Genomic DNA, 50,113 nt, shown 5'->3' on the forward strand with positions numbered 1-50,113 from the left:
TCATTCTGCAGACCGAGCGTGGCGACCGCCGCAGCGTCGCCGACCTTGAGGCCCTTTATGTCGCGACCGGTTCGGGACAACTGGTACCGCTTTCCGCGGTGGTCACGACCGAGACCTCGGGCGATACGCCCGATCGTCGACGGCTGGATCGCCAGCGGGCGATATCGATCTCTGCCGATCTGAACCCCGGCACGACCCTGGTGGATGCGACCGAGTTCATGACCCGCGTCGCCAAGGAACAGCCGCAGGGCGTCGTCACCACCCAGTGGGGCGGTGCCGCACGCGACCAGCAGGAGGCGGGCGGCGCGGTCGCGGCGGCCTTCGGCCTGGCGCTGTTGCTGGTCTTCCTGGTGCTGGCGGCGCAGTTCGAAAGCTGGATCACGCCGGCCGTCATCATGCTGACCGTACCCCTTGCCGCCGCCGGCGGCCTGTTCGGTCTCGTGATGGCGGGTTCCAGCCTGAACATCTACAGCCAGATCGGCCTGATCATTCTGATCGGGGTGGCGGCGAAGAACGGCATCCTGATTGTCGAGTTCGCCAACCAGCTTCGTGACCAGGGCCGTTCGATCCAGGAGGCGATCATCGAGTCGTCGACCCTGCGGCTTCGCCCGATCATCATGACCTCCATCGCCACTGCTTTCGGTGCCTTGCCGCTGGTGCTGTGGCAGGGGGCCGGTGCCGGCAGTCGTCAGACCATCGGTGGGGTGATCTTCTCCGGTGCCATCTTCGCGACCCTGCTGACCCTGTTCGTGGTGCCCGTGATCTATGGCGCGCTGGCGCGCTTCACTCGATCGCCGGAATACACGGCTCGCAAGATCGATGAATGGGAAGCTCGGGAAGCCGGGATGAACGATGCGGTGCCATCGGCTGTGGAGTAGGCGTCAGGGCTGAGGCGACGGTGCGAAGCCGGTCTCGACCTTGAGGAAGGCGACCACGTCCCGGCGGTCCGTTGCGTCGGGAATGCCGGCGAAACTCATCTTGGTGCCCTTCATGAAGGTGCGTGGGTTCTCCAGCCACTCTTCCAGCCGCGCGCCGTCCCAGACGAAGTCCGCCTCAGTCATCGCGGCGGAATAGTTGAAGCCGGGGTGGACGCCGGCCTGCTGTCCGAAGACGCCGTAGAGATTGGGGCCGGTCATGTTCGGCCCGCCCTCGCTGATCGTGTGGCATGAGCGGCAACGTGCAAAGACCCGACGGCCATTGTCCAGATCGGCTGCATTGTAGGGCGCGGGCAGTGAGGCCAGCATCGCCACCTTCTCGGCCGCTGTAGGTGCAGGACGAGCCGGGGCGGCGGGTGCGGTCGGCTCCCCTGCTGGTCCCTCCGCCTGGCTGCAGCCGGTCAGTGTGAGCATGACGAGGGCGGTCAGGGCGGTGCGGTTCATGATCGATCTCCGGCGGTTTTCGGTACTGATAGCCCAACCCTGACCGCGGGCAACCGGTGTCGGTGAGATGATGGGCTGGACGAAGGCCAGTCGCACCTGATAATCACTGTCAACAGACGCGGCCGATCGCGCCGATAGTCACGAGCGTCATGTCCGAGCCCCGCAAACTCAGCCAGGCCCGGCCAGGTGACCAGGGCATCATCGTCCGGGTGGGCGACCCCGGTCTGAATGATGAACACGCCCTCGAACTGGAGCGTCGACTGCTGGAACTGGGTTTTGTCGAGGGCGCGCGCGTCGAGCTTCTGCATGAGGGACTGTTTGGACGGGACCCCATTGCCATGAAGGTTGACGACATGCGGGTTGCCTTGCGTCGACATGAGGCCGCAAGCCTGACCGTACGGTTCGAACCTGACCGGGCCGACTGATGGAAACGTCGCAAGTGAGCGCGCGGATCGCGCTCGTCGGCAATCCTAACAGCGGCAAGACCGCATTGTTCAACGCCCTGACGGGTGCTCACCAGAAGGTCGCGAACTATGCCGGCGTCACCGTGGAGCGGAAAGAGGGCCTGGTCCGCTCGGCCGGAGGCCGCGCTATGGCCCTGCTGGACCTGCCCGGCACCTATTCCCTGCGCGCCCGCAGTCCGGACGAAGAGGTCACCCGGGATGCTGTTCTGGGCCGGCTGTCAGGCGAGGCCCCGCCCGATGTGATCGTCGTGGTCGCGGATGCGACCAACCTGCGGCTGGTGCTGCGGCTGGTGCTGGAGCTCAGGGCCGTCGGCCGGCCGATGTTGCTGGCCCTGAACATGTACGACATCGCCCGACGCCAGGGTCTGCGTATCGACCTGGATCGCCTGTCCGCAGAACTGGCCATGCCGATCGTGCCGACGGCGGCCACGCGCAAGCACGGCATCGACGAGCTGATCGCGGCCATGGACGCCGCTGCCCACCCCCGGACCGGCAAGGCCGAAAGCGCCTGGACAGTGCCCGACGCCGCCGCCCTGCGCGGCGCGGCGCGGGAGGCCGAGCGGATCATGAAGGCCTGTGTTCAGCCGCCGGAACGACCGGATACGCTGACGGGCCGGATCGACTCCGTGCTGTTGCACCCGGTCGGCGGTCTCTTGATTCTGATGACCCTGCTGTTTGTCATGTTCCAGGCCGTCTTCACCTGGGCCACCCCGTTGATGGACGGCATCGAGGCGGGCCTCGGCGCGCTGGGCGGCTGGGTCGCGGCGATCATGCCGGACGGAATCTGGCAGAGCCTGATTGTGGACGGCCTGATCTCGGGGGTCGGGAGCGTTCTGGTCTTCCTGCCCCAGATCCTGATCCTGTTCCTGTTTATCATCGCGCTTGAGGATTTCGGCTACATGGCCCGGGCTGCCTTCCTGATGGACCGGATCATGGGCGGTGCCGGCCTGCACGGCAGGGCCTTTATTCCGCTCCTCAGCAGTTTCGCCTGCGCCATCCCGGGTGTGATGGCCGCGCGGGTGATTGACAGCAAGCGTGACCGCCTGACCACCATCATGGTGGCCCCGTTGATGACCTGTTCAGCCAGGATTCCGGTCTACACCCTGATCATAGCGGCCTTCATTCCCAACCAGACCGTCTGGGGTTTCGCCAGCCTGCAGGGACTGGTCATGTTCGGCCTCTACGCAGCCGGGATCATCAGCGCCCTGGCTGTGTCCTTCGTCATCCGCAAGGTGTTCTGGCGCGGTGCGGTCGAGCCGTTCATGATGGAGCTGCCAGCCTACAAGATGCCTGACCCCACGAGCGTCTTGTTCAATCTGTGGATCCGGGCTCGCATTTTTCTGGAGCGCGCGGGGCGGATCATCCTGCCGCTGATGATCGTGGTCTGGGCATTGGCGACCTTTCCCTATCCCCCTGAAGGCGCGACCCGGCCGGCTATCGACTACAGTTTCGCGGGCATGATCGGCCATGCGCTGGAGCCCTTGTTCGCGCCTATCGGTTTCAACTGGCAGATGGTCATCGCCCTGATACCGGGGATGGCGGCGCGCGAGGTCGCGGTCGCGGCCCTGGGCACAGTCTATGCCGTCGCGGATGCCGAGGCTGCCACCAGCCTGCTGGGCGCGACCCTGGCAGCCCAGTGGTCGCTGGCGACCGGACTGGCCTTTCTCGCCTGGTACGTCTTCGCGCCCCAGTGCGTGGCGACCCTGGGCGTGGTCAAGCGCGAGCTGAACTCGTGGAAATGGATGTGGGTGATGGTCATCTACATGTTTGGACTGGCCTATCTGGCGGCCTTCGTCGTGTACCGGATCGCGGTTGCCATGGGTGGTGGCTGACGGGGCCGCTGGTGCCGGCTGCAGGAATCGAACCCGCGACATCCAGTTTACAAAACTCATTTTGTGTTCCCGGCACCATTCAGATTGGTTTCAAGCGCTACTTGAAAATTCATTTATAACAGTATGTTGGTCTTGCCTGCGCTGCCCTGAGGGGCCTACACTGTCGGCGAGCCGTGGCGACATGGTGGCGACATGAGGTGGCGCTTTGGCTGTGATCGATATCGACAGGAGAACGGTGGCGGCGCTTTCGAAGCGCCCAAACGAAGGCTCGATCTATTACGATCGGCGGCTGACTGGCTTCGGATTGCGCATGAGCTCCGCCGGCCAAATCTCCTACTTCGTGGAGTTCCGCCCAGGAAGCGGCGGCCGTCGCGTCTCAAAGCGGCGAATTGTCATCGGGCGAGACGAGCCTCCGATGTTCAGAGCCGACCATGCTCGTAGCGCTGCGGAGCAGTACCTAGCCAGAGTGCGTCTCGGGGGCGACCCGGCGGGCGATCGGGCTGCATCGCGTAGTGCCCCCACCGTGACTGAAGTCCTGGATGACTATCTCAAGAACCGCGTCGCGCGGCTGCGGAAGGCCAGCACCCACGCGTTGTACTCCGGGTACGCCCGCATCCACATCCAGCCTCGCATCGGAAGCCGGCCTGCCAACCTATTGAGCCGCGCGGAAGTGACCTCGCTCCACGCCAAAATCGGCCAAAGCCACCCGGTTACGGCCAACCGAGTCATCGTGATGCTGCGAGCCGCGTTGGACTACGCCGCGCGAGAAGGGCTGGTCCAAGGCAGCTCTGTTAACCCCGCTGTGGGGATCGATGCCTACCGGGAACGCCTCAGGGAGAAGTACCTTTCAGCAGAGGAGTTTCGACGCCTGGGTGAGACGTTGGAGTTAGCCGTTACCGAAGGCCTGATGTGGCATCCAGATCCCTCAAAGAACCTGAAACACGCGCCGGCGCCGGAAAACCGCAGGATCATGATCGATCCGTTCGCCATTGCCGCCATCAGGCTGCTGGTACTCACGGGCGCGCGGCTTCGGGAGATTCTCAACCTGAAATGGGAGCAGATTGATTTTGAGCAGGGCATGGCATTGCTCCCGGAATCCAAGACCGGGCGAAGGGTCCTGGTCCTAGGTGAAGCTGCGCTCAGCGTGCTTCGTGCGATCCCAAGGACCGGGGCGTTCGTCGTTGCCGGGATACAGGTCCGCGGCCCAGACGGGCAGCTCGTGGATGCGCCGCGGTCTGACTTGAACCGGCCATGGAAGCGCATCCGGACACATGCGAAATTGGGAAACCTCCGACTTCATGACCTGCGGCATTCGTTTGCCTCGGTAGGAGCGAGCGCCGGCTTGGGGCTCTATGTCGTGGGACAGCTGCTTGGCCATAGGTCCCCTTCCACCACGTCGCGATATGCTCACATCGCAAACGCCCCGCTTACTCAGGCCTCGAATGCGATCTCGCTATCGATCGCGGAGTCACTCGGCGTTCGGAGTTCGCCGTCATGACCCGGGCGACTGGAAATGTCACCATTCAGGCCTTCAAGCCCACCCAAATCTAAGGCGAACTTCAGCGCTAATGCGCCCGATTGCGGGTCGAACTCTATCTGGCATTTGACCGTCGCAAGAAGCTTGAAGCGCCGCCTGCCTGCCGCGTCGAGATGCCGACATATTGGAAGGCTACCCTTGAACCGATCAATCCGGAGGAGCTCGGCCGCTACCATCTCCATCGCTTAGTCCAAGGCGCTGCTGTGCATCAGGGACGTCTGGATCGAGATGATGGGCCGCGAGCTCTCCCTGCTGGATCAGAACAAGTCGCTATTCGTTTCGCGTGCCCTGCGGCTGGTTCGGGGCTGGCATTACGCCGAGCGGCAAATCACCGACCGATGTGGCCGGCAACGGGTCTTCCGGCGGGATGGTGTCCCTGAAAGTGAGTTCATGTGACACAGCGCCCCGGTTTCATCGCCGGGGCGTTTTTCGTTTCAGAATCCGGCGACGCCGAAACTCTGATTTAAATGCAACTCTGATTTAAATCGCACTTCTGCTCGACCAGGTTGGGACAGGGTCCGGTGCGGGACAGGGTGGCTGGGGGGACCTGTCCCGGCGCAAATGCCCGCCACCACTGGGTTCGGGACAGGTTGGCACCCTTTTCTATACACTTCCCTGTGGGGGGTGTTTTCGTTTTGCTCGTCCAGTGGCTTTAGCCCATTTCCCCCTACAATCTCCTCTTATGAAATAGCTGTCCACCCTGTCCACCCTGTCCCAAACCCAGTCACAGCAAGGGTTTGCGCCGGGACAGGTTCCAAAATGATGCCCTGGGACCCTGTCCACCCTGTCCCGCAGCCTGGCGCATGAAACGAAAAAGTTGCGTAAAATCGCACTCGGATTGTGCTATTGGCAGTTTTGGAACGTCTCGAAAGCCGGGGTCGGTGCCCCCCGTAGCCGAGCCTAACCAACTAGATGGGACCCAAAGAGTCATAAAACTCAATCGGTTATGATTTTCTTCGGCGTTCGGTATAGAACAACTGGGAACACTGAGAGCCAAAGCCGATGGGTCCCGCTCGTTCAAAGGTGTGCATCGGCATCTAAACCGGAACCTCACCGCAATGCCGTTTGTCGCCTCACATTAGCGGATAGGCCTCCGATGGTGAGGCCTGCTTATCGTTCTACGCCCATCAGAGGAGCGCTCTGCGGATCGTACACGAACCGTGAGACGGTTATCCCGGAAGAGCGTGGCGGTGCAGGCAGTCCAGAGATAACTTGTCTCCGGTCTGCAAACTGAGGGCAGGGGTGATTTTCAACTTGCCGCAGTTGACCTGTCAGCACCTTACCGAGCGGTGCATTTGAGCTGACAGAGCCCGCCGACGCCGTGAAGAAGACAGCGCACCGTCCCGGGCTGGGGCGGTGCGCTTTTTTGTTCCCAAGGGTGGGGCTCAAGGACGATCGAGATAGGCGGTGACCCAGACCAACGGCGCGTTCCAATTGATCGCGACTTCATTCTGGCTGAAAGCCTGGATGTCGTCTCGCCAGCAGGCCTGGGGCGCGCATGTTCCGCGCATCGTCACCGCCACCGGATCGCGCATCATCTGGTTGTTCGGGCCACCTGACATGACGCCGGCGGGTGGCTTCGGGTAGGCCGTATCCAGGGAGTGCGCCCAGAAGCGGTGATGCGGATGGCGCATCGGCCGGTCGCCATAGCCCGTGACGTAGGATTGATCCAACGGATTTCGTCCCAGCACATAGTCGAGGGTCGCGACCACACCGTCTCGCAATGCCTCATCCCCGGTCAGGTCATGAGCCACGCCCAGAATGAGCCCCCGATTGAGAAGGTCGGCGTTCGACCCCCAGACGTAGTCGGGCCCCGCGAAGGGCAAGCCATAGCCCTGGGTCAGGCCTTCGGCCAGGTAACCGCGCGCCCACTCGACGATACGGTGTCTTGTCTCGTCACGGTCAGATGACGGGAGACGGTTTGGAACCGTCGCCAGGCTGATGGAACCCAGCGCGCGCACCGCGTTCCAGCTGGTATATACGCCCTCAGCTGATGTCTCACCCGAGGCTGTCGGGTGGTGAGCGGATCGCCTCAGGTCGGCCAGGTATCGGTCGTCTCCCGTTGTGACGAACATCTCCGCGGCCGCCCAGTAGAACTCGTCGGTCAGGTCGTCATCACCATAGTCGCCACCGCCATCGAATGAGCCGACGGCATAGATGTCGGGATGGCGGAGCGCGGCGGCATAGCCACGATCGGCTGCCATCTGGCAGGTCTGGGCAAACGCCGGATCAATGTCGCGCCACAGCCGCGCGCACTGGGCCGCAACCGCCACCAGGTTCAGCGTTGCGGCCGTATTGGGCGCATAGAGGTAGCGAGTCTCAGGGTCATCCGCCGGTGCGATCGGCAGCGCGGTCCATTTCACGTCGTGGACCTTGTGATGGACCAGACCCCCGGCATCGATCCGGGTAAAGGTCAGTGGCTGATCCGGGGCGAAGCGTCCGACGGGAACCTCCACGCTGGCACCCTCGGGAACCTGCATCCGGAGAAGGAACTCAAGTTGCCAGCGAACCTCGTCCAGGATGTCGTCAACGCCGTTTCCGGCTTCGGGGATGTCTGCCGTCCCATCCGGGTAGGCGGTGCCGATGTTCCGGATCCTGGCCCGTTCGTACGCGTTCAATAGCGTCCAGACCGAGATGCCGCCGTTGACGACATACTTCCCATGGTCGCCAGCGTCGTACCATCCACCCGATACATCCAGCGTGTGGTCGCAACCCGGCCAGACGTTGCCGCGGACGTCAGGGCCGGAGAAGCATGTCGCGCTGTCCGGCGTGTGGCCCGCAGGTCGCGCCAGGTCGGCGCGATCCACATGCTCTTCCAGGATCGGGATGCCGCTACGGTTCTGGTAGAAGAAGGCGAAGGCGTCTCGGTTCAGTTGTTGAAAGGGCCGATCCGAGACGGCGAATGGTCGGCTTGTGCGCTCCCCGACCTGGAGACGATAGCCGTTACCCTGAGTTCGCAGAGTTCCAAAGTCCAGATCGTGGACGCTGACGCCAGCAGTCGCGTCCCAGCCGCGAGGTCGGGATTGGCCCTGCGCGACCGTGTCTCCATTCGCGTCGATAACCCGCCAGGCCTGGGGCTGCTGACCGGTCTCGACAACCGTAGCCCGCTTGGGGCCCAGGGTCTCGAAGCCGACCTGATTCATCTGGATCGCGCTCATCCCGGCATCCTGGGCGGACGCGGTGCTGGCCAAGGCCATGCCGGCTGCGGTCGTGACGAGGAATTGGCGAAGGTTCATCTGTGAGTGTCCCCGAAGCGAGCGGCAGACCAGGTATGGAGCGCCCTGCGTCGCGGCGTCTTCGATCTGCTTTGCCCGATCGTCGTCAAACCCTGCCTGTGCAATGTCACCCGCCGCGCAGGTCAGGTCGGCACGACAAGTGTGTCGCGGGTGCTGTCTGTCCAACGACAGATCGCCTCCGGTCGGCGGTTGTCATTCGACAGGACACGCGGCACCCGCCCTTGTTTCGGTCAACCTGATGTCAGCCACGGAGACGTCGAGCTGACCGTTTGTTTCAAGGTGAAATATCGTGGGCGTCGCCGCCAGATTCTGCCCCGAGAAGCAGGACAGGGGAACGGCCACGGTCGCATAGGCTCCAGGCGCGAGGCCTCTCAGTGCTCCGGCGATCGGGACGGATGCGCTGCCGACGCCCAGGCTGACATCGCCCGTCGGTGAAGCGTTGACGCGTATGCTGACAGAAAGCAGCATGGCCCCATTGGCCTCACGCGCGATATCCGACGGTGCGTCGGCTCCCATCTCGGCCCATGCCCTGGACCTGCCGTTCCAGGTCAGTCGAATGGCACCGTCGTCCTGGGGTTCTGCCGTCAACCCCGCCGAACCATACAGGGTCGTCCTGGTCCCGACGTAATCCATGTGGGGCGCATTGCTGTCGCCGAGCCAGAACTTGTAGCCGTTCCATGCCTGGCCGCTGGTGAAATAGACGTTCCGCTCGCCATAGCGTGTCGTATCGGCGACCTCTGGCAGGGCGGGCGTTACGGTCGGGGCGGCGTAGGAAAGGCCAAAGCCATAGGCGAACTGCGGGTCGTAATCTGCATCACCGACATTCAACGGGGTTTGGTCCGGACGCCGGGGCCAGGAGAAGCTGAGCCGCCCCTGGAAATCATGCTGTGGGGTGCCATCGGCGCGCGCCAGCAGCACGTCGGCAATCCCGGCACCCTCCGAACCTGGCAACCAGGCCGCCACAAAGGCGTCGGCGGCATTGATCTGGGGGTTCACGTACAGCGGGCGCCCGGACATCATGACTGCGACAACCGGAATCCCCTGCGCCTTGAGCCTGCGGATCAGTTCCAGGCTTTCGACATTGTCGTGATGCAGGGCCACGTCGCTCTGGTCGCCCATGAACTCGGCATAAGGGGCTTCACCGAACACCACGATGGCGACATCCGGCTTCTGGGGTGACGTGCCATCCGGGCTGAAAAGCGCCTGCCCGCCGGATGCCTCTATCTGTGCCTTCAGGCCTTCATAAATGGAGGTTGCCCCCGGAAAATCGTTGGGCCCGTTGTCAGCGCCCTGCCAGCTCAGGGTCCACCCGCCGGCTTGCATGGCGATGTTGTCGGCGCCGCGACCAGCGACCAGTAGCGTCGCGTTCGAACGGATCGGCAGCACGCCGTTGTTCTTAAGCAAGACCAGGGATTTCCGAACCGCTTCCCGGGCAACGGCGCGATGTGCCGGTGTGCCGATCGGCTGGAGACTGGTCGCGCGATTGGCGGGCGACGCCGCGTCAAACACGCCCATCCGGAACTTGACCCGAAGTATCCGGCGGACGGCATCATCCAGTCGGCTCATCGGGATCTCGCCCGAGGTTACCTGGGCCACCAGATTGCCGTGCAGCGCTTTCCAGTCCTGTGGTTGGTTGAAAATGTCCAGCCCGGCGTTGAACGCGATGGGGCAATTTGAGTTCGTGCAGCCGGGTATCTGGCCGTGTGCCAGCCAGTCGCCCATGATGAAGCCGTCAAAGCCCATCCGGCCCTTGAGGACATCGGTCAGCAAGCCCTCGTTGGCGTGCATCCTGACCCCATGCCAGGAGTTGAACGAGGCCATGACAGACTGGGTGCCTGTGTTGATGGCATCGACATAGGGCGCGCCGTGCAGACGGGAGAGGTCAGCTTCGGAAACGGTTGAGTTCCCCTGGTCCCTGCCGCCATCGGTCGACCCGTCGCCAAGGAAGTGCTTGGCCGTGGCGATCACGTGATTGGGTCCGAGGAAGTCATCTCCGGTACCCTGAATGCCCGCCACCATGGCGGCTGCGTACTCGGAGACGATTTGCGGGTCTTCCGAATAGCTCTCGTAGGTTCTCCCCCAGCGATCATCACGGGCGACAGCAATGGTGGGGGCAAAGGTCCAGTCCATGCCGGTTGACCGCATTTCGGCCGCCGTCACTTCCCCGATCCGGCGCAACAGGTCCCGGTCATTTGCAGCGCCAAGTCCGATGTTGTGCGGAAACAGGGTGGCACCATAGACGTTGTTGTGCCCGTGCACGGCGTCGGACGCCCATATCAGGGGTATGGTGACATTCTGGCCGGGTACGACGGACGCCTGGTAATAGGGCTCGATCAGGTCAAGCCAATCCTGGACGGTGGAATGCTTGTTGCCTCCCGGTACCGCGCCGCCGCCGTTCTCGATCGAGCCGATGTGATACTGGGTCACTTCCTCGGGCGTGATTGTCTTCCATTCCGGCTGGATAACCTGACCAACCTTTTGCTCGATGCTCATCTGCGCGAGCATTTCCGTGATCCTGGCTTCTGCCGCCAGGTCGAGGCCGATCGGCGAATTCGCTGCAGGCCAAATCTCCGGATGAACCGTGGCACCGGCCGGGTCAGGCTCGGCTCCGGCATCGGTTGCCGTGAACGAGGCCGCAACCCCCAGCGACAAGGTGAACATCCAGAGGCTCGATCTGGCGAACTTCCTGCCCATGGCCTACTTCTCCAAGCAAAAACGACCTAAAAATGGTAACGTTGCCATTTGAAGATACCTACACGCTTTATTGCTTTGCAAGCTCCCGTTTCGCCGAAAGCGCGGCCAGGCGGCGACGCAATTGACAACGTTTCCATTCTTATGGATAGACCCTCTCGGAAGCGACAAGGTCAGGAAACCGTCGGATGCATCTACGGGTCGAACTTGGGGAAGTTGAAACGCGCCTGGCGCTCGACGCCTGCATTGCGGAACTGAAGGCCCGCGACAAGGTCGGCAGCATCGCCGTTGCCGACAGCCATGGCGAATTGATCGGCCTGCTGCGGATGAACGGTGCCGGGCTGGCGACCGGAACGATCGCCACCAACAAGGTGTTTACGTCCTCGCGCCTGTGTCAGCCCAGTGGTGACCTTGGAAAGGCCGCGGCCGAAGGTGGCTGGGATGTCCACTACCACGGTGATGCACGGTATCTGGGATGGGAGGGCGGGGCGCCGGTGTTCCATGATGGCGTCTGCGTAGGCTCGGTTGCCGTCAGCGGATTGAGTGGGGCCGAAGACTATGAAATCGCCCGGATCGGCGTCGCCGCCATTCTCGCATCCCTCGACTGATCCCCCATGGCATTCCCGATCCCCTACACGGCATCGCCTTTCCGCTACGAAGCCATGCCCTACCGGCGCTGCGGCCGCAGTGGCTTGAAGTTGCCGGCCATTTCGCTGGGGCTGTGGCAGAATTTCGGAGGCGACGATGTCTTCGAAACCGGCCGCTCAATTCTGCGCCATGCGTTCGACAACGGCATCACCCATTTCGATCTCGCCAACAATTATGGCCCTCCCTTCGGCTCGGCGGAGGAAAATTTCGGCCGCGTAATGGCGACAGACTTCAAGAGTCACCGGGACGAACTGGTGATATCGACGAAGGCTGGTTGGGACATGTGGCCGGGCCCCTACGGAGATGTCGGAGGATCGCGCAAATATCTGATCGCCTCGTGCGACCAGAGCCTCAAGCGCATGGGTCTGGACTATGTCGACATCTTCTATTCCCACCGGGTTGATGCGGAAACGCCGCTTGAGGAAACGATGGGCGCGCTGGCGACTTTGCATCACCAGGGCAAGGCGCTCTATGTCGGCATTTCGTCCTATTCACCCGAACTGACAGCCGAGGCAGCCAAGATCCTGCACTCCCATCAGGTTCCATTGCTGATCCATCAGCCGTCCTATTCCCTGCTCAACCGCTGGATCGAGGACAGTTTGCTGGAAACGCTGGGAGATCTGGGCGTGGGCTGCATCGCCTTTTCTCCCCTCGCGCAGGGTTTGCTGTCGAGGAAATATCTTGATGGCGTGCCTTCAGGTGCGCGGGCTTCCAGGGAGGGTTCCTTCAGCCCGGACCTCGTCACACCCGAAAACATTGCCCGCATCCGCGCCTTGAATGCCATTGCCGAGGGCAGGGGGCAGACCCTTGCCCAGATGGCCATTGCCTGGGTGCTCCGTGATCCACGGGTGACTTCGGCCCTTGTCGGGGCGCGAACGGTCGAGCAGCTTGCCGACACCCTGAAGGCCCTGGACAACCTGACCTTTGCTCCAGACGAGTTGACGGAAATCGACACCCACGCCTGCGACGGCGGCCTCAACATCTGGCGCGTATCTTCTGACCTGTAGGGCCGGTCGGGAGCCTGGCGGAAAGGCAGCCCAAGCATGCGCCTAAGTGTTGTCATGGGCCTGGTGCGGGCAAGCCTGACATTGCTGGTGTGTCTATGCTCCGGGACAGCTCTCGCTCATGAACCTTTTGTCCATCCCGGGGCCCTGCACACGGCGCAGAGTCTGGACTTCGTGAAGGCCCGGATATCCGCCGGAAGATCTCCCTGGAGCGCCGCATTTCGCGAGGTCGAGCGGGCTGCGCTCCCGGCACCTGCACCTGTCGAATACATCAATTCGCTGGACATGGATGATGTCCGGGCATCCGAGCGGAGCGCCATAAACGCCTATGCGAACGCGCTGGCATGGCGCTTGACCGGCGAGGAGACGTACGGCCGCCAGGCCATTCAGAATCTCAACGGCTGGGCGGACTTCAAAGGCTTCACCGGCGGTACGGATCAGGACAGGCTGCATGCCGGCTGGGTTGGCTGCCTGTTGGGCGAGGCCGCGGAGATCATGCGCGTTCATCCGGAATGGAGCCCACAGCAGATTGCGGCGCTTCAGACCATGTTCCGGACCGCGTTCTATCCTCAGCTCGAAGTCGCCAGCCGATGGAACGGCAACGTCGATCTCACCCAGATCGAAGCCTTGATGACCATTGCCGTTTTCAATGATGATCGCCCGGCCTTCCGGCTTGCGCTGCAAAGGCTGGACTCGAGAAGCACCGCCTATTTCTATCTCGGCTCGGACAACTCAGCTCGCACGGCAGAAGGCGACGCCTTCTGGTTCCATCCATCCCTTTGGGTGGACGGACTTACCCAGGAAACCTGCCGCGACAACGGCCACCATGCCCAGTTCGGTCTGGCATCAGCCCTGCACGCCGCCGAGATAGCCTGGAACCAGGGTGTCGACGTCTATGCCGGCCAGGCCGAGCGATACACCGCTGCGATGGAATTGATCGCCCACCAGCTTCTCACGGGTGACATGCAGGGTGTCTGCGCCAATCCCGTCGCGACCCGCGTCATCCTCGATACCTTCGAGATTGGCTTCAATCACTACCACAATCGCATGGGCCTGCCGCTCCCCCATACCCGGCGGCTGATTGCCGAGCGGGTGCGGACGCAAGGGGTCTCCATCTGGAACATCTTCCACGAAACGCTGACCCACGCTGAGCTGTCCCGGCCGGGTGGGCGATAACCAGCCCGACAATCGCGGGCCCGTTTCCCGCCTCAGCCGATCGGCCGGGTGGAACTGCGAATGACCAGCCGGTGCGGCAGGATCTCATCCCTGACAGCATTGCCTTCCGGCGTGTCGATTGCACGCAGCAGCCGCAAAGCAGCGCTGACGCCGATTTCACGCGCCGGCTGGAGTACGGTGGACAAGGGGGGATTGGCGATGGCCGCGTACCGGGTATCGTCAAAACCCATGATGGAGAGATCCTCGGGCACCTTGAACCCGCGCCTCGCTGCATAACTCAGGACGCCCAGCGCCATGTCATCATTGGCGCAGAATACGGCCGTCGGCATCTGCGGTCTGGACAGTATCTCCATGGCGGCATTGACCCCGCCGTTGGACGTCAGATCGGAATGGATGATGCTGGCCTCATCAACCGGAAGGCCGGCGAGCCGCATCGCCTCCAGAAAGCCAAGCTCCCGATCGCTGGTGACGTAGGAATTTCTGGGGCCGGAGACGAACAGGATGGCACTGTGTCCCGTTCGGATAAGGTAATCGGTGGCGTCAAACGCGGCCTGGTAGTTGTCAATGTGCACGCTTGGAAACTGGCTGAGATCGTCACTTATCGGCTCAAGCCCGATCACGATCGGAAGCGGCTTGGACTTGTTGATCTCTATCAGTTTCTTGCTGAAGGGGAGGGTTGAACACAGCAAAATCACCCCTTCAACCTGCTTGGCGACCAGCATGTCGATAAAGGAGTTGCCTTCCGCGACACCGGGTCGCGATTCCGTCAGCACGATGGAATAGCGGGTATCAAGAACGGACCGGATGCCTTCAAGTATCTCCGCAAACAGCCAACTGCCGATTTCGTGAACGACGACAAGGACGATGTTTGTTTTGCCGCGACGAAAATTCTGCGCCAGCATGTTCGGGCTGAAGTTTATATCTTCAATTACACGACGAACTCTGGCGAGCGTCTTCTTGCCTACCTTTTCCGGTGCATTCAGGCATCTTGAGACTGTAGTTGTCGAAACCCCGGCAAGCTTGGCAACTTCCACGATTGTAGGGTTCGTCAAAAGCGTATCCTGGATTCAGAATTCTATCGTGTTCGAAACAGAACAGATCGGCTCTTGGTTGAACCCCTGCAACTGTGGCGCTGTCAGTCTAGGATGCCGGCAGCTCAACGGCAACTTGTCTCCGCCAGCGCGGGCAGTGAAAGTCCGCTCGGGCGGGGCGAATCGCCGATTGGGCCGACTCCTGTCGGTCCGCGTTGCGGAGTTCCACTTTAGGGCCGATTACGTGATTGCGAGGTCCCGATCACTCCACTAGTCATGGGCCACTATCTTGGAAGAGGCCAATGGCCGGAGCGACCATCTACGACGTTGCCGCCCGGGCAGGCGTGTCGATCAAGACCGTGTCCCGCGTGGTCAACCGGGAAGCCAACGTCAGCAAGGCCATGCGCGACAAGGTCGAGGAGGCTGTCGTCGCGCTCGGTTACCGGCGCAGTCTCTCCGCGAGGACCCTGGCGGGATCGAACTCGAGCATTATCGCAGCCCTCGTGGATGCCGCCTTGACGATCGAGCACTGGAAGAGTGGTCGCGGCAACGACTATCTGAGCCGCCTCGAACTGGGCGCCCTGATGGAATGCCGGCGCGCCGATTATCATCTTATGGTCGAGCTCGTCGATCATGGCTCGTCGACCCTTGAACGGGATATGCTGGCCCTGTTGGGCTCGATCCGCCCCGCGGGTGTCCTGTTGACGCCGCCAAATTCGGATCACCCGCTTGTCCTCGATATTCTCGATCGAGCAGGCGTCGCCTACGCCCGGATAAGCCCGGAGAAGGATCCGGGTCGCGGCGTTTCGGTCCGGATGAACGAGCGACAGGCCGCATTCGACATGACACGGCATCTGATTGATCTTGGGCACCGCCGGATCGCGCACGTGTCCGGGCCGGCCAACTTCGCCGCCAGCAGCCTGCGGCGGGAGGGCTATGAACAGGCCCTGTCCGAGGCCGGCCTCGCCTGCGAGCCGTCCCTTGTGGTCGAGGGCGACTTCACCTTCGCTTCGGGGATCGCCTGCGTTGGAAAGCTTCTGGAGGGCGAGCGGCCGACGGCCATTTTTGCGGCCAACGACGACATGGCGCTTGGCGTGCTCCAGGGCGCGGCCGCTGCGGGACTTTCGGTGCCGCAGGACCTCTCCGTCGCGGGCTTCGACGACACGCCGAGCGCCCTCTTCAGTACGCCGCCGCTGACGACCATTCGCCAACCCGTGGCTGAAATGGCAGCGGAAGCCACCCGCCGTCTGGTGGTCTCAACCGACCGTCCCGGCGATGAAGACGAGACCGTCATCACTGTTCCCTATGAACTGGTGCTCCGAGGTTCGACCGCCGTCTGCCGCTAACGGGTTGACAGCGCTGTCATTCAAACCAGAATGGGTTGCGAGGAGCGGCGATCAGCCGGCTCGATACGGAATCGATGCGCCGGGCTTGTTTCAGTCTGGGCGGAGATAGGGTTTCGAGCGGACGATTTCCTGGTTCAAAGCCATCTCCCCTTGGAAAACCTTGCCGCGACGGGGAGCCGTCGCGGCTCCTTTTCGACCCGAGGACCCTTCATGCGCAGCGCCGTTTCCGCTCTGGTTCTCCTGATCGCTCTGGGCCATCCGGCAGTGGCCCAGGTCGCGCCTGCCCCATCCGCGGACCTCGCCGGGTCTGCGTCGGCCAACCCTTTGCTGTGGCCGCGCTCAACGTCGCCGGCCGCCCTGACGGACCCGCGTACGGAAGTGTTTGTGGAAGAGCTGCTCGCGCGGATGACCGTCGAGGAGAAGGTCGGCCAGATGATCCAGGCCGATATCGGGTCCATCACTCCCGAAGATCTGCGGAGCTATCCGCTGGGATCCATCCTGGCCGGGGGCAATTCGTCGCCCGGCGGGAACGAACGGGCTACGGCGCAGGCTTGGGTCGAACTCGCCCGGGCCTTCCGTAGCGCCAATGCGGCGCGAGAGGGGACAACCGTTCCCCTGATCTTCGGTATCGACGCCGTTCACGGCCACAACAATGTGGTCGGGGCGACCGTGTTTCCCCACAATATCGGCCTGGGTGCCGCCCGGGATCCGGACCTGGTCCGCCGTATCGGAGAAGCGACCGCCATGGAGGTTGCAGTGACGGGGGCCGACTGGACCTTTGGCCCGACCCTCGCGGTTCCGCGAGATGACCGCTGGGGCCGCGCCTATGAGGGCTACGGCGAGGACCCTGAAATCGCTCAGGCCTACGCTGGACCCATGACATTGGGACTGCAGGGCGAGCTGGCGGCGGACCGTCCCATTGCCGCCGGCCATATCGCGGGCTCGGCCAAGCATTTTCTTGCGGATGGCGGGACCGCCAACGGCAAGGACCAGGGCGACTTCATCGGCACCGAGCGAGAACTGATTGATGTCCACCTGAGCGGCTACCAGCAAGCGATCGAAGCCGGCGTGCTGTCGATCATGGTAAGCTTCTCAAGCTGGAACGGGGTCAAGCACACGGGCAATGCAAGCATCCTCCGCGACGTGCTTTACGGCCCGCTCGGCTTCACCGGCTTCACCGTTTCGGACTGGAACGCCCACGGCCAGATACCAGGCTGTTCAAACGAGAGCTGCCCCGCGGCGATCAATGCCGGGGTGGACATGTTGATGGCGCCGGACAGCTGGCGGCCGCTTTACGCGAATACACTGGCCCAGGTCCGGTCCGGCGAAATCCCCATGGCGCGCGTGGACGAAGCCGTACGCCGCATCCTGCGCGCCAAGGTCAAGGCGGGTTTGTTCCGTCCCGAGCGTCCCGTTGAAGGCCGGCTGGAGGTCCTCGGCTCGCCCGAGCATCGGGCCCTGGCGCGCGAAGCCGTCCGCAAATCCCTTGTCCTGCTGAAGAACGACGGTGTGCTGCCGATCAGGGCCGGCGCGAATGTGCTCGTGGTCGGGGCGGCGGCTGATGACATCGGCCAAGCCTCCGGCGGATGGACCCTGACCTGGCAGGGTACGGGCAACACCAACGCGGACTTTCCCAACGGCCAGTCAATCTGGAGCGGCGTCGAAGCGGCTGTTCGGGCCGAGGGCGGGACCGCGACACTGAGCCCGGACGGCGACTATGAAACCCGTCCGGACGTGGCGATCGTCGTGTTCGGAGAGACGCCCTATGCCGAGTTCCAGGGCGACTTGAGCCACGTTGATTTTCAACCGGAACAGCCATTGGCCATGCTGCAACGATTGCAGGCGAGGGGTATTCCGACGGTCTCCGTCTTTCTTTCCGGCCGACCCCTGTGGGTCAGCCCGGAGATCAATGCATCCAATGCCTTCGTAGCCGCCTGGCTTCCGGGGGCTGAGGGAGGGGGCGTCGCCGACGTTCTTGTCGGCGGTGCGGACGGCCGTCCGAGGCACGATTTCAGCGGGCGTCTCGGCTTCTCCTGGCCCAGGGACGCGACCGGAGCCCCGCTCAACCGCGGCGACGCCGGCTATAATCCCCTGTTCGCCTACGGCTATGGGCTCAGCTACGCCCGCCCCGGTTCTGTCGGTCCTGTCCCGGAAGAGAGCGGGATTACGGCAGGTGTCTCCAGTGTCGCCGACTATCTGGTCGACGGGCGGGTCGTGGAGCCCTGGTCGATCGCCCTGCAGGACGGAGGCGGGCAGACGCGCGTCGGTACAGAGGCCGCCGTCGCCAGCCCTCGTGGTCTGGTCACCATGGCGGTGGTGGACGATCTGGCCCAGGAGAGCGGCCGTCGCTTCCGCTTCGCCGGTGGCGAACAGCAACACGCCATCATCTGGGGACGCGCCGTCGATCTCAGCCGTCAGGCCAATGGCGAGATGGCGCTCAGCTTCCGCTACCGGGTCGACGCCGCGCCGACGGATCGGGTCACACTCGCCGTCGGGGCCGAAGACCCGGCCAGCCAGCATGGCCTCGACCTGACCCCCATCCTGACCGGTGCCGCGAGCGGACAATGGCAAACGGTAAAGGTCAGACTGTCCTGCTTCCGGGACGCCGGTGCCGATCTGACGTCCCTCGAGCGGCCGTTCCAGCTCACGACCAGCGGGCGCATGACCCTTTCGGTATCCGAAATCCGGCTCGCCTCGAATGAAGGCGACGCCATTTGTCCTTCACAGTGAAGCGGGACAGTACTGTTTGAGGAAGGCCTCGTGCGCCGGCATGGCGCCGGCCGTCCGGGCGATCACGTCCCGTATGCCGGCCAGACGGTTACGCAGCATGTCGGCGGGCAGGGCGTCGGCCATGGGGTCCCAGGAGCGCGTCTGAATGTTCTGGCCCAACAGCACCGCCAGCCAGCTGTCTGCGGCGAAAAGCTCGTCGTCCAGACGGAAGACCCGCCCGGTCGCGCGGAACAGGTCCATGCGTGACTGCAGGCTGTCGGGAACGGCCATGGCCCCGACGTAGCGCCAGAAGTCGGTGTCGTCGCGGCGGGTGGCCTTGTAGTGGAGGATGATGAAGTCCCGCACCTGCTCGAACTGCAGCTGCATCATCCGATTGTACTCGGCGGCCAGCAGCGGCTCGAAATCCCGGTCCGGAAACAGAGCCAGAAGCCGCGAAATACCGGCCTGGACCAGGTGGATGCTCGTCGACTCGAGCGGTTCAAGGAAGCCCGACGAAAGGCCGAGCGCCACGACATTGCCGATCCACTGTCGACGTCGGCGGCCCGCGACAAACCGGAGCGCCCGCGGCTCCGCCAGGGCCTCGCCTTCCAGGCCGTTCAGCAGGGTTTGAAGCGCCGCCTCGTCTGAGGTGAAAGCGGATGCGTGGACGTAGCCGTTCCCCGTCCGGTGCTGGAGCGGGATCCGCCAGGTCCAGCCGGCGTCCCGACCGGTGGATCGGGTATAGGGGGTGAGGGGGCCGACATTGCGGGTCGGAACCGCAAGGGCTCGGTCACAAGGCAGCCAATGGCTCCAGTCCTCATAGCCGGCCTGCATCGCGCCCTCGATCAGCAGGCCCCGGAAGCCGGAGCAGTCGATGAACAGGTCGGCCTCCAGGCGTCGGCCGTCATCCGTGACGACGGCCGCGACGTGGCCCGTTCCGGTGTCCAGGACCACGTCCGCGATTCGCCCCTCGTGACGGGTAACGCCCCGGCTTTCCGCGACGTCCCGAAGGAAGCGTGCGTAGAGGCCGGCGTCAAAATGGTAGGCGTATTTCAGACTGGACAGCACAGTCCGCGGGTCTGGCGATGGCAGGCACATTCGATTGCCGAGGGCGGCGACGGTCGAGAGATTGTAGTCACGAAGGGGTGTGGCGAAGCCCTCCGCATTCGCCCGCAGCCAGACCTGGGCGAACGGCACGGACTCAATGTCCATTCCGATGGGCCCGAACGGATGCACATAGCGATCCCCTAGGGCACCCCAGTCGACGAATTCGATGCCCAATTTGAACGACGCCTGTGTGCGCCGCATGAACTCGGCCTCGTCTATGCCTGCCAGGGCATTGAACGCCAGAATCGGCGGGATCGTCGCTTCGCCCACCCCGACCGTTCCGATCTCGTCCGACTCGATAAGGGCGACTTCCGTCGTCCCGTTGCCGGAGATTCGGGCCAGGGCGACCGCAGCCATCCATCCGGCTGTGCCGCCGCCTACGACGAGGATACGGCGGATAGTGCGTCGACCGGGCGAAGAAGGTGAGGATTCGGGGTTCATATCGGTCCAAACATAGCGCGGATCGGAGTGCGTTGATCTTCTACAATCTGCATGATAGCGTCCCGAAATGACAGCGCTGTCAGCTGTCCACAAAAAGATCACTCCGAGGGGGAGGAAATCGTGTCTAAATCCCGAACGGGCGAAGGTGCCCTTGCATGCGGACGTCTGTCTTTGCTTCTTTGCGGCGCGTCCAGCCTGGCGGTTGGCGCTCTGCTGCTGGCGACGCCTGCGCTGGCCCAGGACGCGCAGGATCCTGACGCGGTCGAGATCGACGAGGTCGTCGTTACCGGCATTCGCTCCAGCATCCGCAGCGCCCAGTCCATCAAGGAAAACTCGGACGTCTTCGTCGACGCCATCAGCGCCGAGGACATCGGCGCGCTGCCGGATCGCTCGGTGACCGAGGCGCTCCAACGGGTGCCGGGTGTTTCGATCAGCCGGTTCGCCGGTGCCAATGACCCGGACCACTTCTCGGTTGAAGGTTCGGGCGTTGTCGTCCGGGGCCTGACGTTCGTCCGCTCGGAACTGAACGGTCGGGACACCTTCTCGGCCAACAACGGGCGAGACCTGTCCTTCGCGGATGTTCCTCCGGAACTCCTCGGCAGCGTCGAGGTGTTCAAGAACGTGTCCGCCGACATGATCGAAGGCGGTATTGCCGGCACGGTCAATCTGAATACCCGCCGGCCCTTCGACAGCGCCGGGCGGCAACTGGCCATGTCCGTCGAGGGCAACTATGGCGATCTCGAACAGGCCCTGACCCCGACGGTTTCGGGCCTCGTCAGCAATCGATGGGACACGGAGGCGGGTCAGTTCGGCGTGCTGTTGAGCGGGGTGTACTCCCAGCTCCAGTCCCGGTCCGACGGACTCCAGTCGCTCAACTACCGGCTCGACACCTCGAGCGGCAGCGACCGATGGACCCCGTCCGGCCTTGCGTTCCGTACCCAGTCGTTCGATCGTGAGCGCACGGGCCTGGCGGGTGCCGGTCAGTGGCGCTCCAACGACCGGACGGTGGAGGCGACGCTCCAGTTCCTGCGGTCCGAGTCGACCCAGGCTTGGACAGAGAATGCGATCGAAACGATCGTCGACGACTCCGGCAATCGGGTCCCGCTTCCCGGAACGACGTGGGAGTACGACGACGACGGCATTTTCACGGGCGGCATAATCACGTCGACCGCCGGCTGGCGCTCTGCGGACCCGTCAGTGCCGCTGAACGGGATCCAGCACAGCTTCATCAAGCGTGGGGTCGATCAGCGCTATGTCACCAGCGACTTCGGCTTCAACCTGAAGTGGGCACCGACAGATCGCCTGCGCATGAATTTCGATGCGCAGTATGTGGACTCCACGGTCGAGAACACGGACTTCCAGATCGCCAACTCCTTCTTCGCCATCGATGAAATCGACCTCACTGGCGACACCCCCACGCTGGGCCTCCGGCGGCCCAATCCGACAGGCGCCGGCGACATCGGCACCTTCATGGGCGACCCCGCCAACTACTACTGGCGGAACGCGATGGATCACAAGGAAGACAGCGAAGGCGAAGAATATGCCTTCCGCGCCGATGCGGAATACGACCTCGATACGGGTTGGCTGGACTCTGTGAAGGTTGGCGCGCGTCTCGCGGGCCGTGATCAGACCACACGCAACTCCCTTTACAACTGGGGCGTCCTTTCCGAGGTCTGGAACGGGTCGACCGGGCCGGTCTGGCTTGATCAGGGCAGTGTGGCGACGACCCGTCGGACGGGTGGGCGGTCCAGCGCGGGACTGTTCAACTTCGCGCCAATGGGTGTGCCGATCTCCGCGTTTGGGTACGCCGGCAACCCCGCAAGCGACTACGACACCGCGGTCGCCTTCGCGCGATCCATCAACCAGATCTGGGGCGGTGGCGGTTGGGTGCCCCTCAACATGCGCTCCAACGTCATCCCCGGCACGGACTATACGGCTGGCGAGATCAACGAGACGAACGAGGAAACCCGGGCCGCATACGCCCTGATGAAGTTCAGCAATGACGCAGACCCGGTCTGGGGTGAAAGCGTATCGATCAGCGGCAACGTCGGCATCCGCTACGTCGAAACCACGATCACGGCCGCCGGCGCGCTCAGCTTCCCGACCCAGGCCCAGGTCTTCTCGGGCAACTGCGGCCTGCCGCCCGCGCCGGGTGCCCCTACACCTGCCTTCTGTCTGCTGACGCCGGCAGAGCGGGCCAGGGCCCTGTCGTTCGCAACCGGTACATCGGTTCCGAACAACGCCGAGCACACCTATGACAACTGGTTGCCCAGCGTAAACATCAAGGTCGGCCTTACGCCCGAGTTCCTGCTGCGCTTCGGCTACACAGAGGCGATCCGCCGCTCCGATCTCGGCCTGACCAGAAACCAGCTGCAGATCACGCCCCGCGTGGTCAACAACCAGTTCCTCGGCTTCGAGGCCCAGGCCGGCAATACCTTCCTGGAGCCGATCCGGTCACAGCAGATCGATGTTTCGGCCGAGTGGTATTTCGCCCCGACAGGCTCCCTGACGCTGGCGCTGTTCCAGAAGACGCTCGAAGGCGTGATCACCAACGGCTTCTACGAGCGGCCCCTCACCAATGGGGGCACGAGCTACGACGTTTACGTGCGGGGCCCGACGAACTCGCCGGACGATGGCGAGATCGAGGGCTTTGAGCTGGCCTACCAGCAGTTCTACGACTTCCTGCCCGGCTGGTGGTCTGGTCTCGGCATCCAGGCCAACTACACCTACATCGACAGCTCCGGCGTGCCCCAGGAAAACCTGTCGGCCGATAAGGCCAATCCCGGCGGTTCAGAACCGGTCATCGACACCAGTCTTCTGCCGCTGGAATCGCTGTCCGAGCACAACTTCAACCTCGCCGCGATCTACGAGAACGACACGATTTCGGCCCGTATGGCTTACAGCTGGCGGTCTGAATACCTCCTCACCACGCGAGACGAGATCGTCCCGTTCGCTCCGATTTATTCGGACGACACAGGACAGCTGGACGCTTCGTTCTTCTATACGGTCAACCCGATGTTCAAGGTCGGCGTCCAGGGGGTGAACCTGCTGGATGAGACGACGAAGACCTTCCAGGTTCTGAACGACGACCTGCTTAAGGCACCGCGGTCCTGGTTCAAGAACGACCGCCGGTTCTCGTTCGTGGTCAGGGCCACTTTCTAGAAAGAGGACCAGGGTGGCTCGCTGGCCGTGAGGCCCGCGAGCCACCTTGCGTCAACGTCGCGTCAACGCTCCGATCAGGAATGCTCGGAGCGTTTTTGCCGTTCCGGCATCCAGCGGCCCCAGGATTCCCTGGGCGTGCTCAGGTAGATGCTCAGGCGCGACCGCGTCTGTCCCGAATATGAAATGCTCAAACATCTCCCGCCAAGCCGCACGGGCCGGAGCGGGCAGCGAGCGGATGGCAAGCACGGCGTGGACCAGGGCCTCAAAGCCCGAACCGGCCAAGGGCTCCAGATCCCACCAGTAGTTCACAAGCACGTTCAAACGCCCTGATGACCGGACATGGTGCCACCAGAGCGGGGGTATGTAGATCGCGTCGCCGGGTTCCAGCTCAGCGGTGAAGGCGGCTGCGGTTGCATCCGCGAACCGCGGGAAGGCCGGGTCGTCCACGGCCCCGAGCCGGACCATGCTCACCGGCTGGCCCGCCAGGGTGTGTTCCAGGGGGCCGGGATAGAGATTACCCGTCTGGTCGGGTGGAAACAGGGTGAAGACGCGCCGCCCCGCGACCACGCAGGCCAGGTTCTCGGAGGCGTCGAAATGGGTCTGGACCTCGACGGCGTTGCCCAGCCAAAGCCTTGGCACGGCCGCTTCCGGCACGCCGGGCGGCGGGTTCAGTTGCGAAAACCGGGGCAAGCCGACCGGCAAGGAGGAGGCCCCCATATACAGGGCCGGGGCATCCGTTTCCGGGGCCGTCAGCAGATCCGCGATCATTGCTGAAACCGTCGTCGGTTCGCGCGTGAAGTTGTGCCCCCGCATGTCAGGACCGTAGAAAAAATGCCCGCCGGCGGAGGCTGGCGCGCGCATGCGCGTACCGGCGGCACCTGAATCCAGGTCTGCGAGATAGGCTCCGATCTGCCGGTCGCCGTCGAGGGCGGCCCTGACGGCCGGCCAGTGCGTCACACGCCCGCGCAGCACAACAGGCTGACCGGAAGCCCGCGCGTTTGCCAGTGCGTCATCGCCGCCTGACAGATTTTCCTCGATCATGCGATGTTCCTTGACAGCGCTGTCTTTCAGCGGCGCACTATGCCCGGGACACCCTGATTTATACAGGGCAGGGGAGTGGAAGCGGGGTCATGGCCGGTCCGAATTTGCATGGCGGCCCAATGGCATGGACAGTGCCTGCCGGTATGCCCAGGGATGATGTGCCAAAACCGTCGGCCGGTGCGGTGAGCGGAGGGTTCATCGCCCTCTATACCCTTGCCCAGATCGGTGCCTTCATAGCCTTCATCCCGATGTTCAACCTGCTCCTGCCGTTGAAGGCCGAGGCGGTTGACCTGTCCGGCAAGGCCATCCTTCTCAGTCAGGTCACCGTTCTTGGGGCGGTCGTCGCCGGGCTGGCCAACCTGGGTGCGGGCGTTCTCAGCGACGCCACCCGGGGGCCATGGGGACGGCGGCGTCCGTGGATCGCTGGCGGAGCCGTCGCCGTCGCCGTCGCGCATGGTTTCATCTATCTCGCTGATAGCCTCTGGAGCCTGCTCGCCGCGATCGTGGCGTTCCAGGTTGCGCTCAACCTGATGTTCGGCCCGCTGAACGCTGTCCTGGCTGACCGTGTACCGGACCGGCAGAAGGGCACCGTCTCCGCCCTCCAGGGGCTTGCGCTGCCGACGGCGGGGTTGTTCTCGGCCCTGGTCCTGGCCATGGTGCTCGACGGCCTCGCGGAGCGCTTCCTGCTCACCGCGCTCGCCGTTCCGGCGCTGGTGCTGCCCTTCGCCCTACTCGTGCCGGATCATAGCGAGCCCGGCCCCCGGCAGGAGGGGGCCCGGATCAGCCTGCGGGTCCTCGCCGACCAGGACTTCCGCCTGGCCTTCGTCTCCCGGCTGCTCGTTCAGGTCAGCATCTCCCTCAATGTCCTCTATCTCCTGTTTTATCTGCAGGATGTCGCGGACCTGCCGGACGCCTCGTTCACCGCACCGGAGTCGGCGTTCGGCTGGCTGCTGACCGCCGGAACCATCGGGGGGCTGATCGTCGGTTTCGTCGGCGGCCTTCTGTCCGATCGCACGCGACGTCGCCGGGTGCTGGTCATGAGTGGCGGCCTGCTGATGGCGCTCGGCGCCGGCCTGATGGTGGCGCAGCCTGGCTGGCCGGGGCCTCTGATCGCGCAAATCCTGTTCGGGATCGGCCTGGGCCTCTATTCGACCGTCGACATCGCCCTCGTCGCCGAGGTGCTGCCGGAGCGGACCAGCGCTGGTCGCGATCTCGGCGTCATGAACCTGGCCATCACCGTGCCTCAGGTCGCCGCGCCGCTGATCGGCTTGGGTGTGCTCGTCGCATTCGACGGCGAACTCCGCTGGGTCTTCGCCATTTCAACGGCCTTCGCGCTCATGGGCGCCGTGGTGATCATGGGCATTCGGAGGGTGAAATGACCGATCGGGGCATCCGGCGCGTTGTCATCGTGGGAGGCGGAACGGCCGGGTGGATGACCGCGGCCGCGCTGGCGCGTCTGGTCAAGACACCCCGCATCTCCGTCCAGCTGATCGAGTCGGCGGAAATCGGGACGGTTGGCGTTGGGGAGTCGACGCTGCCTCACATCAGGGCATTCAACGAGCGTCTCGGGATCGACGAAGCCGAGTTCATGAAGGCCACGCGGGCCACATTCAAACTGGGAATCCAGTTCGAGGATTGGGGTCGCATCGGAGACCGATACATCCACCCGTTCGGTGACTATGGCATGCCGGGAGGCGAGGCGCCGTTTCATCACTACTGGCTGAAGGCGAGCGCTGAGGCCGACGTCGGTCCCCTCGACGACTATTCCCTGCCGGTCGTCGCCGCGCGCCAGGGCCGGTTCGCCCCGCCGTCCGACGACGCCCGCTCCCTGATGTCCACCTATGGCTATGCCTATCAGCTCGATGCGTCGCTCTACGCCCGTTTCCTCCGAACGGTCTCCGAGGCGGGCGGCGTCGAGCGCCTTGAGGGACGGATCGTCGGAACACGACGCGACGGAGAGTCGGGCCTGCTCACCGGTGTTGAGATGGAGAGCGGAGCCATCGTCGAGGGGGATCTCTTCATCGACTGCTCGGGCTTCCGCGGACTTCTGATCGAACAGGTGCTGGAGGCCGGTTTCCACGACTGGTCCCACTGGCTGCCGTGCGACCGGGCCGTCGCCATGCAGTGCGCCACCGATCAGGCCACCGTGCCCTACACGCGCGCGAGGGCGCTCGAAGCCGGCTGGCAGTTCCGCATTCCGCTGCAGCATCGTGTCGGGAACGGCTACGTCTACTGCAGCGCCTTCCTCGATCAGGACGCAGCGACCGACCGGCTGCACGGGCTGCTGGAAGGCGCGGCGCTGAACGCCCCCAACCACCAGCGTTTCACCGCCGGACAGCGTCGGCGGGCCTGGTCCGGTAACTGTGTCGCCATCGGTCTCTCAGGCGGGTTTATCGAGCCGCTTGAGTCGACCAGCATCTACCTGATCCAGCAGGGCATCACCCAGCTGATCGCCCTTTGGCCCGACCGCGACTTCGCGCCGAAGGCCGTCGAAGAGTACAATCGTTGGATGGATCTGGAGTTCGAGCGGATCCGCGACTTCATCATCCTGCACTACTGCGCCACCAAACGGGACGACTACGAACTGTGGAACCACGTCCGCACCATGCCCCTGCCTGACAGCCTGTCGGCCAAGCTGGAGCTCTGGCGCGAAGGCGGGGTGGTCCAGGAATACCGTGACGGCCTGTTCCTCCACCCCAGCTGGGTGGCGGTCTATCTCGGACAAGGGGTTCGTCCCGCGCGCTGGCACCCGCTGGCGGATCGGCGTGAGACCACCCAGTTGATCCCGGCCCTGGCCCGCCTGCGCCAGACCGTGGCCGCCGCCGCCGCCCGCCTGCCGACCCAGGACGCCTATATCGCCGGGCATTGCGATTACAGAACAGCGGAGGCCGCATGAGCCCGCCCCCTTCCGGCCACCCGGCCCGTATTCGCAGCGTCTGTATCGTCGGCGGCGGCACCGCGGGCTGGATGACGGCCTCGGCGCTCGCCAAGGTGCTGGGGCCCCACTACGCCCAGATCACCCTCGTGGAGTCCGACGAGATCGGCATTGTCGGCGTCGGCGAGGCCACCATCCCCCAGATCCGGCTTTTCAACCAGATGCTCGGCCTGGACGACAGCGACTTCGTGCGCCGCACCAATGGCAGCTTCAAACTGGGGATCGAGTTCGTCGACTGGGGCAAGCCCGGTGACCGCTACATCCATCCCTTTGGCCGCTACGGCATCGATATGGCGGGCGTGTCCTTCCACGCCTTCTATCTGAAGGGCCGGATGCTGGGCGAGACCCATGATCTGGCGCGCTATTCGCTTGAAGCCTCCGCTGCGCGAGCCAACCGCTTCATGCGATCGATCGACGCCGGCAAGTCGCCCCTGTCCAACATCGCTCACGCCTATCATTTCGATGCGGGCCTCTATGCCCGCTACCTGCGTGAATACGCCGAGGCCCGGGGTGTGCGGCGGGTCGAGGGCCGTATCGTCGATGTCGCGCTCAGGGCCGGGGACGGCTTTGTCGAGAGCGTGGCGCTGCAGGACGGATTACGTATCGAGGCAGACCTCTTCATCGATTGCTCGGGCTTCCGCGGACTGCTGATCGAACAGGCCCTCCAGACCGGCTACGAAGACTGGTCACGCTGGCTGCCTTGCGATCGGGCATTGGCCGTCCCCTGTGAAAGTGCGGGGACCCTGACCCCCTACACCCGCTCTACCGCGCGGGAGGCAGGATGGCAGTGGCGCATCCCCCTGCAGCACAGGATCGGCAACGGTTACGTCTACTGCAGCGGTCATCTGTCGGATGACGCGGCGGCGGAGACCCTGCTTGCCAATCTGGACGGCCGGCCGCTGGCGGACCCGAGACCGATCCGGTTCACAACGGGTCGACGCAAGGCCTTCTGGAACCGCAACGTCGTCGCCCTCGGCCTGGCGTCGGGCTTCATGGAGCCGCTGGAATCGACCAGCATCCACATGGTCCAGAGCGGCATCGCCCACCTTCTGGCGATGTTCCCTGACCGGAATTTCGATCCCGTCGAGACGGCTCGCTACAACCGTGTGATCGGCGAGGAGTACATCCGCATCCGCGACTTCCTGGTGCTGCACTACAACGCCAACCAGCGGCCCGGCACCTTCTGGGCGCAGATGCGCGAGATGGAGGTCCCCGACGGTCTTCGGGAGAAATACGAGCTCTATCGCGCCCGGGGACGGATCTTCCGTGAGAACGATGAACTCTTCAGTGAGACCAGCTGGTTTGCGGTTCTTGCAGGCCAGAACCTCTGGCCGGCGGCCTACGATCCTGTGGCCGATGTGCTGGATGATGCGGAGACGTTGAAGCGACTGGCCGCCGCCCGCTCAGTCTATGAAGCCTGCCTGGCCCAGATGCCGGACCACGCGGATTTCATCGCCCGAAACTGCGCCATGGCGGCTGTCGCCTAGGGGTTCATCTCGCGCAGCATCTGACGCACGAAGACTCCCGACGGGGTCAGCATATCGTCCGTCCAGGGGCCGGTCCCCGGCGCGCCCGGCAACAGGGCGGCGGCGGTTTCGTCCTTGTCCATGATCGACCAGTTCAGATGACTCAGTTTGTGGGTTTCCATGAACTCCCACCACAGGCGGGTCTCCGCCTCGTCGAGTATGCCGTCTCCGGTCGCCTCGCTGGTCCCCCATTCCGTGACAAACAGTGCCGCCCCGAGCTCCATGGCTCTCAGGGCCTTGTCCCGGAGTTCCTGCCGGTGCGTCCCGGCGTAGAAGTGCAGCGTGTAGGCGATGTTGGTGAAAGGCAGCGGGTCCGCGGCGGCGATGTCGACATCCTGTGACCAGGTCGGCGTCCCTGCAACAATCAGGTTGTCGGGGTCGATGGCGCGGATCGCCGGGACGACCACCATGTGGAAAGGCCTGACGACCTCCGCCCAGCCGTGGGTTCTGAGCGGTTCGTTGTAGACCTCGTAGATCAGATTGGGGTGCTCGCCGTATTTGGCGGCAATGCGCTCAAAAAAGGCCGCAGCGGCCGCTGGATGCGGCTCGTGAGCGTGCCAGTCGACGATCACGTATAGGCCTTCCGCGATCGCGGCCTCGATCACCGCCTCAGCCTTGGCCATTTCGACCTCCGGATTGGCGAGGTATCCGTCGAAGTCGACAGCGATCGCAGCCCGCACGACGGTCACGTTCCAGTCGGATTTCAGATGCCGGACCGCGGCGGCGTTGTAGTAGTGCCCGCCCCATTGGCTCCAATACAAGGACATGCCGCGAAGGACCACCGGCGACCCGCTCTGGTCGACCAGCCGGCCGGACTCCACACGTAGCGCGCCATGCCGCTCCACCGGCGTCTCGGACGAGGCGGACCCGGCGAACAGCATCCCTGAAACACCGAAGGCCAGCATGATAACAAGTCTGCGGAAGATCATATCGCACCTCGGGTTGACAGCGCTGTCAGTCGAGTGGACGTTCCCACTACAGCGGTCGAAGTCCAGTCACTTCGAGTTACGAGGACAATAGGGGTCCGCAGGGGCCGGGGGAAAGCACCATGCCAGAATCAACAGCGCGAGAGGCTTCGCCCGGGGCCAGCGCGGACCGCATCAATCTTCGGTTCATAGTCCTGATCGTCGCCGTGGCTACGCTCGGCGGCTTCATGTTCGGCTATGACTCCGGAGTCATCAACGGCACCCAGGACGGGCTGGAAGCCGCGTTCGATCTGTCTGCGCTCGGTACGGGGATGAACGTCGCCGCCATTCTGTTGGGCTGCGCCGTCGGTGCCTTCATTGCGGGGCGGCTGGCCGACCTGGTCGGCCGTCGCAGGGTGATGTTGTTGGCGGCCGTGGCCTTCCTGATCAGCGCACTTTGGGCCGGCGCGGCTGACACCTCCATCCACTTCATCCTGGCCCGCTTCGTCGGCGGGCTGGGCGTCGGTGCCGCCAGCATCCTGGCCCCGGCCTACATTTCCGAGGTCACGCCTGCCTCCATCCGCGGTCGCCTTTCCAGCATCCAGCAGATCATGATCATCTTCGGTCTGACCGGGGCCTTCGTCGCCAACTACGCCCTGGCGGCGACGGCCGGCGGGTCGACAGCCGCGTTCTGGTTGGGCTTCCCCGCCTGGCGCTGGATGTTCTGGATGCAGGTCATCCCGGCCGGCGTCTACCTCATCGCCCTGCTCTTCATCCCGGAAAGCCCGCGCTACCTGATCGCCAAGGGGCGCGATGCCGAGGCGGACGCCGTCCTTTCGAAACTGTTCGGGCCCGGTGCGGGCGGCCGCAAGGCGGCGGAAATTCGCGCCTCCCTGGCGACCGATCATCGCCCGCGCTTCTCGGACCTGCTGGATCCCGCGACGCGCAGGATTCACCCGATCGTCTGGGCCGGTCTGGTGCTGGCCGTGTTCCAGCAACTGGTCGGCATCAACATCGTCTTCTACTACGGCGCAGTGCTCTGGCAGTCGGTCGGCTTCTCCGAAAGCGACGCCCTGCAGATCAACATCGTGTCCGGTGTGCTCTCGATCGTGGCCTGCCTGTGCGCCATTGCGGCGATCGACAGGATTGGGCGCAAACCCCTGCTGCTGGTCGGATCGGCCGGGATGGCGGTCACCCTCGGCGTGATGGTCTGGTGTTTTTCACAGGGCGGGCTGGTGGACGGTGCCCTGCGGCTGGATGACCGCACTGGCCTGATCGCTCTGGTCGCGGCCAACGCCTATGTCGTGCTGTTCAACTTCAGTTGGGGTCCGGTGATGTGGGTGATGCTGGGCGAGATGTTCCCCAACCATATGCGGGGATCGGCCCTCGCCGTGGCCGGCTTCGCCCAATGGATCGCAAACTTCGGCATTTCCGTCAGCTTTCCTACCATGGCGGCTTCGCTCGGTCTGACAATCACCTACGGCTTCTATGCCGTCAGCGCCGCAATCTCGTTCTTCCTCGTCTCCGCACTGGTCAGGGAAACCCGGGGCAGGGAGCTCGAAGAGATGACCGGCTAGGCTTCTGCGGATCTTTGTAGCCATGCGGAAAGATGGATCAGGCGGGGCGGAATGAACCATATAACGAGCACGGTGGAGCTCTTTCTCATCGCCATGCTGATCGTCTTCAGTGTGCCCTATCTGATCTGGCGCGGGCTTCGGACGGAGTATTACGCTCCGCTGGTTGTCGTGCAGATAATATGCGGGATCCTGCTGGGGCCGGGCGTGCTCGGCGCGATTTTTCCAGATGCACACGCGGCTGTTTTCAATCCCCAGGTGATCGGGGCGCTGAACGGTGTCGCCTGGTGGGCGGTGATGATCTTCGTCTTCATCGCCGGACTGGAGCTGGACCTCAGTCAGGCCTGGAAATACCGGATCGAGACAGGGGTGACGGCCGGACTGTCCCTTGTGGTGCCCCTGGCTTTCGGTGCGGTCGCAGCCATCGGTCTGCTCCGGTTCCCGGGCTGGGCCGGCCCGGGCGGGCAGGAATGGCAGGTGGTGCTCGGCATCGGCATGGCCTGTGCCGTTACCGCCCTGCCGATCCTCATGCTGTTCATGGAGAAACTGGAGATCCTGAGACAGCCGCTGGGCCAGCGGATATTGCGCTACGCCAGCCTGGACGACATCGCGATCTGGGGGGTCCTGGCCCTCATCCTGCTGGACTGGGATCGTCTCGGTCGTCAGGCGATTTTCGTCGTTGGCTTCACCGTCGCTGCTATCGCGATCCGGGCGCTGATGAAGCGCATTCCCGAGCCGGACCGCTGGTATGTCAGCCTCATCTGGCTGGCGGCATGCGGCTTCGCGGGTGACTGGTCCGGCCTGCATTTCATGGTCGGTGCCTTTCTGGCGGGCGTGATTCTGGACCAGTCCTGGTTCGACCGCGCGAAAATGGATCAGTTTCGGGATCATATCCTGCTGGCCATCATGCCGGTCTTCTTCCTGAGCACAGGGCTGAGGACCCAGTGGGACCTGGGAGGAGCCGCGGTATTCCTTGCAGCCGGCGTTCTCCTGTTCGCCTCCGTGGCCGGCAAGCTGGCAGGCGTTCACCTGGCCGGCCGCATCCTCAAATGGCGCAAGGGCGAGGCATCGCTGATTGGCTGGCTACTTCAGACCAAGGCCCTGATCATGATCATCTTCGCCAACATCCTTCTGGACAGGCAGATCATCACCAATGACGCCTTCACCGCCCTGCTGCTGATGGCTGTCGGGTCGACGATGCTCACCATTCCGATGGTTACGCAGCTGTTGAAGCCGGGGCAAAAACCGCCAGCCTGACCGGGTCGTCCCGTCCCGGACCGCAGCACCCGCTGCGGTCCGGGTTCGCATTCAGTGCGGTGCCGGAGCGTTGGCGTCGACGCTGTTCGACGCGGTCGTCCGCGCACATACCACCGCAAAGACGGTCAGCAGGGCATAGCCCGCCAGCGGTACATAGAAGACGGGGTTCATGGTCGGCGATCCATCGGCGACCATGCCACCAATCCAGGGCAGTACCGCGCCACCCACGATCGCCGTGCAGAGGAGTCCAGAGGTAGCCGACGGAGCCGCCGAAGACCGCTCCAGCGTCAGGGTGAAGATGGTGGGGAACATGATCGAGTTGAACAGGCCGATGGCGATGGCCGCATAGCCCGCGGTCACGCCGGACGTCTGGGTTACGGCAAAGCAGAGACCACCGGCCATGACGGTGCATATCGCCAGAAGAACACCGGGCTTGACGCGGGTCAGCAGGGCACTGCCGATCAGCCGCCCCACCATGGCCCCGCCCCAGTAAAAGCTGACCATTTTTCCGGCCTGCTCGAGCGGAATGTCGAGAATATTGGGACTGTTGAGGAAATTGGTCAGCAGGGCGCCGATCGTCACTTCAGATCCGACATAGAGGAAGATGGCGGCCGCGCCGAACAGGGCCCATTTCGAGCCGAAGGCCTTGAGCGGCGAGGATATTTCGACCTTGGATCCGGCCGCGGCGGCGTCGATCTTCCTGCGCGCTGTGAAGATGAAAACGGCGATGAGCGCGAAGAAGCCGCCCATGGCGAGGAAGGCGAAGTCGATGCTGCGGAGGGATTCCGCACGGGTGACCTCAGTGACCACGGCACCGGCCGCAAACACGCCGCCGGTGAGCAGCACGGACGACCCGAGGAACGGTCCGAGTGTGGTGCCGAGCGAGTTGAAGAACTGGGAGAAGTTAAGCCGGGCGTGCGACCCCGTGGCAGTCCCCAGGCCCGCGACCAGGGGGTTGGCGGCCACCTGCAGCAGGGTGACGCCAGAGGCGATGACGAACAACGCCAGCAACACGCCCGGATACCAGTCGAGGATGGTGGCCACCGGAACGATCAGGCAACCGGCCACAATGGTCGCCAATGCAGCGATGACCGCGCGGCTGTAGCCCAGCCTTGATAGCACTCCTGCAGCCGGCACCGAGACAACCCCATAGGCAATGAACCAGGCAGAGGCGGCCAGGGTCGTCTCCGTATAGGTCAGCTCGAAGACCCGCTGGGTCGCGGCCATCAGGGGGTCGATAAGGGAAGTCGCAAAGCCCCAGGCGAAAAACAGGGTGGTGACATAGGCGAAGGCCGCGCCTGTTCCCTGGGCGACCCGTGCAGACTGCGGAGCGGTTTCGGTCATTCTCTTCCCTCAAGGAACTGAAGCACCCGCAGGTGGGTCCGTCGGACGCCGACTTATGATGACAGCGCTGTCATTCTTGGCTGACGTCATTTCTAATTGCAACAATCAGTCTGGGTTGCCGCGGATGGCGTCCGTCACCCGACGCCCGATCACTAATCCCGAGCCTATGCTCGCCGGGAAGATGTGTTGCAGGCAAGATCCCGCGATCAGGGAGGGGCTGTCCATCTCCGGGTTCGGCAAAGTCGCGGCAATGTCCGGGTTATCTCCCAGGTCACAGGGAGCCGGCGGTTAGCCAGGAAGTGCGTGGCGGTGCTTGCGGGATTCGAAGCGACGGTGATGTTTCGGGAACAGACCCGCCCACCGGTTGCATCAGCAAGGCTGCGGCTGCGCTGCTGAACCGGGCTGCAGGTATGGCGCAGGTCGGAATTTCCTCGTTTCCCACGTTAACGCGCGCAACTCAGGAAACGCCCTCAACACGCCCTCAGGCGAGACTGGGAAGAGGCTCGGTGGTGTTTCGAAAAGCCGAAATCTACCGAATCGCCGCGAAAATCGGGGCTGTTGCTGTTAGCTTGGTCGAGGGACGGAATGCTTGGCGACCTGATGAGCTCGTCAAGTTGGGGGACAAGACGGCCAAGCACCGAGCGACGCGTGGCGACAGGGTGGCGACACGGATCCGGTGCGATTTCCAAACTGTTAGGTAAGTATTTGGAAAATATGGTGCCGGCTGCAGGAATCGAACCCGCGACATCCAGTTTACAAAACTGGCGCTCTACCAACTGAGCTAAGCCGGCCGCCGTCGCGACGGCGGTCCTTATGCTGGCACCGGGCCTCCGGCGCAAGCCGTGGTCTGGACAGAGCCTTCGGGGGCCAGCAGCGCCAAAAGGGCGAAACTCGCCAGCCAGTGCTCGCCCATGTAGTCGCCCGTGACGTGAGGCAGGGCGGCGTCCAGATGGTCCTCAGCCGCCCTTAAGGCGATGGGGAATCGCGGATCGTCCGTGGCCAGTGACCCTGCGATCTCTCGCCAGCACCAGGCCCGGCTCAGGTTCAAACCATCGAGGTGGGCGATCTTGCCGTCCGAACGGTCGCTGACGCCGACCGGGACGAACAGGGTCTCCGGCTCGCGCCGTTCGAGTCGGGGCAGAAAGGCGTCGAACCATTCCGCGAACGCCACCGGAGCCAACACCCGCCGCATCAGCACGGCCTCCATCAAGGCCGGGGACAGAAACTCATCCTGCGAAGGTTCCCAGGCCTGGCAGCCGCGGTCGGGCGCGTGCCAGCGCATGGCGCGCTCGCGGCACAAGGCCGCCAGGTCCAGGTCACCCGCGCCTTCGGCGTAGTCGAGGGTCAGTCTCAGCGCGAAGGCGGTGTTGAAGTGGGTGCCGACCCGGACCGGGTAATCCGCCAGTGGCAGGAAGTCGGTGAATCTTCTGGCGAAAGCCAGGGTCAGGGGCTGCAGGAGGGTCGCGTGCCTGCCCGGGTGCCGCGCCAGTTCCGCGGCCAGCATCAGCAGCCAGGCCCAACCGTAGGGCCGCTCGAACCCCCGGCTGCCCGGCCGGTCCAGATAGGCAGTCTCGGCGGCGACGTTCTCCGGGGTGAACAGCTCGTCGGCCAATGCCTTGATGCGCGGTGCCTCCGGCATATCAGGATGGAGCCTCAGCAGGGTGAACATCGTCCACCATCCGTGCACGCAGGAATGCCAGTCGAAGCTGCCGAAGAAGATCGGGTGCAGGGCGCGTGGACCCTGGATATCCTCCGGTCCGGACAGGACGTGATCCATCTTGTTGGGATATTCCCGCGTCACATGGCCAAGGGCCGCGGATGCGAAGCGGGAGGCTGTGCCGGCGTCGAGCTTGTGGGTCATCGTCAGTACCGGAAGGCCAGGAAATACATCAGCGCCATATTGACCCCGAGCATGATCAGGGCGGTCGGGAGCTGGGCCCGGATGACGCCGTTCAGGGCCGCGTTCCGATCCGGAAGCTCCAGAAGATTGGCCGGCACCACATTGAAGTTGGCGGCCATCGGGGTCATCAGCGTGCCGCAGAAGCCGGCCAGCATGCCGATGGCGCAGACGATGGCCGGATTGCCCCCGAACTGGCCGACCACGAAGGGCAGGCCGATGGCGGCGGTCATCACCGGGAAGGCCGCGAAGGCATTGCCCATGATCACGGTGAACAGGGCCATGCCCAGGCAGTAGGCCGCCACGGCCAGCAGGGGCGAACTCATCGGCACGGCATCCGTGACCAGGTCGCCGACCACGCCGCCGACATCCGCCGCAAGGAAGACTGCGCCGAGAGAGGCCAGCATCTGAGGCAGCAACGCCGCCCAGCCGATGGAATCCATCAGCCGTCGCCCTTCCTGCACAGGTGCCATGACGGGCGGACGCAGCCATGCCATGGCGGCGACGAGGGCGAGGACGCAGCCGAGGCCGAGGGCGATCAGGGTCGTCTGGGTCGGCGAGATGAGCCAGGCTCCGAAAGGGGTGTGTTTGGCGGCAAGGGTACCGCCGACTGCAACCAGCGGCACGATCAGGGCTGGAATGAACAGGGCATTGCGACGGTGCGCGGCGCTTTCGCGCCGCTCGTCGGGTGTGGTCGTCGCCGGGCGGCCAACGCCGAGTGCCTTGAGCCCGCCGACGGCGACGAGCGCCAGAACCAGCAGGCCGTTACCGAGTCCGCCGAGCCATGAGCCGAACAACATGGATGCGGCGATGAGGCCCCAGAAGACCGCGCTGCGGATGCGGGTCGGGTGGTCGGTGTCGCGCAGGGTCAGGATGGCGAACGCCAGGAACATCAGCCCGACGAGAATATAGGCGTGTTCGAGCGTGATCATTGGCCGGCCTCCGCGTCACGGGCGGCAAGGTCGCGGCGTATCTCACGGTCGAACAACAGCAGCCGCACGCCGTGTACAGCGAAGGCGGCGATGGCGGTCGGGATGGCCCAGACCGACAATTGCAGCGGTTCGACGATTATACCCGCCTGTTCGAGGAAGCCGACCATCAGCACGATCGAACCGATGGCGATAAAAATGTCCTCGCCGAAGAACAGGCCGATGTTGTCGGTAGCGGCGGACATGCCACGGATACGGAAGCGGATCCTGTCGGGCAGGTCGCCGCCGGCCTCGACCTCGGCCGCGCCCTCTGCCATCGGCGCGACCAGCGGCCGGACCATCTGCGGATGGCCGCCGAGAGAGGTCAAACCGAGCGCGGAGGTGGCCTGGCGGACGAAGAGATAACTCAGCAAGAGGCGTCCGGCGGTCGCCGCCCTGACCTGGGCGATCAACATCCGGGCGCGTTCCTGCAGGCCGGCCCGCTCGAGCAGACCGATCACGGGCAGGATCAGCCAGGTGATGTGGAAATACCGGTTGTCATTGAAGGCGTCGCCAAAGGCCGTGAGCGTATCTACCCCCGCCTCCGCCAGGGCCCGCAAATCGACACCCGGTCCCACCGCCGCCGTCACACCGGTGACGATGGCGGCGATCAGTATGACCAGAAGCGGATTGATACGGGCGACAAAGCCCGCGACCACGACCGCTATTCCCAGAAGCACCAGCATGCGACGTCCCCTGCGTTTGGACCGAGAGTTGCGCGGTTCGGCGGAGAGCGAAAGAGCCCCGCACTTCTTTGCTTTCGTCATCCCGGGGCGCTTAGCGACCCCGGGACCCAGCGGCGCCGGACGTCCGCGGAGCGGGCGGGAGGCGATGGTTCAGCCTGGCGCGTGCGTGGCAGGTTCGCGCTCCCGCGCGCCGCTGGGTCCCGGCCTTCGCCGGGATGACGAAAGCTATGGAGGGCCGAAGCCACCACCGCCCGGTGTTTCGATGACGAAGATGTCACCGACGCCCATCGAAACCTCAGCGGTCGCCCCCAGGGATTCGGCCGTTCCATCGACCCGTTCAACCCGGTTGTTCCCGACCGCCCCGTCCTCGCCGCCGGACAGGCCGAACGGTGCCGTGCGTCGGTGGTTGGACAGTATGGCCGCGGTCAGCGTTTCCAGGAACCGAACCCGCCGGACCGCACCATCACCGCCCCGTTTGGCACCGTCGCCGCCTGAACCGCGCCGGATTGAGAATTCCTCGAGCAGCACAGGGAAGCGGGTCTCAAGAACCTCGGGGTCGGTCAGGCGGCTGTTGGTCATGTGGGTCTGCACCGCCGCGGTACCGTCGAAGCCAGGCCCGGCACCCGAGCCCCCGGCGATGGTTTCGTAGTACTGCCGGGTCTCGTCGCCGAAGGTGAAGTTATTCATCGTCCCCTGGCTGGCTGCGAGCACGCCGAGGGCCCCGTAGAGACAGTCGACCACGGCCTGGCTGGTCTCGACGTTTCCGGCCACTACGGCTGCCGGATAGTGGGGATTGAGCATCGAGCCCTCCGGCACGATCAGCCGGATCGGTTTCAGACAGCCTTCGTTCAACGGGATGGCGTCGTCCACAAGGGTGCGGAAGACGTAGAGGGTCGCCGCCCGCGCGATTGATAGCGGGGCGTTGAAGTTATTGGGCAGTTGGGCACTTGTGCCGGTGAAGTCGACTACGGCGCTGCGGGTGGTCGGGTCCACGTCGATCCGCACCCGAATGACGGCACCGTCGTCCATTTCCAGCGCGAACGATCCGGGCTTCAGGGCTGCAATGGCCCGACGCACGGCCTCCTCGGCATTGTTCTGGACGTGGCTCATATAGGCGGTGACCACGGGCCGACCGAATTCGGAGACCATGCGTGTCAATTCGTCAGTGCCACGTGCGCAGGACGCGATCTGGGCCTTCAGGTCCGCCAGGTTCTGATCGACATTGCGCGAGGGATAGCGACCCGAGGCGAACAGGGTTCGGGCCTCCGCATCGCGAAGATGCCCCGCGTCGACCAGCAGAAAATCGTCAATCAGGACACCTTCCTCTTCGACCGTTCGGGAAGCGGGCGGCATCGAGCCCGGGGTGATCCCGCCGACGTCGGCGTGGTGACCGCGTGCGGCGACGAAGAAGGCGGGGACGTCGTCTGCATCAAGGAACACCGGCATGATCACGGTGATGTCCGGCAGATGGGTGCCGCCGTTGTAGGGGGCGTTCAGCATATAGACGTCGCCGCGCCGCATGCCTCGCCCTTCGGTACCGCGCCCGCGCGAGGCGATGACCGTACGGATGCTCTCACCCATCGAACCGAGGTGGACGGGGATATGAGGGGCGTTGGCGATCAGGGCACCGGTTGCGTCGAAGACGGCGCAGGAGAAGTCGAGCCGTTCCTTGATGTTGACCGAATAGGCCGTGGCTCGCAGCGCCTCACCCATCTGTTCGGCGCAAGCCATGAACCGGCTGTTGAACACCTCCAGCATGATCGGATCGACGTCCGTTCCCATGGCCGTGCGGGCGGGCAGGGGAACGGTGCGCTCAAGGATCAGGTTCAGCGCCGCGTCGGCGGAGGCGCGCCAGCCAGGTTCGACCACGGTGGTACCGGTGTCTTCCAGAACAAGAGCCGGCCCGTCGACGGCTGCCCCAGGACCGAAATCGCTGCGGCGATAGACCGGGGCCTCATGGGCGGTACCCGCCATACGCACCGGGACGCGGGTGATGGCCGTCGGGACCAGGGCTGTGGCGCTGCCTGTGAAGGTCGACGGAGCCTGGCCGGAGACGGCGACTGCCTCGGCCTCGAGGGTTTCGACGAGAAGGGCCTTGTCGTCCGCGAAGAAGCCGAACCGTAGCCGGTGCAGGGCCTCGAAGGCGGTCCGCATCGCGTCGGCAGGTCCGAAAGGAACGACCAGCGGGGTGTCGGACCCGGCGAATTTGATCTCTGCCCGGACCAGGGTGGTGAGCGCCGCATCGGTGAAGCCCTGGGCGGTCAGATCGCCGCGGGCCTGACGGTCGAGCGCCGAGACCCGCGCGGCCAGCGCCGCGTCTCCGGCGGCCTCGAGGGGTGCGGCCACCGTCGCCTGCCGGATCGACCGCACTTCGGCCAGCCCCATGCCATAGGCTGACAGCACGCCCGCGAACGGATGGAGCATCACTCGCGTCATGCCCAGGGCATCTGCGACCAGGCAGGCGTGCTGGCCTCCTGCGCCGCCGAAGCAGTTGAGAACGTAGCGGGTGACGTCATAGCCGCGCTGGATCGAGACCGACTTGATCGCCTCGGCCATGTTCTGGACGGCGATGGTGATGAAGCCTTCGGCGAGGGTTTCCGGGGTTGCGGCGCGGCCCGTGGCGAGGCGGACCTCGTTGGCCAGAGCCTCGAAGCCCGTGTTTACGGCTTCCGCGTCAAGCGGCTGATCGCCGTTTGGCCCGAACACTGCCGGAAACCGATCAGGCCGCAACTTGCCCAGCATGACGTTGCAGTCGGTGACTGTCAGCGGCCCGCCCCTGCGATAGGCAGCTGGTCCTGGGACGGCCCCGGCAGACTCCGGCCCGACCCTCAGCCGCGAGCCATCGAAGCGGCAGATGGAACCACCGCCCGCCGCCACCGTGTGGATGCCCAGCATGGGCGCGCGTAGCCGAACTCCCGCCACCACGGCATCGGAGGTTCGCTCATAGTCGCCGGCAAAATGGGAGACGTCCGTCGAGGTGCCGCCCATGTCGAAACCGATGACGCGATCGAAGCCCGCCGCCTGTGCCGTCCCGGCCATGCCTACCACGCCGCCTGCGGGTCCCGAGAGGATGGCGTCCTTGCCCCGGAAGGCCTCAGCCGCGGTCAATCCTCCGCTTGACTGCATGAACAGCAAGGGTGTCGCTGAACCAAGGTCGGAGCCAACCCGATCGACATAGGCTCTCAGGATTGGTGAGAGGTAGGCGTCTGCCACCGTGGTGTCGCCGCGCCCGATCAGCTTGATCAGTGCCCCGATCTCATGGCTGACCGAGATCTGTTCAAAGCCGATCTCGCGGGCGATGGCCGCCAGCCGCCGCTCGTGGTCGGTGAACCGCCATCCGTGCACCAGGACGATGGCGACGGCCCGGAAGCCGGCCGCGCGCGCTGCCAACAAATCAGCCCGCGCCCGGTCTTCGTTCAGAGGCCGATCGAGACCGCCGTCGGCTCGTACGCGCTCGTCGATCTCGACGACCCGGTCAGAGAGTTGATCGTTCAGCACGATCTGGCGGGCGAACAGGTCAGGGCGGCTCTGCCAGCCAATGCGCAGGGCATCGCCGAAACCGCGGGTGATCGCGAGCACGACGGGCTCCCCCTTGCGCTCCAGAAGGGCATTTGTGGCCACGGTCGTGCCCATGCGGATTTCGGCGACGAGGCCGTCGGGCAGGGGGCCGCTCCCGGCACCGAGAATCCGCCGCACCCCCTCCACAGCCGCGTCGTCATACTGTTCCGGATTGTCGGAGAGGAGTTTGCGGGTCTGCAGCGATCCGTCCGGCGCGCGGGCGACGATGTCCGTGAAGGTGCCTCCCCGATCGATCCAGAAGCGCCAGCCCGTTGCCGCTCCGGTCTGCTCTGCGCTCATGAGGGGGCTCCGACTCGATCCAACGATCCAGCTTATCGCAGACTTCGCCGCATCTGTTCGGTTAGAGACCTGTCGCAAGTCCGCGCCGGTTGCTAGATCGACCGGACCAAGACGAGGACGCGCCATGACCGAGACGATCGAACTGAACCACTGGATCAACGGCGAGATGGTCGCGGCCGAGCGCCCGGGGGAGAGCCTCAATCCGTCGGACATCCGCGAGGTCGTTGCCCGCACGCCGGACGGTGGCGAGGCCGAGGTCAATGCGGCAGTGGCGTCGGCCAAGGCGGCTTTTCCCGGCTGGTCGGAGGCCTCGCCGGAACTGCGCGCTGACATTCTCGACCGCGCCGGAACCCTGGTGATGGAACGGCGCGAGGCCCTGGGTCGGTTGTTGTCCCGCGAAGAGGGCAAGACCCTCGCGGAAGGCATTGGCGAGACGGTCCGGGCCGGTCGCGTGCTCAAGTATTTCGCGGGCGAGGCCCTCCGTGTGCATGGTCAGAACCTGGCCTCTGTTCGGCCCGGCGTCGAAATCCAGACCTATCGTCAGGCGGTCGGGGTCTATGGCCTGATCACACCCTGGAATTTTCCGATCGCCATCCCGGCGTGGAAGGCTGCCCCGGCGCTGGCCTTCGGCAATACGGTGGTGATGAAGCCCGCGGGACCCACCCCCGCCACCGCCGAGGCGCTGGTCGCCATCCTGCATGAGGCGGGTCTGCCAAAGGGTGTGCTCAACATGGTCATCGGGCGTGGTCGGGTCGGGCAGGCGATCGTGGACCATCCGGATGTGGCGGGACTCAGCTTCACCGGTTCGCAGGGCGTCGGTGCCGGCGTTGCCGCAGGCGCGGTGAAGCGTCAGGCGCGGGTCCAGCTGGAGATGGGTGGAAAGAATCCCCTGATCGTGCTGGATGACGCTGATCTCGAACGGGCTGTGCAGATCGCCCTCGACGGTTCCTTCTTCGCCACCGGCCAGCGATGCACGGCCTCCAGCCGTCTGATCGTGCAAGAGGGTATTCATGACCGCTTCGTCGCAGCCCTGGCCGAACGGGTGGCGGCCCTGCGCGTGGGCGATGCCCTCGACCCGCAGACCCAGATGGGTCCGGCCGTGTCCGAGGATCAGATGGAGACCTCCTACCGCTATATCGCCGTGGCCCGCGAAGAGGGCGGTCGGGTGGTCACAGGCGGCGAGCGGTTGCAGATGGAAAAGCCCGGCTGGTACGTCCAACCGACTCTGATCGCCGATACCGAGGCCGGGATGCGGATCAACCATGAGGAGGTCTTCGGGCCGGTCGCCTCAGTTATCCGCGTCAAGGATTATGAGCAGGCGCTGGAGATTGCCAACGGCGTGGAGTTCGGCCTCTCTGCCGGCATAGTCACCAGCTCGCTGAAACACGCTCGTGATTTCCAGCGCCGCGCGAAGGCGGGGATGACCATGGTCAATCTGCCGACCGCCGGGGTCGACTATCACGTCCCGTTCGGTGGCTCGAAATCATCCAGTTACGGCGCGCGGGAGCAGGGGTTCGCGGCGGTTGAGTTCTTTACCCAGACCAAGACCAGCTATTCCGCCAGCTGATGCCCGCGAGACCCGATCGGCAACACAGAGCCTGAGATTACAGGGCAAAGAGCTTTCGCGGTTCTGGATGAAGCCGCTATCCTCGCACACCTGAAACCAGACGGACGTCTGAAAACCCGTGGCGGATTACGCCCGCGTGCCTGTTTCGAGGGTTGCGATCGTGTCGAGCAAGGCTTGCATCAGCAGCCCCACCTGAATCGGCTTGGCGACCACGCCCGAGAAGCCCGCGTTCTCGTATTCAGGGAGCTGATGGGTCATGGTGTTCGCTGTGAGGGCGATGATTGGCGTTGAGCGACGCTGGGTCAGCGCCTCCTGTTTCCGAATGAGCCGGGTGGCCTCCACCCCGCTCATGACCGGCATCTGGATGTCCATCAGAATGACGTCCCAAGGCTTGCTGGCCCAGGCATCCACGGCCTCGCGACCGTTCATGACGACGGTGAGCGTCACGCCGAACTGTTCGAGAATTTTTCGCAGCACCAGCTGGTTGACCTCATTGTCCTCAGCCGCGAGCACACGCAGGGTACTCAGCGAGACAGGCTCTGGCGGAGCGTCTTCCCCATGATCGATCTCGGCTTCCCGGTCGTTCACCCGGGCAATTGCAAGTCTGACGGTGAAACGGGAGCCTTCGCCCCGGCGGCTTTCCACCGAGATTGTCCCACCCATCAGAGCGGCAAGATCACGGGCGATTGACAGACCAAGGCCTGTGCCACCGAAGCCCCGGTTTATGGAGGTGTCCGCTTGTCTGAACTCGCCGAAGATTTCGGAAAACTTGTCCGGATCGATACCGATGCCGGTATCGGCGACCGCGATCTCCAGGCCGCCCTCAATGCAATGCGCACTGACCTCAACGCTTCCGGATTCCGTGAATTTGATCGCGTTCGAAAGAAGGTTGGTGACGATTTGCCGAATTCGGGTCGAGTCGCCGATGTAGCGGCCACGGATCGCCTCGATGTCGAGGCGCATGGACAGCCCCTTGTTGCCGGCGAGGCTGACAAAGGCAGAGTGGGCACCGCTCAGCAGCTCGTACATGTCGAAGGGGATCGCCTCGAGGGCCATCTTTCCTGCTTCGATGCGAGACAGGTCCAGCAGGTCGTTCAGGATGGAGAGCAGGCCCTCACCGGACTGCCGCACGATATCCAGTCTGGAAAGTGTCTGCTCGTCCGAGGTCTCACGGATCATGACCTGGGTCATGCCGAGGATACCGTTCAGTGGCGTGCGGATCTCGTGACTCATCACCGACAGGAATGCCGACTTGGCACGGCTCGCAGCCATCGCCGCGTCCCGGGCGGTTCTGAGATTTTCAATCGTTTCCTGCAGCTCGGCATTCAGGGTTTTCTGCAGGCTGATGGCGGTGCTGATGGCCAGGGACTGATCGGCCAAGGAAAAATCATCGACGGTCAAGCCGAGCTCGCTCCAGGTCGCGGCCCGACCCGGTGAATGGCTCAGGCAGAACAGAAAGCCGAAATTCTGTTCGACAACGCAGCCGGACAGGTGGAGCCGCCCATCGATGGACCGGATCTGGATCGAAGTCTGGTCGCGGACCAGGGCGACCGGGTCCGGGGTTGCGACCGGGCGGTCGAAAATGAACCACTTGTCCAGGCGATCTCCCGGAAGCAGGTCGGGCAGGAATTTGGTGATTGACCGGCCGACGCGCTGAATAACGAGCGCCTGGTTCGTGACCAGATAGCAGGGAAAGAAGTTTTCGAACTGCCCGCCGGTCAGACCTACATCCATGGCTATGCAGCCAGCGGCGGGGCAAGCGTAATGGTGAACAGTCGGGCCTCACCGTCAGTGCCGGAAAAAGCGACTGACCCGGGCTGATTGTATCGGTTCAAGAGGCCTTCCAGCAGGCCGAGGACGAAGCTCTCCAGCCCATCACGCTTGGAGTAATAGGCGAGCTTGATGGCTTGCTCATCCTGGGACACGATCACGAACTGCGGGAGCTGGGCGTCCGGCATCGCGATCTGGATGCTGGCATGCATCCGGTCGAGATTTGTCAGGGCGTCCACAAGGGACCCGCCGAGAATCGCCATAACATTGGCGTAGACGCCCGTATTACTGGTCTTGACCCAGTGATGACCGAAAGCCTGCAGCGTCTGTTCGACCGTAAGGCCGGCCGTGGCTGCCGCCGACGTAATGAGCCTGAAGGTTACCTCGTCAGGATATGACTGGGCGCTGACAAAATCTCCATCATCCAGCCTGGCATCGGCGAGGATCTGATCCCAGGCTGCCGGCCCGAACTGCTCAAGCACCATGGCGCGGGCAGATCTGTGAATCATTCCAAACATCAGTTCGGCTCTCGTTTTGACCGCAGACGCTGCATGTCGTCGTGACCCTGTCGTTTTTGTTCGAGCCAACCGGCGATTCCAGAGGTCACATGGATCTGGAAACTGCCGATGGGGATATCAAGATGCGTCCGCGCCGAGACCCGAAGACCGGGGCACATTTGGAAAACCCAGAACCCTTGAGGTGGCTGATGCAGCCTATTGGAGGGTAAACTGGTAAATAAACGAAAAATCGTCTGTACTTACTGGCACCCGCGATGACGGATTGTCATGCAAATTCATCGCCGAATGTCGGGCGTGGGTGACGATCGATCTTGACTGATCCGACGTCCCGAACCTGAGCCGTCTGTCCTTGATCAGTGCGGCGAATGGCGGAGAGGGTGGGATTCGAACCCACGGTGCCCGCAAAGGCACGCCGCATTTCGAGTGCGGTACATTCGACCACTCTGCCACCTCTCCGCGGGGCCGTAGGACGCTTGGTCGAGCGAGCGGCCTCTCTAATGGGCGATGGGCTGCGCCGCAAGCGGGCTGTTGAGAAATCGCTCAGCGCTGCGACGGGAGGGGCAGGCCAAGGGCCTCGCCGGTGCTCAGGTCTCCGTCGATGACGCGGAACAGCTCTGCCGGGCGGCCGCCGGTTGCGGCTGACAGGCGGCCGGTGGGCTTGACCAGACCCGTGCGTTCGACGCCGCGCCGGAAATTCTGCTTGTGCAGCGAAAGGCCGGTGATCGCCTCCGCGGCGGTCTGAAGCTCGGAAAGTGTAAAGTCCGCCGGCATCAGGTCGAACAGGACCGGTCGGTATTTCAGCTTGCTGCGCAGCCGGCCGAGGCCCGTGGCCACGATGCGGCGGTGGTCCGAGACCATGGCGCGGCCCGGGGCAGTGCGGAGCGTCGGCTGGTCCTGATCGCGAGCGGCCTCGGCGACAAGACCGGCCTCGTAAAGCAGCTCGTAGCGGTCCAGCACCCGGCCCTCGCTCCAGCGATGTGCCGGGGTGGTGGCGAAGAGTGTCTCGATCCGGGCCAGACGGCGCGGGTCGCCGGCCGCCCAGGCGGTCAGCTCCGATACGAGCGGCGCGAGGCAGGGAGGATCGGCTTCGCGACGATCTTCCCAGGGGAAGATGTCCAGAACCGGAGTCCAGTGGGCCTCGGCCATTGGGGTGTCGGCGGAGTCGGCGGTCAGGGCGAGATAGCCGACCGACACCTCACGGTGACGTTCGGGGCCCGGGGTGGCGCGGGGGCTGGCCCGGCCCAGATCGCCGAAGGTGTAGAGCTGTTCGACAAAGCCGAGGCGGAAACCGGTCTGGGCGGTGACGAAATTTCGCAGCGCCAGTTCGAAGGTACGGTCGCGGGCCGGGTCGAAGGGGCCGAAGGGCAGGGCGACACCGCCGTCGTCTGCGGCTGTGGTCAGGACACAGGCCTTGCGGTCACGCAGGGTGATGACCACCGCCGAGAGGCCGATCCGCACGCCCTGTTCAGCCGACGCGCTCACCGGCTACTCCATCGACCCGGCGTCGGCCGCTGGAATCAGGCCGACGGCCCCGGCCAGGACGCGGTAGCGTTCGAGGTAGCGCTGCTGGGCCACGGGAGCGGGCAGGGGGTCGATGACAAGCTCGTAGCCGCGGGGCGGGATTCCGAACAGCGACAGGGACTCCGACCTGTTGAAGCCGGCCAGCTGGGTGGCTTCGAAGAAGGCGCAGGCCCGGTCGGCCTTCTTGATGAGGGTCTTGATCTCGACGGGGTTCTTCGGCGGCAGGCCGAAGCGAACGTGGATGGCCCCTTCCAGACGGGCCTCGAAGGCCTTGTAGTTGACGCCCAGCGCCGCCTTGAACGGCGAGATCATGTCCCCGATGACGTATTCGGAGGCGTCGTGGAGCAGGGCTGCGAGACGCCATTTCGGCTCGAGGCCCGGCTTGATGTGGGCGGCGATCTCCTCGACGACGCAGGAGTGCTGGGCGACCGAGAAGGCGTGTTCGCCCACGGTCTGGCCGTTCCAGCGGGCGACGCGGGCCAGGCCGTGGGCGATGTCCTCAATCTCGATGTCGAAGGGCGAGGGATCCAGCAGGTCGAGGCGGCGACCGGACAGCATACGCTGCCAGGCGCGGGGCTCTTTCGCAGAGGGTCGGGGCGTGACGGCCAAGGCAATGTCCTGCGCTATTGGGCAGGGTTGGTGACGCATCAGGACGCGGTGATCAAGCGGCGGCGGCGGTTATTCCCCGGCGTTGAGCGCGACCAGGGCCCGCGCGTCCTCGAAGGCGCGCTCACGATTGCTGTCACGGGAGCGGACGGTGGCGACGACCAGCGGCCCGCCGACCGGGCCGCGGGCCTCATAGCCGACCACGCGCCAGCCCGATTCGGAGGACCGGTTGTCGGTCATGATCCAGCTGGTCCGGGTGGCTTCGCCGCCGGCACGGGCGCGGATTTCGGCGGCGTCATCCCGGGCGTTGATGATCACGTCCTCTCCATTGGGGCCGGACCCGCTGACCCGGGCCGAGCCGTCGCTATCGTCAGCGTCGATGTGGAAGCCGCCGATGCTGACGCTGGCCTTGTCGCCCTGGGTCTCGATACGAACGCCGGGCAGTCGGACCGAGGCGTCCTCGCCGGTCGTCTCGATGGCGACCCCGGGGGCCCGGACCGAGGTCCGGTCGGCCGTGGCTGCCCCCTCGGCTGCAACCTCGCCGGTGTCTTCGGCGGGCCCTGTGGTATCGGCCGGGGGCGCGGCGGCGTCAGCCTCGACGGCCGCCGCGCCGATCGCGGCCATGGCGCGGGGCATGTCGCCCGACAGCCGCTCTTCGAACGCCTTGAGCACATCGGCGGGGGTGTCGGCGTCCAGCTTTACGAGATGAAGGCTGACCTCGGCACCCCTGGGGCCGACGTAGGAGCAGACCGTGCCCCCGGCGGAGGCCGAACCCTTGCGGGTCAGGGCGCCGATCGTCTGGGGGCATTGCAGCGTATCGACGACCTTCAGCACGCCCCTGTCGTCGGTGACCGTGTTGCGGGTCGAGGAAATACGCACACCATCATCGCAGGCGGCGAGCGTGGCCGCGGCGCAGAGGGTCGGGATCAGCAAGGTGCGGAGGAGCATCGATGTTCAGTCCTGACAGGGTTCCATCCTGCGCCCACCGGAGTCATTTGCCAGTGAAATCGCGGTAAGGCGGGTGACGAAACCTGTTCCTTGGTGTGTTCGGGCGGTCAGGATCCGGGTCGCGAACCTTCGCGGCGATGCAGGAAGGCCAGCCGTTCGAACAGGTGGACGTCCTGCTCATTCTTCAGCAGGGCGCCGTGCAGGGGCGGGATCAACCGGTTGGGCGATTTCTCGCGCAGGGTCTCGGGATCCACGTCGTCGACCAGCAGCAGCTTGAGCCAGTCCAGCAGCTCCGAGGTCGAGGGCTTCTTCTTCAGGCCCGGTGTGTCGCGGATCTCATAGAAGGTCTTGAGCGCCTCGGAGACCAGCCGCGGCTTGATGCCGGGGAAATGGACCTCGACGATGGACTTCATCGTCTGGTCGTCGGGGAAGCGGATGTAATGGAAGAAGCAACGGCGCAGGAAGGCGTCCGGCAGCTCTTTTTCATTGTTGGAGGTGATGATGACGATGGGTCGCACCTCGGCGCGGATCGTCTCGTCCGTCTCATGGACATAGAATTCCATGCGGTCGAGTTCCTGCAGCAGGTCGTTGGGGAATTCGATGTCTGCCTTGTCGATCTCGTCGATCAGCAGGACGGGGCGGTTCGGGGCGGTGAAGGCCTCCCAGAGCTTGCCGGGCTTGAGATAGTTGCGAACGTCGTGGACCCGGGCCTCGCCGAGCTGGCTGTCGCGCAGGCGCGAGACCGCGTCGTACTCATACAGGCCGTTGTGGGCCTTGGTCGTCGACTTGATGTGCCAGGTGATCAGCGGCGCGTTCATCGCCTTCGCGATCTCATAGGCGAGCACGGTCTTGCCGGTGCCGGGCTCGCCCTTGATCAGCAGGGGGCGTTCAAGCGCGACCGCTGCATTGACGGCGATCTTCAGATCGTCGGTGGCGATATAGTCGGCAGTGCCTTCGAAGCGGTCGGTCTGGCTGGGCATGGCGGTTCCGGATTGTGGTCAGACCCCGGTTAGCGAAGCCGGCGCGGGTTAACAACGATCATGTGGTGGGAGGGGGGGTGGCTGGTGGCTAGTGGTTAGTGGTTAGTGGCTAGTGGCTGGCTGGCGCCGGGGGCGAGGGGGTCGCCTGCGCCGCCCTTCCGCCGACAGATGAGCGGCAATCGCTGACCACTGGCCACTAGCCACTGGCCACTAGCCACTAGCCACTCGCCACTCGCCACTCGCCACCAGCCACCAGCCACCAGCCACCAGTCACCTTCCATCCATGCGTCTTCGCCCTCCGGCATCGCTGCCGGAAAGGTCGGGGAGGGTGCGGGGCGGCCGGGCCTCGCCCGGTGCTTTGATTGTTTTACCGTTTCGACGAAGCAGACCTGCCCCGCGCAGCCGTTTTCCACGCGCCCTCCGGGTAGTGGCCCTGAGTTCGGACCTGA

Annotated in this window: 34 protein-coding genes and 2 tRNA genes (1 of these 36 only partly in view); 16 read left to right on the forward strand and 20 right to left on the reverse strand. The window is 64.4% G+C overall.

The window, feature by feature from the left end:
• On the forward strand, window positions 1-878 hold the 3' portion of the coding sequence (locus tag Q0053_RS07130) for an efflux RND transporter permease subunit (RefSeq protein ID WP_298098063.1). 2,353 nt of this gene lie to the left of the window's left edge; 878 of the gene's 3,231 nt are visible here — the last part of the coding sequence; its start codon lies beyond the left edge, outside the window; the stop codon is at window positions 876-878.
• Window positions 879-881: 3 nt separating this feature from the next.
• On the opposite strand, the gene Q0053_RS07135 is transcribed toward Q0053_RS07130, so the two are convergent.
• Window positions 882-1,379 carry a cytochrome c family protein gene (locus Q0053_RS07135; protein ID WP_298097973.1) on the reverse strand — a complete coding sequence of 166 codons (498 nt, stop codon included), beginning with the start codon at window positions 1,377-1,379 and terminating at the stop codon, window positions 882-884.
• 149 nt (window positions 1,380-1,528) lie between these two features.
• Between Q0053_RS07135 and Q0053_RS07140 the strand changes: the two genes are divergently transcribed.
• From Q0053_RS07140 to Q0053_RS07150, 3 genes are all read left to right on the forward strand, one after another.
• Window positions 1,529-1,804 (forward strand): FeoA family protein, encoded by a 276-nt coding sequence (locus Q0053_RS07140; RefSeq protein WP_298097976.1) that lies wholly within the window; start codon window positions 1,529-1,531, stop codon window positions 1,802-1,804.
• Window positions 1,804-3,675 (forward strand): ferrous iron transporter B, encoded by a 1,872-nt coding sequence (locus Q0053_RS07145; protein ID WP_298097979.1) that lies wholly within the window; start codon window positions 1,804-1,806, stop codon window positions 3,673-3,675. The genes Q0053_RS07140 and Q0053_RS07145 overlap by 1 nt, the downstream gene beginning before the upstream one ends.
• 211 nt (window positions 3,676-3,886) lie before the next feature.
• Window positions 3,887-5,173 (forward strand): tyrosine-type recombinase/integrase, encoded by a 1,287-nt coding sequence (locus Q0053_RS07150; RefSeq protein WP_298098066.1) that lies wholly within the window; start codon window positions 3,887-3,889, stop codon window positions 5,171-5,173.
• Between the two features lie 1,424 nt (window positions 5,174-6,597).
• Here Q0053_RS07150 and Q0053_RS07155 read toward each other — a convergent pair.
• The gene (locus Q0053_RS07155) at window positions 6,598-8,613 is read right to left on the reverse strand and encodes a glycoside hydrolase family 9 protein (RefSeq protein WP_298097982.1); all 2,016 of its coding nucleotides are present in this window, start codon (window positions 8,611-8,613) and stop codon (window positions 6,598-6,600) included.
• A 27-nt stretch (window positions 8,614-8,640) separates the two neighbouring features.
• Window positions 8,641-11,142, reverse strand: coding sequence for a glycoside hydrolase family 3 protein (locus Q0053_RS07160; RefSeq protein WP_298097985.1), 2,502 nt, complete (start codon window positions 11,140-11,142; stop codon window positions 8,641-8,643).
• Window positions 11,143-11,327: 185 nt separating this feature from the next.
• Here Q0053_RS07160 and Q0053_RS07165 point away from each other — a divergent pair, with 185 nt between their 5' ends.
• The 3 genes from Q0053_RS07165 to Q0053_RS07175 are packed head-to-tail and all read left to right on the forward strand — an operon-like array spanning window position 11,328 to window position 13,967.
• The gene (locus tag Q0053_RS07165) at window positions 11,328-11,747 is read left to right on the forward strand and encodes a heme-binding protein (protein ID WP_298097987.1); all 420 of its coding nucleotides are present in this window, start codon (window positions 11,328-11,330) and stop codon (window positions 11,745-11,747) included.
• A gap of 6 nt (window positions 11,748-11,753) precedes the next feature.
• Window positions 11,754-12,794 (forward strand): L-glyceraldehyde 3-phosphate reductase, encoded by a 1,041-nt coding sequence (mgrA, locus tag Q0053_RS07170; RefSeq protein ID WP_298097990.1) that lies wholly within the window; start codon window positions 11,754-11,756, stop codon window positions 12,792-12,794.
• Window positions 12,795-12,848: 54 nt separating this feature from the next.
• Window positions 12,849-13,967: an alginate lyase family protein gene (locus Q0053_RS07175; RefSeq protein WP_298097992.1), complete on the forward strand. Its 1,119-nt coding sequence runs from the start codon at window positions 12,849-12,851 to the stop codon at window positions 13,965-13,967.
• Between the two features lie 32 nt (window positions 13,968-13,999).
• On the opposite strand, the gene Q0053_RS07180 is transcribed toward Q0053_RS07175, so the two are convergent.
• Entirely contained in the window at window positions 14,000-15,001 is a 1,002-nt protein-coding gene (locus Q0053_RS07180; RefSeq protein ID WP_298097995.1) for a LacI family DNA-binding transcriptional regulator, read from the reverse strand.
• A 299-nt stretch (window positions 15,002-15,300) separates the two neighbouring features.
• Between Q0053_RS07180 and Q0053_RS07185 the strand changes: the two genes are divergently transcribed.
• Both Q0053_RS07185 and Q0053_RS07190 read left to right on the forward strand, forming a co-directional pair.
• Complete coding sequence (locus tag Q0053_RS07185; RefSeq protein ID WP_298097998.1) at window positions 15,301-16,344, forward strand: LacI family DNA-binding transcriptional regulator; 1,044 nt, start codon at window positions 15,301-15,303, stop codon at window positions 16,342-16,344.
• Window positions 16,345-16,554: 210 nt separating this feature from the next.
• Entirely contained in the window at window positions 16,555-19,074 is a 2,520-nt protein-coding gene (locus tag Q0053_RS07190; RefSeq protein WP_298098001.1) for an exo 1,3/1,4-beta-D-glucan glucohydrolase, read from the forward strand.
• On the opposite strand, the gene Q0053_RS07195 is transcribed toward Q0053_RS07190, so the two are convergent.
• Window positions 19,066-20,601: a tryptophan halogenase family protein gene (locus Q0053_RS07195; RefSeq protein WP_298098005.1), complete on the reverse strand. Its 1,536-nt coding sequence runs from the start codon at window positions 20,599-20,601 to the stop codon at window positions 19,066-19,068. The two genes, Q0053_RS07190 and Q0053_RS07195, sit on opposite strands and share 9 nt — an antisense overlap.
• Window positions 20,602-20,772: 171 nt before the next feature.
• Here Q0053_RS07195 and Q0053_RS07200 point away from each other — a divergent pair, with 171 nt between their 5' ends.
• A complete protein-coding gene (locus Q0053_RS07200) occupies window positions 20,773-23,763 on the forward strand; it encodes a TonB-dependent receptor (RefSeq protein WP_298098006.1) in 2,991 nt (996 codons plus the stop codon).
• A gap of 51 nt (window positions 23,764-23,814) precedes the next feature.
• Here the strand turns inward: Q0053_RS07200 and Q0053_RS07205 are convergent, their stop codons facing one another.
• Entirely contained in the window at window positions 23,815-24,804 is a 990-nt protein-coding gene (locus tag Q0053_RS07205; protein ID WP_298098009.1) for a cupin-like domain-containing protein, read from the reverse strand.
• 143 nt (window positions 24,805-24,947) lie between these two features.
• On the opposite strand from Q0053_RS07205, the gene Q0053_RS07210 reads away from it, so the two are divergent.
• Genes Q0053_RS07210 through Q0053_RS07220 form a run of 3 tightly spaced genes read left to right on the forward strand, consistent with a single transcriptional unit; the run spans window position 24,948 to window position 29,226 of the window.
• Entirely contained in the window at window positions 24,948-26,183 is a 1,236-nt protein-coding gene (locus tag Q0053_RS07210; RefSeq protein ID WP_298098010.1) for an MFS transporter, read from the forward strand.
• Entirely contained in the window at window positions 26,180-27,700 is a 1,521-nt protein-coding gene (locus Q0053_RS07215) for a tryptophan halogenase family protein (protein WP_298098013.1), read from the forward strand. The genes Q0053_RS07210 and Q0053_RS07215 overlap by 4 nt, the downstream gene beginning before the upstream one ends.
• Complete coding sequence (locus tag Q0053_RS07220; RefSeq protein ID WP_298098014.1) at window positions 27,697-29,226, forward strand: tryptophan halogenase family protein; 1,530 nt, start codon at window positions 27,697-27,699, stop codon at window positions 29,224-29,226. Before Q0053_RS07215 ends, Q0053_RS07220 begins: the two co-directional genes overlap by 4 nt.
• Here the strand turns inward: Q0053_RS07220 and Q0053_RS07225 are convergent.
• Window positions 29,223-30,194: a glycoside hydrolase family 5 protein gene (locus Q0053_RS07225; RefSeq protein WP_298098017.1), complete on the reverse strand. Its 972-nt coding sequence runs from the start codon at window positions 30,192-30,194 to the stop codon at window positions 29,223-29,225. The genes Q0053_RS07220 and Q0053_RS07225 overlap by 4 nt on opposite strands.
• A gap of 119 nt (window positions 30,195-30,313) precedes the next feature.
• Here Q0053_RS07225 and Q0053_RS07230 point away from each other — a divergent pair, with 119 nt between their 5' ends.
• Both Q0053_RS07230 and Q0053_RS07235 read left to right on the forward strand, forming a co-directional pair.
• A complete protein-coding gene (locus Q0053_RS07230; protein ID WP_298098021.1) occupies window positions 30,314-31,747 on the forward strand; it encodes a sugar porter family MFS transporter in 1,434 nt (477 codons plus the stop codon).
• 51 nt (window positions 31,748-31,798) lie between these two features.
• The gene (locus Q0053_RS07235) at window positions 31,799-33,001 is read left to right on the forward strand and encodes a cation:proton antiporter (RefSeq protein ID WP_298098024.1); all 1,203 of its coding nucleotides are present in this window, start codon (window positions 31,799-31,801) and stop codon (window positions 32,999-33,001) included.
• 51 nt (window positions 33,002-33,052) lie between these two features.
• Here Q0053_RS07235 and Q0053_RS07240 read toward each other — a convergent pair whose 3' ends face one another.
• The 6 genes from Q0053_RS07240 to Q0053_RS07265 form a co-directional block, all read right to left on the reverse strand.
• The gene (locus tag Q0053_RS07240) at window positions 33,053-34,345 is read right to left on the reverse strand and encodes a sugar MFS transporter (protein WP_298098026.1); all 1,293 of its coding nucleotides are present in this window, start codon (window positions 34,343-34,345) and stop codon (window positions 33,053-33,055) included.
• A 715-nt stretch (window positions 34,346-35,060) separates the two neighbouring features.
• Window positions 35,061-35,136, reverse strand: a tRNA-Thr gene (locus tag Q0053_RS07245).
• A 20-nt stretch (window positions 35,137-35,156) separates the two neighbouring features.
• A complete protein-coding gene (locus Q0053_RS07250; RefSeq protein ID WP_298098029.1) occupies window positions 35,157-36,206 on the reverse strand; it encodes a DUF2891 domain-containing protein in 1,050 nt (349 codons plus the stop codon).
• 2 nt (window positions 36,207-36,208) lie between these two features.
• Window positions 36,209-37,174 carry a DUF979 domain-containing protein gene (locus Q0053_RS07255; protein ID WP_298098032.1) on the reverse strand — a complete coding sequence of 322 codons (966 nt, stop codon included), beginning with the start codon at window positions 37,172-37,174 and terminating at the stop codon, window positions 36,209-36,211.
• On the reverse strand, window positions 37,171-37,896 hold the full coding sequence (locus tag Q0053_RS07260; protein ID WP_298098035.1) for a DUF969 domain-containing protein: 726 nt from the start codon (window positions 37,894-37,896) through the stop codon (window positions 37,171-37,173). Before Q0053_RS07260 ends, Q0053_RS07255 begins: the two co-directional genes overlap by 4 nt.
• Window positions 37,897-38,121: 225 nt before the next feature.
• Window positions 38,122-41,754, reverse strand: coding sequence for a hydantoinase B/oxoprolinase family protein (locus tag Q0053_RS07265; protein WP_298098037.1), 3,633 nt, complete (start codon window positions 41,752-41,754; stop codon window positions 38,122-38,124).
• 124 nt (window positions 41,755-41,878) lie between these two features.
• Here Q0053_RS07265 and Q0053_RS07270 point away from each other — a divergent pair, with 124 nt between their 5' ends.
• Window positions 41,879-43,321, forward strand: a complete 1,443-nt coding sequence (locus Q0053_RS07270; protein ID WP_298098041.1) for an aldehyde dehydrogenase family protein — start codon at window positions 41,879-41,881, stop codon at window positions 43,319-43,321.
• Between the two features lie 126 nt (window positions 43,322-43,447).
• On the opposite strand, the gene Q0053_RS07275 is transcribed toward Q0053_RS07270, so the two are convergent.
• From Q0053_RS07275 to Q0053_RS07305, 7 genes are all read right to left on the reverse strand, one after another.
• Entirely contained in the window at window positions 43,448-45,055 is a 1,608-nt protein-coding gene (locus tag Q0053_RS07275) for an ATP-binding protein (RefSeq protein ID WP_298098044.1), read from the reverse strand.
• 2 nt (window positions 45,056-45,057) lie between these two features.
• Window positions 45,058-45,609, reverse strand: coding sequence for a heme NO-binding domain-containing protein (locus Q0053_RS07280; protein WP_298098046.1), 552 nt, complete (start codon window positions 45,607-45,609; stop codon window positions 45,058-45,060).
• Window positions 45,610-45,975: 366 nt separating this feature from the next.
• Window positions 45,976-46,065 (reverse strand) — tRNA-Ser (locus Q0053_RS07285).
• Between the two features lie 84 nt (window positions 46,066-46,149).
• A complete protein-coding gene (locus Q0053_RS07290; protein ID WP_298098049.1) occupies window positions 46,150-47,091 on the reverse strand; it encodes an NAD regulator in 942 nt (313 codons plus the stop codon).
• Between the two features lie 3 nt (window positions 47,092-47,094).
• The gene (locus Q0053_RS07295; protein WP_298098069.1) at window positions 47,095-47,688 is read right to left on the reverse strand and encodes an HD family hydrolase; all 594 of its coding nucleotides are present in this window, start codon (window positions 47,686-47,688) and stop codon (window positions 47,095-47,097) included.
• A 120-nt stretch (window positions 47,689-47,808) separates the two neighbouring features.
• Window positions 47,809-48,684: a methyltransferase type 11 gene (locus Q0053_RS07300; protein WP_298098052.1), complete on the reverse strand. Its 876-nt coding sequence runs from the start codon at window positions 48,682-48,684 to the stop codon at window positions 47,809-47,811.
• Between the two features lie 107 nt (window positions 48,685-48,791).
• Entirely contained in the window at window positions 48,792-49,664 is an 873-nt protein-coding gene (locus tag Q0053_RS07305) for a MoxR family ATPase (RefSeq protein ID WP_298098056.1), read from the reverse strand.
• Window positions 49,665-50,113: the final 449 nt, after the last annotated feature.

The sequence above is a fragment of the Brevundimonas sp. genome, assembly GCF_027487935.1.
GTDB lineage: Bacteria > Pseudomonadota > Alphaproteobacteria > Caulobacterales > Caulobacteraceae > Brevundimonas.

Bases quoted from the DNA above. Each gene is read 5' to 3' on its own strand.
- Q0053_RS07135 (WP_298097973.1), bottom strand. From the start codon at position 1,379: ATGAACCGCACCGCCCTGACCGCCCTCGTCATGCTCACACTGACCGGC.
- Q0053_RS07140 (WP_298097976.1), top strand. From the start codon at position 1,529: ATGTCCGAGCCCCGCAAACTCAGCCAGGCCCGGCCAGGTGACCAGGGC.
- Q0053_RS07145 (WP_298097979.1), top strand. From the start codon at position 1,804: ATGGAAACGTCGCAAGTGAGCGCGCGGATCGCGCTCGTCGGCAATCCT.
- Q0053_RS07160 (WP_298097985.1), bottom strand. From the start codon at position 11,142: ATGGGCAGGAAGTTCGCCAGATCGAGCCTCTGGATGTTCACCTTGTCG.
- Q0053_RS07165 (WP_298097987.1), top strand. From the start codon at position 11,328: ATGCATCTACGGGTCGAACTTGGGGAAGTTGAAACGCGCCTGGCGCTC.
- mgrA (WP_298097990.1), top strand. From the start codon at position 11,754: ATGGCATTCCCGATCCCCTACACGGCATCGCCTTTCCGCTACGAAGCC.
- Q0053_RS07175 (WP_298097992.1), top strand. From the start codon at position 12,849: ATGGGCCTGGTGCGGGCAAGCCTGACATTGCTGGTGTGTCTATGCTCC.
- Q0053_RS07185 (WP_298097998.1), top strand. From the start codon at position 15,301: ATGGCCGGAGCGACCATCTACGACGTTGCCGCCCGGGCAGGCGTGTCG.
- Q0053_RS07190 (WP_298098001.1), top strand. From the start codon at position 16,555: ATGCGCAGCGCCGTTTCCGCTCTGGTTCTCCTGATCGCTCTGGGCCAT.
- Q0053_RS07195 (WP_298098005.1), bottom strand. From the start codon at position 20,601: ATGAACCCCGAATCCTCACCTTCTTCGCCCGGTCGACGCACTATCCGC.
- Q0053_RS07205 (WP_298098009.1), bottom strand. From the start codon at position 24,804: ATGATCGAGGAAAATCTGTCAGGCGGCGATGACGCACTGGCAAACGCG.
- Q0053_RS07210 (WP_298098010.1), top strand. From the start codon at position 24,948: ATGCCCAGGGATGATGTGCCAAAACCGTCGGCCGGTGCGGTGAGCGGA.
- Q0053_RS07215 (WP_298098013.1), top strand. From the start codon at position 26,180: ATGACCGATCGGGGCATCCGGCGCGTTGTCATCGTGGGAGGCGGAACG.
- Q0053_RS07220 (WP_298098014.1), top strand. From the start codon at position 27,697: ATGAGCCCGCCCCCTTCCGGCCACCCGGCCCGTATTCGCAGCGTCTGT.
- Q0053_RS07225 (WP_298098017.1), bottom strand. From the start codon at position 30,194: ATGATCTTCCGCAGACTTGTTATCATGCTGGCCTTCGGTGTTTCAGGG.
- Q0053_RS07230 (WP_298098021.1), top strand. From the start codon at position 30,314: ATGCCAGAATCAACAGCGCGAGAGGCTTCGCCCGGGGCCAGCGCGGAC.
- Q0053_RS07235 (WP_298098024.1), top strand. From the start codon at position 31,799: ATGAACCATATAACGAGCACGGTGGAGCTCTTTCTCATCGCCATGCTG.
- Q0053_RS07240 (WP_298098026.1), bottom strand. From the start codon at position 34,345: ATGACCGAAACCGCTCCGCAGTCTGCACGGGTCGCCCAGGGAACAGGC.
- Q0053_RS07250 (WP_298098029.1), bottom strand. From the start codon at position 36,206: ATGACCCACAAGCTCGACGCCGGCACAGCCTCCCGCTTCGCATCCGCG.
- Q0053_RS07255 (WP_298098032.1), bottom strand. From the start codon at position 37,174: ATGATCACGCTCGAACACGCCTATATTCTCGTCGGGCTGATGTTCCTG.
- Q0053_RS07260 (WP_298098035.1), bottom strand. From the start codon at position 37,896: ATGCTGGTGCTTCTGGGAATAGCGGTCGTGGTCGCGGGCTTTGTCGCC.
- Q0053_RS07265 (WP_298098037.1), bottom strand. From the start codon at position 41,754: ATGAGCGCAGAGCAGACCGGAGCGGCAACGGGCTGGCGCTTCTGGATC.
- Q0053_RS07270 (WP_298098041.1), top strand. From the start codon at position 41,879: ATGACCGAGACGATCGAACTGAACCACTGGATCAACGGCGAGATGGTC.
- Q0053_RS07275 (WP_298098044.1), bottom strand. From the start codon at position 45,055: ATGGATGTAGGTCTGACCGGCGGGCAGTTCGAAAACTTCTTTCCCTGC.
- Q0053_RS07280 (WP_298098046.1), bottom strand. From the start codon at position 45,609: ATGTTTGGAATGATTCACAGATCTGCCCGCGCCATGGTGCTTGAGCAG.
- Q0053_RS07295 (WP_298098069.1), bottom strand. From the start codon at position 47,688: ATGCTGTCCGGTCGCCGCCTCGACCTGCTGGATCCCTCGCCCTTCGAC.
- Q0053_RS07300 (WP_298098052.1), bottom strand. From the start codon at position 48,684: ATGCTCCTCCGCACCTTGCTGATCCCGACCCTCTGCGCCGCGGCCACG.
- Q0053_RS07305 (WP_298098056.1), bottom strand. From the start codon at position 49,664: ATGCCCAGCCAGACCGACCGCTTCGAAGGCACTGCCGACTATATCGCC.